At 41.4% G+C, this 45,106-nt stretch carries 27 protein-coding genes and 1 CRISPR repeat array; of the genes, 14 read left to right on the top strand and 13 right to left on the bottom strand.

Translation table 11 applies throughout. From position 1 onward, the window contains the following. The first annotated feature begins 72 nt into the window (after positions 1 to 72). Positions 73 to 1,317: an MFS transporter gene (locus AM228_RS15315; RefSeq protein WP_054466972.1), complete on the top strand. Its 1,245-nt coding sequence runs from the start codon at positions 73 to 75 to the stop codon at positions 1,315 to 1,317. Between the two features lie 537 nt (positions 1,318 to 1,854). On the opposite strand, the gene dut is transcribed toward AM228_RS15315, so the two are convergent. Beyond that, positions 1,855 to 2,286, bottom strand: a complete 432-nt coding sequence (gene dut / locus AM228_RS15320) for a dUTP diphosphatase (protein ID WP_082348897.1) — start codon at positions 2,284 to 2,286, stop codon at positions 1,855 to 1,857. A gap of 86 nt (positions 2,287 to 2,372) precedes the next feature. Between dut and AM228_RS15325 the strand changes: the two genes are divergently transcribed. Together AM228_RS15325 and AM228_RS15330 are read left to right on the top strand one after the other, a co-directional pair. Further along, entirely contained in the window at positions 2,373 to 2,933 is a 561-nt protein-coding gene (locus AM228_RS15325; protein WP_054466974.1) for a dCMP deaminase family protein, read from the top strand. Positions 2,934 to 3,142: 209 nt separating this feature from the next. Further along, entirely contained in the window at positions 3,143 to 4,900 is a 1,758-nt protein-coding gene (locus AM228_RS15330) for a VWA domain-containing protein (RefSeq protein ID WP_054466975.1), read from the top strand. 207 nt (positions 4,901 to 5,107) lie between these two features. On the opposite strand, the gene AM228_RS15335 is transcribed toward AM228_RS15330, so the two are convergent. Further along, on the bottom strand, positions 5,108 to 5,644 hold the full coding sequence (locus tag AM228_RS15335; protein WP_054466976.1) for a P-loop NTPase family protein: 537 nt from the start codon (positions 5,642 to 5,644) through the stop codon (positions 5,108 to 5,110). Between the two features lie 385 nt (positions 5,645 to 6,029). Here AM228_RS15335 and AM228_RS15340 point away from each other — a divergent pair, with 385 nt between their 5' ends. From AM228_RS15340 to AM228_RS15350, 3 genes are read left to right on the top strand one after another with little or no spacing between them, the layout of a single operon-like run. Continuing rightward, positions 6,030 to 6,596 carry an adenylate kinase gene (locus AM228_RS15340; RefSeq protein WP_054466977.1) on the top strand — a complete coding sequence of 189 codons (567 nt, stop codon included), beginning with the start codon at positions 6,030 to 6,032 and terminating at the stop codon, positions 6,594 to 6,596. Between the two features lie 58 nt (positions 6,597 to 6,654). Then, on the top strand, positions 6,655 to 7,380 hold the full coding sequence (gene rph / locus AM228_RS15345) for a ribonuclease PH (RefSeq protein ID WP_054466978.1): 726 nt from the start codon (positions 6,655 to 6,657) through the stop codon (positions 7,378 to 7,380). 36 nt (positions 7,381 to 7,416) lie between these two features. After that, the gene (locus AM228_RS15350) at positions 7,417 to 7,833 is read left to right on the top strand and encodes a hypothetical protein (protein ID WP_054466979.1); all 417 of its coding nucleotides are present in this window, start codon (positions 7,417 to 7,419) and stop codon (positions 7,831 to 7,833) included. Positions 7,834 to 7,874: 41 nt separating this feature from the next. On the opposite strand, the gene AM228_RS15355 is transcribed toward AM228_RS15350, so the two are convergent. Beyond that, positions 7,875 to 8,996, bottom strand: coding sequence for an acyltransferase (locus AM228_RS15355; RefSeq protein WP_054466980.1), 1,122 nt, complete (start codon positions 8,994 to 8,996; stop codon positions 7,875 to 7,877). A gap of 392 nt (positions 8,997 to 9,388) precedes the next feature. Between AM228_RS15355 and AM228_RS15360 the strand changes: the two genes are divergently transcribed. Next, positions 9,389 to 10,411, top strand: coding sequence for an endonuclease/exonuclease/phosphatase family protein (locus tag AM228_RS15360; RefSeq protein ID WP_054466981.1), 1,023 nt, complete (start codon positions 9,389 to 9,391; stop codon positions 10,409 to 10,411). A 507-nt stretch (positions 10,412 to 10,918) separates the two neighbouring features. Here AM228_RS15360 and hppD read toward each other — a convergent pair. Next, a complete protein-coding gene (gene hppD / locus AM228_RS15365; RefSeq protein WP_054466982.1) occupies positions 10,919 to 11,956 on the bottom strand; it encodes a 4-hydroxyphenylpyruvate dioxygenase in 1,038 nt (345 codons plus the stop codon). Between the two features lie 553 nt (positions 11,957 to 12,509). Here hppD and bchB point away from each other — a divergent pair. Then, a complete protein-coding gene (gene bchB / locus AM228_RS15370; protein ID WP_054466983.1) occupies positions 12,510 to 14,036 on the top strand; it encodes a ferredoxin:protochlorophyllide reductase (ATP-dependent) subunit B in 1,527 nt (508 codons plus the stop codon). 184 nt (positions 14,037 to 14,220) lie between these two features. On the opposite strand, the gene AM228_RS15375 is transcribed toward bchB, so the two are convergent. The 4 genes from AM228_RS15375 to AM228_RS15385 all read right to left on the bottom strand — a co-directional run bounded on the left by AM228_RS15375 (position 14,221) and on the right by AM228_RS15385 (position 18,367). Beyond that, complete coding sequence (locus tag AM228_RS15375; protein ID WP_054466984.1) at positions 14,221 to 15,693, bottom strand: N-6 DNA methylase; 1,473 nt, start codon at positions 15,691 to 15,693, stop codon at positions 14,221 to 14,223. Between the two features lie 266 nt (positions 15,694 to 15,959). Then, positions 15,960 to 16,202 carry a hypothetical protein gene (locus tag AM228_RS36815; protein WP_369817737.1) on the bottom strand — a complete coding sequence of 81 codons (243 nt, stop codon included), beginning with the start codon at positions 16,200 to 16,202 and terminating at the stop codon, positions 15,960 to 15,962. After that, a complete protein-coding gene (locus AM228_RS36820; RefSeq protein ID WP_354636194.1) occupies positions 16,196 to 16,546 on the bottom strand; it encodes a Uma2 family endonuclease in 351 nt (116 codons plus the stop codon). The genes AM228_RS36815 and AM228_RS36820 overlap by 7 nt, the downstream gene beginning before the upstream one ends. A gap of 726 nt (positions 16,547 to 17,272) precedes the next feature. Then, a complete protein-coding gene (locus AM228_RS15385; protein WP_054466985.1) occupies positions 17,273 to 18,367 on the bottom strand; it encodes a Photosystem Q(B) protein 1 in 1,095 nt (364 codons plus the stop codon). Positions 18,368 to 18,909: 542 nt separating this feature from the next. Here AM228_RS15385 and AM228_RS15390 point away from each other — a divergent pair. The 5 genes from AM228_RS15390 (at position 18,910) to AM228_RS15410 (ending at position 25,256) form a co-directional block, all read left to right on the top strand. Then, complete coding sequence (locus AM228_RS15390; protein ID WP_082348894.1) at positions 18,910 to 21,000, top strand: NACHT domain-containing NTPase; 2,091 nt, start codon at positions 18,910 to 18,912, stop codon at positions 20,998 to 21,000. A gap of 291 nt (positions 21,001 to 21,291) precedes the next feature. Then, positions 21,292 to 21,489: a hypothetical protein gene (locus tag AM228_RS15395; protein WP_156331817.1), complete on the top strand. Its 198-nt coding sequence runs from the start codon at positions 21,292 to 21,294 to the stop codon at positions 21,487 to 21,489. 498 nt (positions 21,490 to 21,987) lie between these two features. Beyond that, on the top strand, positions 21,988 to 23,037 hold the full coding sequence (locus tag AM228_RS15400; protein WP_072160789.1) for a glycosyltransferase family 2 protein: 1,050 nt from the start codon (positions 21,988 to 21,990) through the stop codon (positions 23,035 to 23,037). Positions 23,038 to 23,100: 63 nt separating this feature from the next. Continuing rightward, positions 23,101 to 23,457: a multidrug efflux SMR transporter gene (locus tag AM228_RS15405; RefSeq protein WP_054466988.1), complete on the top strand. Its 357-nt coding sequence runs from the start codon at positions 23,101 to 23,103 to the stop codon at positions 23,455 to 23,457. Positions 23,458 to 23,555: 98 nt separating this feature from the next. Continuing rightward, a complete protein-coding gene (locus tag AM228_RS15410) occupies positions 23,556 to 25,256 on the top strand; it encodes a hypothetical protein (RefSeq protein WP_054466989.1) in 1,701 nt (566 codons plus the stop codon). Positions 25,257 to 25,506: 250 nt separating this feature from the next. Here the strand turns inward: AM228_RS15410 and ppk1 are convergent, their stop codons facing one another. From ppk1 to AM228_RS15430, 4 genes are all read right to left on the bottom strand, one after another. Then, positions 25,507 to 27,687, bottom strand: coding sequence for a polyphosphate kinase 1 (gene ppk1, locus AM228_RS15415; RefSeq protein ID WP_054466990.1), 2,181 nt, complete (start codon positions 27,685 to 27,687; stop codon positions 25,507 to 25,509). Between the two features lie 287 nt (positions 27,688 to 27,974). Further along, a complete protein-coding gene (locus AM228_RS15420) occupies positions 27,975 to 28,973 on the bottom strand; it encodes an alpha-E domain-containing protein (RefSeq protein WP_054466991.1) in 999 nt (332 codons plus the stop codon). Between the two features lie 380 nt (positions 28,974 to 29,353). Further along, a complete protein-coding gene (locus tag AM228_RS15425) occupies positions 29,354 to 30,787 on the bottom strand; it encodes a circularly permuted type 2 ATP-grasp protein (RefSeq protein WP_054466992.1) in 1,434 nt (477 codons plus the stop codon). Between the two features lie 484 nt (positions 30,788 to 31,271). After that, positions 31,272 to 31,820, bottom strand: a complete 549-nt coding sequence (locus AM228_RS15430) for a peptidase C15 (RefSeq protein ID WP_369817738.1) — start codon at positions 31,818 to 31,820, stop codon at positions 31,272 to 31,274. 61 nt (positions 31,821 to 31,881) lie between these two features. Between AM228_RS15430 and hisH the strand changes: the two genes are divergently transcribed. Continuing rightward, positions 31,882 to 32,511: an imidazole glycerol phosphate synthase subunit HisH gene (gene hisH, locus AM228_RS15435; protein ID WP_054466993.1), complete on the top strand. Its 630-nt coding sequence runs from the start codon at positions 31,882 to 31,884 to the stop codon at positions 32,509 to 32,511. 897 nt (positions 32,512 to 33,408) lie between these two features. After that, positions 33,409 to 44,407: a CRISPR direct-repeat array (repeat unit 37 nt; unit sequence GTTTCAATCCCTAATAGGGATTCAATATAGTTGCAAC). 331 nt (positions 44,408 to 44,738) lie between these two features. On the opposite strand, the gene cas2 is transcribed toward hisH, so the two are convergent. Beyond that, positions 44,739 to 45,106: CRISPR-associated endonuclease Cas2 (gene cas2 / locus AM228_RS15440; protein WP_231636812.1), on the bottom strand; the 368-nt coding region annotated here is incomplete at its 5' end.

Below are 45,106 nucleotides of genomic sequence, written 5' to 3' on the forward strand. Positions count from 1 at the left end.
GGCGGCCCCAACCAACAACCAAAGAATCCCTACCCAACAACTAACAACCAACAACTAACAACCAACAAATACATGAAATTGCATCGGCAAATTTTGGCTCATTTGCCCAAACTTAACCAAAAAATTTGGATTCTAATTTTTGGCAGATTTTTATCGGGAATTGGGACGGGATTTACTTTATTTTATGCCCCAATATTTTTTGCTAGTGATGAATTGGGATTAACTAACACTGAGGTGGGATTTGCCCTGGGGAGTATTTCCGTTTCTGGAGTGATTGGCCGTTTTTTGAGTGGCTCAATGAGCGATTCTCCTCGGTGGGGCAGAAGACGCACTTTACTTTTGTCTACTTTAGTTTCCAGTTTGGCTTCTTTTATTTTAGCCAATACTCAAGATTTTTATACGTTATTGGCCGGAAATTTAATGATGGGTTTAGGCATCGGTTTATATTGGCCTGCCACTGAAGCAGTGGTGGCTGATTTAAGCACTGGAGAACAGCGCCATGAAGCTTATGCCATTACTCGATTAGGAGATAGTTGTGGGTTAGGTTTGGGAATTATCCTGGGCGGAATTTTTGTCTCTTTAATGGGGTCTTATCGGCTTTTATTTGTGGTGGATGCGATTTCTTTTTTGGTATTTTCCGGGGTTATTTATCAAGCCATTCCTGAAACTTATCAGTTCGATCGCCATCAAAAGCAGAAATTAGAAAAAAATGGCTGGTTGGTTGCTATGGGCGATCGCGCCTTATGGATTTATTGTGTCGTAAATATTCTGTTTACTACCTATATCTCCCAAGTTCACACCGCAATGCCAATTTATTTTAGTCAGTTTGTTGGCTCAGGTTTGCCCACGATCTTAATTAGTGCTTTATTTACTTGGCACCTCGTCCTTTCGATTGTTTTACAATTACCAACCGCCCGGTTTCTCCGCCGCTTTAGTCATACAAAAGCATTGATTTTTTCTAGCCTATTATGGGGTACTGGTTTTATTTTCACTGGCATTACGGGAATCATCAATTCTGGTCAAATTGTGGTCGCTTTATTGGCTTCCGGCATTCTGGCGATCGCCACCGTTGCTTATTTACCTTCTGCCTCTGCTTTGGTGGCAGACTTAGCACCCCCCTCCGGTCGCGGGGTCTATCTTTCAATTAACTCTCAATGTTGGGCTGTGGGTTATTTTATTGGCCCAGTCTTAGCTGGTTGGACATTCGATCGACCCCGTCCTTGGGCAGATTTATTATGGCCAGGCTGGGCGGTTACAGTGCTAGGTGCGATCGCGATTTTGCAACTCTTAGATCGAACCTTAAAAAGTAATCATTAATAGACTTAAAGGTGCGTCTAGCTGCATTCTAAAAAACCCCAACCCCCCCCTTTTTAGCCCTAATCTTGTAGGGGTTTATAAACCACGAAAAATCCTTCAACAGAAGATCGTTATTTCGTGTAGGGGCGAAGCATTCCCGTACAAAACTTACGCCTTCAGAAACCGGGTTTCTTGTAGGCTCCTAAGTGGTCGTCCCGGTATGAAACCAGAAACCCGGTTTCTCTTACGGGAATGCTTCGCCCCTAAAAGCCCCGATAGAACCGACCAATATTTATGGCCTATTCACTTGAAAACCGCCGTAAAATAACGATTTTTCCCATCCGGGCTTTCAACCCTCACAATATTAGCCCTTAGCCCCCTTTTTAAGGGTGGTTGGGGGGTTCTATCCGGTTTCGGGAAAGCAATCTGGTCTAATATTTTGTCTAATATTCTAATATATTATATAATAATTTATATAATATATTTTCGATATTTACCCAGAGTAAATCCCGCGTAAATTCCGCCTAACACACCCTACCTAATTCTGACTAATTCCTCCTAAATTCCCGTCGAACCAAATCCCTTAGCGCCTCTGGTAGTGGCGCTGATTTCTCCGCGACAAACCTCCACCTTTGGGCGGAAAACAGGGGCAATCACCATTTGAGCAATTCTCATCCCTTTTTCTACCTGAAAATCCTGCGGGGAATGATTGATTAAAATCACTTTAATTTCTCCCCGATAGCCTTCATCAATCGTGCCTGGAGTATTCAACACCGTAATGCCATGCTTGGCAGCTAAACCACTGCGAGGGCGAACTTGCGCCTCGGTTAAATGGGGTAATTCTATGGCAATTCCCGTCCCCACTAACCGCCATTCACCGGCAGGGATTAAAATGTCTTCATACGCTAACAAATCCATGCCTGAATCGGTGTCATGGGCATAGGTGGGAACTTGGGCATCAGCATATAACAGATGAATCTTCATGTTGATTTTGACCATAATTGCGCTTGTCTATATATAAATCCTGGTAGGATTTTTTTAGCCTTTTGTAGCGAAACATAAAAATTTTGATTATGATGGAAAATAAACCCCAAGTATCCCAACTCGACCTTAGACCTACCTGGGATGAATATTTTCTCATGTTGGCGAAATTGGCGGCTACACGGTCGAGTTGCCTAGCGTTTCCCGTGGGGGCGGTGATTGTCAAAAATAAGCAGGTGTTAGCGACGGGCTACAATGGCGCCCCGGCTGGTTCCCCCCACTGTACCACCCAAGGATATTGCTATCCGGGATTAAGTAGTTGTGATGCTTCCACAACTTTGCCCTCTCGCGCTGTCCATGCGGAGGCAAATGCGATCGCCCAAGCCGCCAAACACGGCATTTCCACGGAAGGGGCTTGTATTTACGTCACCTTAGAACCTTGTCTCTCCTGCTTAAAACTGGTGATTTCCGCTGGAATTCACGAAATTTACTATGAAACCTCTTTTAATAGTGGGGAAAAAGCCTTAGTTAGAGACTCTTTTATTGCTGAGGGATTAGTCACCCTTAAACAAATTCACTTATCAGAAACCATTGCCCAAAAAGCGGCGTCATTTCTATTAAATCCCACGTCAATTCCTGGAAATAAAAATTTTTGATTGGGAGCATTTCATCTTTGTCAGGGCGAAGCATAAAGCCTGACGGCATAGCTTCGCTTACCGGGCAGTTAATTCTCGGTTTTCACAGTTAAGATAACTGTCCGAATGCTTCGCCCCTACTATCCTGTTTGCAAATATCGAATGCTCCCTTTTGATTTACCTTGGCAAATCATGTTAGATCATTTTCCTATTTTATTTCTAATAATACCATGAATAAACCAATTTTTTGCTTTAAAACCTTGACTGTCACCCTGTTAGCTGGGTTAATTCCCGTGCTATTTTTGGCAGCTTGCGCCCCCAATTCCCAACAAACAAGTAAACCCGCTTCAAGGGATAAAACACTGGGCAGTGACGCGACAATAACACCAGGAGCAAGCACACCAGCACCAGCAACAACCACACCGGGTACTCCAGCCCCCGCAACTCCCCAGGAACAAGTAGCAAATGCACCGCAAATGATGGCGGAAACCAAAGCGGAATCCTTAAAAATGTCGGAGAATATTGCTAAACCCGAAGAAGGGGAAATTGAAGACTTTAATACAGAACAATATAATCTGATCGTAGAGAATCCATTTCAACCAGTCACGGTTAGCCCACTGTCTACATTTTCCATTGATGTAGATACGGCTTCTTATAGCAATTTACGGCGGTTTATTAGTCAGAAAACTTTGCCCCCTGTGGATGCGGTGAGAATTGAAGAGTTGATTAATTATTTCCCTTACGACTATCCCCAACCGGAAGGAGATAAACCTTTTTCCGTTACCACAGAAATTGCTCAAACTCCCTGGAATTCTAAACATCAGTTAGTCAGTATTGGCTTACAAGGAAAAAGTATCGTAGCGGAAGAACTGCCACCGAGTAATCTGGTATTTTTGCTCGATGTTTCTGGGTCAATGGAAGACCCGAATAAGTTGCCTTTGTTGAAGTCTTCTTTTCAGTTACTTGTGAATGAGTTAGGGGAAAAAGACCGGGTATCTATTGTGGTTTATGCCGGGGCAGCAGGTATGGTTTTGCCTCCCACACCGGGAAATCAAAAAGATAAAATTTTAAGCGCTATTAATGAGTTAAACGCCGGTGGTTCTACGGCTGGTGGAGAAGGAATTAAGCTGGCTTATGAAGTGGCAAAACAAAATTTTATTCCATCAGGAAATAACCGAGTTATTTTAGCCACTGATGGGGATTTTAATGTGGGAGTTTCCAGTGATGGGGAACTGGTGCGGCTAATTGAAGATTATCGAGAACGGGGGGTTTTTCTGACGGTGCTTGGCTTTGGTATGGGCAATTTAAAAGATGCCAAAATGGAGCAACTGGCGAATAAAGGTAATGGCAATTATGCTTATATTGATAGCTTGCTAGAAGCGAAAAAGGTGTTAGTTAGTGAAATGGGGGCGACCCTGTTAACTATTGCCAAAGATGTGAAAATTCAAGTGGAGTTTAATCCGGCAAAAGTGCAAGCTTATCGGTTGATTGGTTATGAAAATCGCCGCCTGCGAGATCAAGATTTTAATGATGATACCAAAGATGCGGGGGAATTAGGGGCAGGTCATTCGGTGACGGCACTTTATGAGATTATTCCTACTGGGGTAGAAAGTGATGTGAATTTACCCACTGTCGATCCGTTAAAGTATCAACAGAATGCGGTGGATGCGACGGCTTATAATAGCAATGAGTTGATGATGGTGAAGTTGCGTTATAAGGCACCGAATGAGAATGAGTCGAAGTTAATTCAACAGCCAGTGGTTGAGAACCAAGTGAGTTTTGCTGATGCTTCTAATAATTTGAAATTTGCGGCGGCAGTGGCAGAGTTTGGGATGATTTTACGAGATTCTCCCTATAAGGGTTCGGCTACTTTTGCTGAGGTGTTAAAGTTAGCGCAAGAGTCCCAAGGAGTTGATTTAGAAGGCTATCGGGCTGAGTTTATTCGGTTGGTAGAAAAAAGTCAGGCGATCGCCCCTAGAAAATCTTAGTAGTATTCGTAGGTTGGGTTGAGGCACGAAACCCAACTAATACCGTTTTTAATTAGGACTTACGCAAGTAATCTACATATAGCGTATTGGTGCGTTACGCTTTGCGCTAACACACCCTACGGATAGCTAGAAAATCTTAGTTGGGTTCAAAAGTAATTAAAAACCGGGTTTTTATCCAAGAAACCCGGTTTTTATAATTGCTCCTAATTAAGGTCGGTGACTGCGGCGAATTTGGGTAATTTGGTCAGCTTGATCTAATAAAGCATTCGGCATATTTGGCCCAGTTAAAATGATATCAACGTGACTGGGACGATTATCCAGTAGTTCGATCACTTCCTCTTCTGGAATTAAGCCAAAATGAATAGCCAAACTTAATTCGTCAAGCACGACTAAATCGTATTTTCCGGCCGTCACCGCTTGTTGGGTATGTTCCCACAATTCGCGTAAGGCAGCTACTTCGATTTCTTCCAGTTCAGGGGTGTCAATGCAGCGGGGCAGATTACATCTAATCCATTCTAAATTTTGCCCTAGGCGAACGGGATTTTCTTTCCCACCACCGATTCCGCCTTTGAGAAACTGTACCACTAACACTGGGGTTCCCTGACCGGCAATTCTCAAGGCTTGCGCCATGACGTTGGTAAAAAAGCAGCGGTGGGTGCTAGTGAACACCTGAACCAGTCCCGAAATCGCATAAGCGGGACGAATTGGAGTTTCGACAATCGGAGTTTCAAGCTGTGCAATCATACGGGCAGTTTTCCCTGTTAGAAGGTCTAATAGAAGGTCTAAATAGTAGATCTACGGAGACAAAAGCTGTGGAGCATGACCATGATAACAGACAATATGTAGCGTATTTTTGATAATTTAGGCAAAAATGAACACTAGATGTATGAAACTGAAGTGGCCTAGATCACCATCGCTTTTGATGATACTTGCTTTGGGATAAATTCTGTAAATTTATTTAAAATCCAAAATTTCTTTTTTTGTCATTCTTCCTTGGTCTTTTAACAAATAACATATAACAAATAGCAATAAACAAGTAACAAATAAAGAATGAAAAATAACTTTTTTAATGATGAAAGGTAAAATTTGTAGTAAAGTCTACTGTGGGTACGAGTAGGAGAGTAGTTTCGTGAGATTGGTAATTCTGGGCGGGCCGGGTGCTGGCAAAGGAACACAAGCAAATAAGTTGTGTAATTATTTTCAAATTCCTTTGGTTTCTATTGGCGATATTCTTCGAGAGGCGATCGCGGCAGAAACGAAGTTGGGAAAAAAAGCCCAACCTTATGTGGCAAAAGGCGAACTGGTGCCAGATATGACGATGATTAAATTTGTGCGCGATCGCCTGCTGCAACCAGATACGAAAAATGGCTGGTTATTGGATGGTTATCCCCGCACCGCTTTCCAAGCGGAAGAGTTAGATTTTTTACTGGATCATTTGCAGCAAAAGTTAGATTGGGCGATTTTTTTAAATGTGCCAGAGGATGTATTAATCCAGCGCTGCAAAAATCGAGAATATAGGCGGACTGATGACGAACCGGAAATCGTCAAACGGCGGATTGATTTGTTTAATCAGCGCACGATTCCCTTGTTGGAATATTATGAATATTACCAGCGACAACGCCTGATTTCCGTTCACGGAGAACAAACTCCCGAAGCAATATTTCAGGAAGTTTTGACCCAGATTAAGACTCAATAATGTCACAGGGTGAGAGGCGATCGCCCATATAATTTTTAAGAATTAATTGAATTTTTTTATGACTTGGCAACGTCCTGATGGCAGAAAAGCGGATCAATTACGTCCGATTTCTTTTGAGAAAGATTTTACTCGATTTGCGGCGGCTTCGGTGTTAACTCGATGTGGTGATACCCAGGTACTTTGTAATGTTAGTATTGAGCCTGGAGTGCCGAAATTTTTATTCGGTCAAGGGAAAGGTTGGCTGACTGCGGAATATCGAATGCTTCCCGGTGCTACGTTACAACGGCAACGCCGGGAGTTTATGCAGCTATCCGGTCGCACCCAAGAAATTCAACGGTTAATTGGCCGAAGTTTGCGGTCTTGTTTGGATTTTCAAGTGTTAGGAGAAAGGACGATTACGGTGGATGCAGATGTGTTGCAAGCGGATGCCGGAACGCGGACAACGGCCATTACGGGCGGGTTTGTGGCGCTGTCTTTGGCGATGCAAAAGCTAGTAGAAAAAGGGGAATTGGCGCGATCGCCGATTATTAATCAGGTGGCAGCAGTGTCCGTGGGACTGCTCGACGGTGAGGCATTTCTGGATTTAAATTACCCGGAAGATGTGGCAGCAGATATTGATTGTAATGTGGTAATGACCGGGGATTTAAACTTAATTGAAATCCAAGGTACGGCGGAAGCGGGTAGCTTTAGCCGAGGTCAATTAAATCAGATTTTAGATGTGGCGGAAAAAGGCATGAAAGAATTATTCGCCGCCCAGGGTAAGGTAATTAGTAATTCTGTCTGAATCATTTAATGATTAGAATTGCTTAAGGAGTAAACCATGTTACGCTACTTTCTGACTCTGATTTCTACAATGGCGTTCACAGGGGCGATCGCCATTTTTCCTAAATATTGGGGGGCGTTACAAGATAAACGTCTGAGTGGTCCTGTTCTCAGTGGTTTGCTATTCACTGCCTTGGCGATCTGGGTAATTTTTAGGCTGCTAAAAGAAGATTTTCCCCTAGGTGCGGCACCCGTAAAAATCTTTAAGCAATATGTGTTTTATGGTATTCAGTTTGGCAGTTTAATTGGATTTTTTTGCTTATCTGGTTGGTTATTATCTTTGGGTACGGATTGGCTATTTTCTAGATTTTTATCAGCAACCATTGTTAATGGATTATCTTTTCTTTGCTTTAGTTTATTTGCGATCGGGGTGATTCGCCTAATTACCTGGATGATCGATCAGAAAATTTTTTGATAGTTTCCGATCAGTATCTACTCAGAATTGAGTGAATTTTGCTAAGTCTGATTTGGGCGAGATGGATATAAGCGATCGCGTAACTTAATCACCGGATGTTCAATTAATTGAGCCATAAAAATTCCCAAGAGAATACTGCCGAATAGATAAAGCCAAAATTCAACAACAAAATGAATTTTATGCGGAGAAATTTCTTTAATCCATTCCACTACCCATTTCGCAACAGGCATATGCCAAAGATAAATTGAGTATGAATTTAAACCAATAAAAGCGATCGCATCAGTTGTCGCCTCAATGATTTTATGGATTGGATTTCCTTTAGGCAAATGAGGTTGCCAGTACAGTAGAAAACAGATCAGACCCCCAAACCCAAGATCCACGAAAGTGACACCAATTTCGTGCATAAAAACACTTTTTTCCAAGTCTAAAACTAGACAAGGTGAGAGGAAAAAAATGCTGACTATCAGGATACTATTCATGCGTCGCTGAATAAACTGAGAAAATTTAGCCTGGTGAAAATTGTGCAAGTAAGCGAGTAAAACGCCAAAGCTGAGTGAATCTAACCGTAAATGAGTATGATGAAGATAGTGATTTGTATAGGGAATATACCACTCTGTGACGATCCGAACGAGTAGCATCAAAATAGCGATCGCTACAACCAGAGGAACGATCGCCTTAAATGGATCTGCTTTATCTTTAGAAAAGTGGCATAAACTGATTAAACAAATCGGTAAAACAATCACATAGAAATGCTGGTCTACAGCTAAATACCAAGTATGATTCCACAGACCTAAAAAATAATTTTGCACAAAGAATAGTTCAGCCCCTACCGACGCCAGCTTAAAAGGTTGTTGGCAAATCAGATTATATAAAATTGTTACGGCAATTAATAGATAAAATGGTAAATAAATTCTAATTCCGCGACGACTTAAAAAATCATAAAAATTGATTTTGCCAGTTTTTTTGTATTCTCTGAATAAAATTCCCCCCACGAGAAAGCCACTCAATAAAAAAAATAAGTCAACCCCTGTCCAGCCAGCGATATACCAAACCTCACTAATAAATTTATGTCTGCCTAGGACTAATAAAACCGCGATCGCTCTGAGAATATCGAGGGATTTAAATCGGTTATGATTCGGTTCATTTTTCTGATAATTTGTCATTTGATGAATCTATATTATATTATTGTTTAATTCCGTGCCTTGATCTAGACAATTCTGGCTTTGATAACGGATCGATACCCCCACCCCCCGATAAGCACGCCAATCGGATAAGCGAGAATTTGGCCACAAGTCTAGTATAGCAAATTCATAAAATCGTTTTCTGTTTATCGATCTATGCCAATCTATGCCAAATTTAAATTTGAGGTTAAGCCATATAAAAATCTATAAAAAATATTAAAATTTGCCCATATTTATCATATATATGTTAATATTGCAGATATCTTGGTTAATTAGCTAAAAGTTAATAGATGATTTAATAAATTCCTTTGATTAAAAAAAACACCCAAAAAATATCCTGTTTTTAGTAATTATTTTTCATTCTAAAAAATTGTATGTCTAATCATCGGTTTGTTACTTATAATATCCTCTCTAGCCATTTAGCTGAACCGGAACATTTTGTTAAGTGCGATCGGGCTGACTTAGACCCAGAAACTCGCCTCAACCGGATCGTGGCCAAATTATTACCGGAAATTGCCCAAAACTCGATTATTTGTCTCCAAGAAGTTTCGACATTGTGGGCTGGTGAGTTGCATCGGTTTTTCGCTAACCATAATTATTATTTAGTCACGGGTTTATATGGCCATCAGAAAAATGGTTATATGGGAGTAGCCATTGCTTTTCCTCTGGGAAAGTACCAAATGTTAGAGGCCAAAATAGAACGGTTAAGTGATAGCCGGGATTGGCCAAAGTTATCCCCTTTAGCCGTGGCTGCAAGAAATTTCCTCCAAGGATTTGTGCGTCTGTGGGACAAAAAAAAGGCCAAAAGTCTGGAACACGCGATCGCTCATGCCCAACGGCGGACGAATCAAGTGATTTTTCTGCGGTTAGACGATAAAGCACAAGGCGATCGATTCGGGGTGGCGACTTATCATATGCCCTGTGTTTATTATGCCCCGAAAGTGATGACTATTCATACATCAATGTTGGTGCAACGTATCCAAGAATTAGCCCAAAATGATCCCTTTGTTTTAACGGGAGATTTTAATATTCGCCCCGCCGAATCTCAATATCAGTTAATTACTACGGGGTCAATGGCTAGTAATCATCCAGCTTATCCACCAATCCTCAAAGGCGATCGCTGGCGACCTGAATTAGCCACACCATTGCGGAGTGCTTATCGGGAGGCATTTGGTCAAGAACCGGAATTTACCAACTATGCTCAAACCAGAAAAAAAGCTCCTTTTCAAGAAACCTTAGATTATATTTGGTTATCTCCTCAATGGCAGGTAGTTTCTGCTTTGCCCCTACCCACTCGCGACCAAGTAACCAGTTCTTTTCCTAATCCTGAACAGCCCTCGGATCATATTTTATTGGCTGTGGAAATGACATTAAAGAAATTGGGATCATCTATATAGATGATCCCAATCCCTGTAAATATTGTGGATTGTAGAGGCGAAGCATGACCGCAGAGATTTATGGTTAAAAGCAGAGATTTAATCCGGTCATGCTTCGCCCTTTCCGACAGGTATTTCTAGTTAAAAGCAAAAAATTTTTTTACGTTTATCCTCTCACCATTCCAAAAAAAAATCAGGTTATATTTATTGCCAAAAACCCAATATTTTGATTTTAATAGTCCTAAATAGGTGACAATCATGAAGATTTGGTCGCGATCAATTTATGGTGATTAAACAACCGCTAATTGGACAAACCCTTGCCCAGGATTTCCAGCACTCAAATCCCCACTTGTCTATATATAACTAATACCGTTTCCAATTAAAAATGCAACAGTAGAATAGCGGGGCGGGGCGAAGCATGACCGTATATAGGTTAATATTTTGAGCGGATACGATCTGCCGGAATGCTTTGCCCCTACTGTTGGATGATTTTTTGTAAATGGTATAATTTTCTAGGAATACCAGTCTTTAAGCGAAAACCCCTCGACGTTCTTGATCTAACTCAATTGACTCAAACAGCGCTTGGAAATTTCCTTCCCCAAAACCATGATTACCCTTGCGCTGAATATACTCAAAAAAGATTGGGCCGATACTATTTTTCGTAAAAATTTGTAACAAAAACCCGCCCCCCTGAGCTTCCCCACCATCAATCAGAATTTTATGTTTATGCAACTTTTCGACATTTTCAGTATGGCTGGGTAAGCGGCGATCGATTAATTCATAATAAGTATCTGGAGTATCTTGGAACTCAATGCCTTTATCGGATAAACCAGCAACAGTTTTGTATAGATTGGTACTAGCCAGGGCAATATGTTGAATTCCCTCCCCATTGTACTCACGAATAAACTCGGCGATTTGAGAGCGATCGTCTTTAGTTTCATTCAGGGGGATGATCACGTTCCGACAAGGACTGGCGACAACTTCACTATATAAACCTGTTTTTTTCCCATGAATATGAAATGACCGAATCCTTTCAAAACCGAAGACTGTTTCGTAGAAACGGCACATCCTCTCTACACCACCTTGGTTCAAATTATGGGTAAGATGATCGATACGTTCCAAACAGGTTTCAGGATTAATCTCATAACTACGTTGGTAATTAAACAGAGAAAATAACTTTTTCTCCTGTTCATCATCTACCAAATAAATTAGCGAAGCACCCACACCTTTAATTGCCGGAATATCATAGTCCGTTTTTTCCGCCGGGACAGCCCCCAAGGAAATTGCTTGGTCAAAAGCTTTCTGGGAGTCTTCTACCTTAAAACCCATCGCACTCGCACCCCGGCCATGAATACTGCGAAATATCTCCGTATTCCCCCCAACACCAGGGTTAGAGATAAAGTGAATATCTCCTTGACAATGCAGGGTAGCGGGTGCTTGACCAAATTCTCCCACTTTTCGCATTCCCATTTTCTCGAACAGAGCTAAAAGCAAGTGAGGACGACTACCGGAAAACTCTAAGAAGGAAATCGATGATACTTTAACTTGATCGGTTGTTTGTGGCATATTTGAAACCTATATAAATATAAAAAAGTCTGGCAGAAATATTGATAGCAAGCCATTGGCCATCTTTTTGGTTCGCTCGGAGGATCATATAGTGGCTTAATTTGCTAAATTATACCCTGTTTATTTATTAATTTTTAATAAAAATTTCAATATTAAGAATAATAATAAAATATTATTAGCTCGTTTTTATCGTATATAAATACTTACGATCGCCTCATACCATGACTTAACTGTTTATGCTTTTTGCTGGAGATATTTCCCTAAGGTAAACTCAATTTTGTCATTATACTTATTATTGGGGTGTAGGGTCTAGGGCCGCAATGCTTGCGCCCTAGGGTGTAAGGTGTAGGGGGGTTTTCCCGGATTGGACAGGAAAAAATGCTCCTTCTCCTGCCATTTTACCCTTCTCACATCTTAAAGAAATATGCCAAAACATTAAAAAACGTTAAATAAAAAACAAAACCATTGTTTTAGTTTTAGGCTAGATCAGAGACAACCAAGAATCTGGGCGATCGCCTAGAAACCCAGAAACCTAAATTAGGAGAATATACTTATGAAATTGGCTTATTGGATGTATGCCGGCCCAGCACATATTGGCACCCTTCGCATTGCCAGTTCTTTTAAAAATGTCCATGCTATTATGCACGCTCCTCTCGGCGATGACTATTTTAATGTGATGCGATCAATGCTGGAACGGGAACGGGATTTTACCCCAGTGACTGCCAGCGTAGTAGACCGCAATGTTTTAGCGCGGGGTTCTCAAGAAAAAGTGGTGGAAAATATTGTTCGCAAAGACCGGGAAGAAACCCCGGATTTGATTGTTCTCACCCCCACTTGTACCTCTAGCATTTTGCAAGAAGACCTGGAAAACTTTGTGCAACGGGCACAACTCGATGCCAAAGGGGATGTGATGCTGGCAGATGTGAATCACTACCGGGTGAATGAACTGCAAGCCGCCGATCGCACCCTGGATCAAATTGTTAAATTTTATATCAATAAAGCCCGGAAAAAAGGCGAACTGCCGGAAGGAAAAACCGACAAACCTTCCGTCAATATTATTGGAATGTCTACCCTAGGTTTCCACAACAATCACGACTGCACGGAATTGAAGCGCTTGATGGCTGATTTGGGCATTGAAGTCAACGAAGTGATTCCCGAAGGTGCTTCGGTTCATAATCTGAAAAACCTGCCCCGCGCTTGGTTTAACTTAGTACCTTATCGGGAATTAGGCTTGATGGCGGCCAAATATTTGGAAAGCGAATTTGGGATGCCATTAGTTGATATTACCCCGATGGGAATTGTGGAAACAGCCCGCTGTATCCGCAAAATTCAGCAAGTGCTGAATGCCCAAGGTGCGGATGTAAATTATGAAGAATTTATCGATCATCAAACGCGGTTTATTTCCCAAGCGGCTTGGTTTTCTCGTTCCATTGACTGCCAAAATTTAACCGGCAAAAAAGCGGTGGTGTTTGGGGATAATACCCATGCTGCTGCTATGACAAAAATTTTGGCGCGGGAAATGGGAATTCATGTGGTTTTGGCGGGAACTTATTGTAAATATGATGCGGATTGGTTCCGGGAACAAGTCAGCGAATATTGCGATGAAGTGCTGATTAGTGACGATAATGCAGCGATTGGAGATGCGATCGCCCGCTTAGAACCGGCAGCTATTTTTGGCACCCAAATGGAACGTCATGTGGGCAAACGTTTAGACATTCCTTGTGGGGTGATTGCCTCACCGATTCACATTCAAAATTTCCCCGTGGGTTACACTCCTTTCCTGGGTTATGAAGGGGCGAATCAACTGGTGGATTTAATCTACAATTCCTTTACTTTGGGCATGGAAGACCACCTGCTAGAAATCTTTGGCGGTCACGATACCAAAGAAGTGATTACTAAAGGAATTTCGGCGGATTCTGACCTGACTTGGACAAAAGATGCCCAAGCAGAATTAAACAAAATCCCTGGTTTTGTCCGAGGCAAAATTAAGCGGAACACGGAAAAATTTGCTCGCGATCGCGGCTTTGACCAAATCACCGTTGAAGTGATGTATGCGGCAAAAGAATCTGTAGGGGCATGACATAGAAACCGGGTTTCTTTGAGAAACCCGGTTTTCGACTGGGTAGGGTGGGCAACATTTTGCCCACCCTACAATTGCTAAAATGTCTGGCTTATCATAAATTTTTGAATCTAATAAGCTGGGTAGGGTGGGCAAAATTTTGCCCACCCTACAATTGCTAAATTATCCGCTAATTTATATATAGCTAAATTGCTTGTAATATATTTTCTGAAAAATTGGTAATTATACTAATCGTTTCTGCGGATAAACTTAACTCTTGGTAAATGACTTGATTCACCGCAAATATATATTGCATTGCTGCTTGCGATGAGACTTTTTTTTCATAAGCTTCCTGAGCAAATATTTGAAGTTTTTCTTTTCCCTTAACGCTAATTTCCGGGATAGGAATCCGCCCTAAATAACCAGAAGTAATCATGTTAGACCGATTTAATATCCCCCGGACCATAAATGTCACCAAATGACTATTTAAGTAAGCAATCAGCCACCAAGTATCCCGATCGCTCGTAATAATATTGGCATTGACTCCATAAGTTGAATTAGCTGGTAAATAGCAAGCAGAAAAAGGAATTCCCATCGAAGAACAAGTTATTCCCGGTCGATATAATAGGTCTTGGTTACGCACCATAAAATTAGGAACTTTTTGGGCAATTGATAAGAAATTATCGGCTAAGTAAGCATTAGGATGAGTAAAAAACCGAGATTTACCAGGATTTTTATAGAAGGGTATGTTAAATCCTGGTTTTTTCTGTTTAGATAAATATTCGCGATCGCATCCGGTAGAAATTCCGGTGACACAAGGAAATAAAGTTCCTAACCTGGGATAAGAAAATAGCCCCTGGATTTCATCGGTCATGGCGATCGCAAATTCATAGCGATCTGATTTCCCTGACAGCAGAATTTGCTCTAAAGGTGCGGTGACAAATTTTTTCGCTTCTAATGTTGTGGCCAATTTTTGCATATTTAACGGACGATTTGCTATTTTAACTTGTTTTTGATACTCGCGTCCTTTTTGCAGAATCATAATACAAGTCCGCACGTCAGCCCCTTGAGCCAAAAACAGGTCATTGGGACAAAGAATCAGATAGTGAATTGCACAATTATTGATAATTTTTTGCCGCAATTCTGTATGCGCTTTAGCCGTCAGGAATGAATCCAGAGTAATCATCCCGATCAAAGCGCCATTCTTGGCAAAATCAATTAACGCCGATATAAACATGGAATACATATTATGTACTCCTACGTCTGAGAAAAAACTCAATAGCTTAGATTTATTTTGTCTAATATAATCGACTTCATGGCAGTTATAAGGTGGATTAGCAATATAAAAATCGTAATTTAGTCCTATTTTTTGATTTAAAATACAGTGATTTTTTTGATTGATATAGTATTCTAAAAAATCTTGGGGGTGAAAATTTATGGTTTCTGGCAAATTGAAGGATAAAATATCCATCCCGTCTACGAATACACCCCGCTTCATCAGCGGAATTGCCATTTCCCCGCGACCCACACAAGGATCTAAGGCATAACTGCCGGTGGGATTAAGGTTTGTAATTGCCCAAGCAATGAACTCAGAAATAAAAGCCGGGGTCGAGTAGTAACCTGTTTCTCGCCGGTCTATACCTGTTTTTGTCTGAATTATTTTAGGATGGCGACCCATTTTTAATTATGTAACTTGCTTGCTATGACTATTGATTAATTTTAACTAATTTTTTGAAAAAAATCAAATTTAAAATAGCGATCGCGGCTTTGACCAAATCACCGCTGAAGTGATGTATGCCGCCAAAGAATCTGTAGGGGCATAGAGTTACCTTTGCTTGACCTAGCTGGGTAGGGTGGGCTTTTACCCTACAATTGCTAAAAAAGAGGATAAAATCGGCATTGAAAAGAAAGCACGATCAGCTATCACCGGCTGCGTAAAAATTTTCATTTTTTGTTAACGTCAAATAAAAAAAAATGCGAGAATAATCGCTCGCCAGCATTAAATTTTTCTAGACAATATTCCTCATCGACTAGGGTACAAATAGTAATTGTTAGTTGTTTTGGTTTGCCTGTATATCGGGTGGCACCCAGCGCCAGAAAATCGCCTAACCAATATTCGGCAATTTGCAATTCTTCATCATCGTCAAACTTGGTTAAATAATCATCGCGCCAATTGGTACTTACCACCTCAATAACCAGGGCAATACTGTCACCTTGTGTACTGTCGATGCTTTTTTCCATAGCAACTCTTTCCCTAAAACATCTTGTTTGAGTACAATCACATCCGGGTTATAACCCGATCGCTCTCGAAAAGGTTTCACCACACAAGTTTTGGGAATCACATAAGGCAAACGACGCTGCCAAATTTCTACTTGCAGTTTCGTTGCCAAAAAACTACTAACTAATTCGTACGGGCCGGTTGGCAACATTTCAACTAAAATTCCATTGAGTAATTCATAACGTTGCCCATTTTCTGGATAGGCTTCTATAAATTCTTCAAAACTAATCAGGTCGGGGATAGATTGAATCATAATTGCTGTTTCAAACCCTCAGTCCTAGTCTAACACTTGGGGCAGATGGCGATTTTGGATTTGCCATGAAAAGGGACTGCTCCCTCGTACTCAGGGAGTATCTGAGTAGTTCCCGGGTGTATGGCTTAGATCCTTTCTTTACCAATTCAGGCTATACGCCCATATCGGTCGTCGCGGTCAGTATTTTTCCAGTATGGGTTTAATCAAAAAAACAACCCGTAAAAAAGGTATAACTCACATATATGAGCTAACACCGAGAGAGCAGTGGAAAAAGCCAGAATTTAATGACAAAGACGGATAAATAGAAGCCGAACGCCAAAAAGTCCAAGCGGCACTATCAAATGCCAGAAAAATGACCAGTCAAGACGAATTTTCAGTAAAAAATTAATCGAGTGAGCAAAATTTTGCCCACCGGATCAATAAAACCTGTCGCATATCAGCAACAGGTTTTTAATTTTAATGATTAATAAATCTGAGCGATCGCCTACAATAGTCAATAGTCAGTGATTTTCGCAATCCTGATTTAAAGCCAACAGTAAATCAGTTGCCGCCATTTTACCCAGGCAAAGATAATTTTTTTATAAAAAAATTATCTCAGGCTTACGAAGTCTATGGATTATGTTTTCGCCAACGAATTTCAGCCGATAAAAAAAAGCAGCGACTTAGGATAAATTACATAAGTCGCTGCTTTTTTTCATCGGTTATTTAAGCGGAAAATAACTAGCATTAGATCATCGCTGGAGCCGTTTTTAGGCTAACGGGAATGCCTTCACCGCCAGCAATCAAATTCGGGAAATGATGGGTATTCGGCGCGTGCATTGCCTGAATTCCCAGGGTAGCCCGATTGAGCAAATCCGCATCGGTGGAAATGACTTTGCCGGAAGCATCGATAATCGAATGGTTGAAGTTAAAGCCATTCAAATTGAAGGCCATCACCCCAATTCCCAGGGTGGCAAACCAAATGCCAATGGTGGGTAAAGCACCCATGAGAAAATGGACAGAACGGCTGTTGCGGATGCCTAATCCGGGAATTAATAATCGGCCTAAAAAGCCCGAATGTCCGGCTAAAAGATTGTAAGTTCCTTCTTGTTGGCCAAATTTATATCCCACATTTGTGGATTCTAAATCGCTGGTTTCACGAATTAAACTGCTGGTGACTAATGACCCATGTAAGGCACTTAACAAAGCCCCGCCAAAAATTCCGGCAACGCCGATCATGTGTAGCGGGTGCATTAACACATTATGTTGTGCTTGGAGGGACATCATAAAATAGAAAGTCCCGGAAATTCCCAAGGGCATTCCTTCAGAAAAGCTGCCTTGTCCGATGGGATAAATTAGCAATACGGCGGTGGCTGCGGATGCGGGGGCGGAAAAGGCGACGGCAATCCAGGGACGCATTCCCAGGCGATAGCTTAATTCCCATAAGCGGCCCATATAAGACCAAATGGCGATCGCAAAATGCAGAATTATCAGTTGATAAGGGCCACCATTGTAAAGCCATTCTTCAATGGAACTGGCTGACCAAATGGGATAGAAATGTAAACCGATCGCCGCTGAGGTGGGCACTACGGCGGCAGTAATCATATTTTGATTACCTAAAATTGACCCGAAAATAGGTTCGCGGATGCCTTCCATATCCACCGCAGGGGCAGCGATGAAGGCGATCGCAAATGTTGTCACTGCGACCAGGAATGTGGGAATCATCAAGACACCAAACCAACCAATATAAATGCGGTTTTCCGTGCTAACGATCCAGTCCACAAACATCGGCCACAAGTCACCGATATCGACTTCGCGTTTGGGTTGTAAAACGGTACTCATAATGACAAATCTCCTAATACTAGGAAAAATAAACTACTTCTTTGTTGAAGCTGTTGAAGCTGTTGTTGAAGCTGAATTGACCGCTGTTTCATTGCGGTCGATCGCGGGGTAATCCCATCACGCCTTCAACATGAGTGTTGCTCCTCCTACTTAATTCAAAACAATGAAAACAATGAGAACAACTTAATGCAAAACAACTTAATGCAAAACAACCCTTGGGTGATGGAGGCGATTCGCTTCTGCGCGATAGCTTCGCTATCGCGCAGAAGCGACCAAAGCATTTTGCTAGTGGTATAAACAATGCCTAAGCAATGCCCAACTTCCGCCGGATGAATTACCCACCCTGCTATACTAACTCATTATATACCGAAATGGTGATTAATATAAATTAAGTTTTATGTAGCTTGGGTTAACGATTGTGACGAAAGATGAAGTCAAGGAAACCCTTGAAACCCCAGAAACCAGGTTTCTAAGGTTAGTTGACTTATGTCCTTTGGGTAAATACGCCACATCTTCAAGAGAGAGAATGTTTTCGATCACTGATGAACGGAATCGCCGCAACACTGTACATTAATCATTGGAGCAATCCTCAAGACATCTTTGCCCCTTGTATCCTCATGCTTAACGTTAATCAGGCTTCCTTTTCTGTGTCTATCTTATTCGTGAAGGGTTTATTTTCGCTGCCGATCGCCCAATTGACCCTACATCCTGCTCATAGTGGCATAATTTTCTCGCTATTCACCTTAGTTTCAGGCTTATTATATTTCTTCCTAACTCCACGGTTCCGCAAATGGATCGCCAACTATCAGGGGATTTTTGTCCCGGAACCACTGGATCGGTTGCCGATCCGTCGCGGGTTCTCGATCGCCTTCACATCTTGCCTGGGAATAGTGATGATGGCCGCGATCGCCATGAATCATGGCGATCGCGGCCATCATCTTGCCCTAACTGCGGCATATCTTGGTGTGATTTTATTCAGCCTAGGAACTGCATTTTTCCCTGGAGTAATGGAGCCAAAATTGCGGCAATTTTGGCAAAAAACCCCCCAGATTGGCCGGGATGAATTACTCAGCGCCATTCGTCAAGAAATTACCGAGCGATCGCAACAGTCGTTACACCGGGCTGTATTCAATACTTTAATGTTTGACCCACACCAGGAAACAGAAACCCCCCGTCTTTGGAATGTGGATATTAAAATTGGACAAAACCCTACTCGCACCCTCAGTCCCACTGAAAAAATTATCGATGCTTTCCCCAATCAGAACCACTTAGGTCGAGTGATTTTGTTAGGGATGTCCGGTTCAGGAAAAACCACCACATTATTAGAATTAGCCGCCGATTTTTGCGATCGCGCTCTTGAGAATCCCCAAGTGCCAATCCCCGTTTTATTAGATTTACCCACTTGGCCATCTAGTCAACCATTGACTACCTGGGTTTGTGAGCAACTTCAGACTAAATATGGTGTGAGCTTTAATTTAAGCGAACTTTGGTTAAAAAACGGTCAACTCTTTCTGCTGCTCGATGGATTGGATGAACTCAAACCCTCAGATCAAGAAACCTGTGTTGCTGCCCTGAATCAATTAACATTATCCAATGGGCGATCGCCATCTTTCCTGGTTTCTACTCGCCTGGATTGCTACAAAAAAACTCGAAACAGACTAAAATTATCTGCCGCCATTGGCTTAAAAAACATCGATATAGCCCAAATTAAAAACTATTTATTAGCATCTCGAAGTCGAGAATTTTGGGAAAATATTAAAGACAATCATCATTTATTAGCCCTAGCTAAAAATCCTTTGTTTTTAAATTTAATGGTCTTAGCCAATGAAGAAATTTTAATTCACTCTTGGAAACGCATCACCGCCAAATCCGATCGCATTGACTATTTATTTAATGCTTATATTCGCAGACAACTAAGCCGTCAAACTCCTAGCCAATCCTATCCCCCTGGGAAAGAACCTACTCCCGATCGTACCAAAACTTGGTTAAAAAGCTTAGTGATGCAGACTTCGCCAAAACAACAGATAGAATTTTCCTTGGACAGTCTGCCTAAACCCTTATTTCAGCCGAACATTGAACTAATTTATTTAACTATAAATTTAATACTGCCTATCGGCTTATGTGGGTTATATATTTACTTTTATACTAAAAAAATTAGCCTAATTCCAGGAATAGTTATTCTGGGAACTACCTGGCTGTTCATGCTATTATTTTTATTATCAATAAAAAATAAAATTTTTCTTGGTAAAATTATTCCCCCAAGATATCATTTATTTTCCGCCATAAATACCATTATTTTATTTGGATTGGGACTGTTAAGTATTCGGCTAAATTGGCTGATAATTGCTCAAGCAGAAGGTCAAATTGGTGGCTTATTGTATGGATTATATTTACTCATTTTTACCATCGCGATCGCCCCACTTTTAGGCTTAATTCCTAGTATTTATGCTGCGTTTCCTTGCCTGAAACCCCTGTATATCCACTGGAATCTCGCTCGCAATGGTCGGATTCCCTGGAATTACGCCAGATTTCTGGATTTTTTAACCGAACGCTTATTTCTGCAAAAAATTCGCGGTCACTACCGCTTCATCCACCCGCTTTTTACTCAGCATTTGCAGAATCATTTTGATTAGTTGTTGGTTATTAGTTGTTGATTCTTGGTTGTTGGTTATTAGTTCTTGATTAATCTTGTTTCTATGACCAACGCTCGAAGAGATGCCTAGAAAAGAGATGCCTAGAAAAGAGATGCCTAGAACAAGCATAACCATACTCTTTCCTCTCCACTATTTCCTCTCCACTATTTCCTCTCCACCCTCTCCTGACCAATAACCTTCCCCTGAATCCGACCGAGATGTTAAGATTCATTAAGTCAGGGCGAGTGCGATCGCAATTAACGCCCTTGACACCCCAAAAAATCTCGTGTGATGGCAAATTCAACAAGGATGCAAACAATGGAAGCGGAAAAATTACAAGCAAAAATGACCGAAATTGAAGGGAAGCGCGAATATTTGCTCAAGTTATTGGAAAGACCCAACCTAGGAACCTTAAGAATTGACGTAAATCAGGCGATCGAAGAATTAGACGATCTGATTATGGAGTTCAAGCGCACCTTTCCCGACTAAAACTAGGTGATCCAGAGGCCCTCCAGAGGGAGTCATACCCAACCCGATCTAACTTGTAGGGGTCAACATTGACTCCTACAACCACCGTTGACCCTTGCTCACCCAAGACCAGGAAAAATCAATCGATCGCCGTTTGGGATCATCTCTGAGAGAGCGATCGCCCAGTTCTCACCTCCTGTCCCCTGAAGCATCTAACAGACTACAAAATTAGAGAATTTCCCATTAGATCAACCATCGATCAAGAATACCGCCCTCCCGGATACGCCCCGGATAATTATTGGATTTGGATGCAGATTAACCGCTAAAAATCTTGGCTTAGACTGAGATTGACAACGGGTTATCCCAGGGCTATACTGAGTCACTAAATCATAAAAATAGGCAATTCGTCCGCGATCGCGTGACGGCGAACCTAAGTTTTTGGCAACTGGCTCAAGAGGTAAAAAATCTTAAAAAAGATATTTAACCAGATTTAATTTATATGATTAAACAAGATTAAAAATGAAATACTCCGTTGTAATTCCAATTTTTAATGAACAAGAAACAATCTCTGAGCTTTGGAAACGTCTGCTGGGAGTGTTTCAGGCAATCAAGGATGATTGGGAAATTATTTTTGTCAATGATGGCAGCACCGATGCTTCTCGCTCAATGTTAACCCAACTCAGTCAACAGCACCAAAATGTAAAATTTTTAAGCTTATCTCGGAATTTTGGCCATCAGCCAGCCATTACCGCTGGAATTGATTATGCCCAAGGAGATGCGGTGATATTAATGGATGGTGATTTACAAGACGATCCAGACGCAATTCTCACTTTTATCGATCTGTGGAAACAGGGTTACGACGTAGTTTATGCCCTCCGCAAAAAACGCAAAGAACCCTGGCTAAAACGCCTTGCATTTAAGACGTTTTACTATCTGCAAACTACCCTATCAGACATCAACTTGCCTCGTGATGCGGGGATTTTTTCCCTACTCGATCGCCGAGTAATTCAAGCCTTAAGACAAATGCCGGAACGCAATAAATATTTGAGTGGTTTACGTGCTTATACCGGGTTTCACCAAATTGGGGTAGTAGTAGAACGGGGGCCACGGTATCATGGTCAACCACGAGTCTCCATTCGCAAGCTATTTAAATTAGCCTTTGATGGGATTTTTTCTTTTTCCACATTGCCTTTACGGTTTGTCACCTATTTGGGCATTCTGATTTCGCTCACCGCTTTGGCGATCGCCATGATTGGTTTAGTCGTAAAATTTATTTTGGGACTACAATTTTTCGATTGGCCTTTTGGCTTGACCAGCATTTTTTTCCTGGGAGGAGTGCAACTTTTATCTCTAGGAATCATTGGGGAATATATCGGGCGCATCTATGAGGAAGTAAAACAACGTCCTTATTACATTGTAGCAGAAGCAATAGGATTTGAACTATATAAAACAGTGGAAGCAACCCCCCCCGATGACCAGAACGAAAAAAAATATCACTTGACTCAATCATCCACTGAGTTACCGTCATCTCCCCAGGGAAAAATACCCCATATCGATGAAATTTATTGAGTGAATTATGAGGAATCTCATGGGATATGTGCCATCATGTATTTTACATTTTAACTCAAAACAATGAATCTACAATTCAGTGCTTGGTTTTATGTGTTTATTGCGGGAATTAATACTTGCATCGGCAATCTACTCTTAAAACAATCTCGGCGGGTTGCCCTGGCTGATTCGGGGATATTTTCTCTAATTTTTTCTCCTTGGTTTATCATGGGAGCATTATTTTTCGGCATCAATGTCATTTTGTTTACCAAAGCCTTAGAAAAACTCCCCGTCTCCGCAGCTTATCCAGTGTTAGCTGGTTTAGGTTTTTGTTTACTCGCTATTTTTAGTAGCCTGATTTTTAATGAAAGACTCTCTTTAAGTCAATGGTCTGGAGTCGCCTTAATTTTAACCGGCATTATTATTGTTTCTCGCCAGTAAATTATTACCCAATACCCGAAATGAATGATTTCTGAATGATGAAAAAAAATTTTTACAATTTTATTTTCTGGTGTCTTATATTAGCCCCGCTAATATTCATGGTGTGCATCTGTCTGAGTTATGGGTTAAACTTTCCCTATTGGGATCAGTGGGCAACTCCAGGATTATTATTTGCCAACAAAGTTTACGAAAATCAACCGATTACCTGGTCAGATTGGCTCTCGCAACATAATGAAAGTCGGAAGTTATTTCCTCGGCTGATTTTTGTGGGCATGGCCAGTTTAACGAACTGGAATATCAAGGTTGAATTAATGGTAAACTGTTTTTTAAATACAGTCAGTTTAACCACCTTATATTTCCTCGCCAAACAGACATTAAAAAACAGTCATATCCGGAATATTTGTTTGATTTTATCAAGCATATTGCTGTTTTCCCTGGTGCAATATGAAAACTATCTTTGGGGAATTCAGATTTGTGTATTCTTGTCCCTAGCCGCTTTTGTGCTTTGCTTAGGTCTATTTCAACAAAAGTTACCGTTGGCGGTAAAAGTGATAGTCGGGGGAATTCTTTGTATTATTAGTACATTTTCTTTCGCCAATGGAATGCTCAGTTGGGTTGTAGTCATGCCCGCTTTAATCATTGATGAAAAATTGACTATTGCTGATTTAAAAAAACGCCTGCCTTGGTTGCTATTCTGGCTGCTTTTGATGGGGACAAATTTATGGATTTATTTCCATGATTATGTAAAACCTGGGGGACATCCCGCGTTTTCGGTAGCCGTAGAAAACCCCGCGACGGCAATTCTTTATTTTAGAATTTTCTTCGGCAGTATATTAGGAGGTTTTGACAAGGATCAAGCCATGATTGCCGGAGAAGTTATTTTAGTATTATGGTTGTTTTGTGTGGGGATGATTGGCTATCGAGCTTTACGAGATGACAAAATATTGCCCCAAACCAAAGGCTGGATTTTATTAGGAGGATATAGCATTGCCAGTGGGTTAATTACCACCTTCGGACGAGTCGGATTTGGGGCACAGCAGGCTTTCTCCTCTCGCTACACGACCTTTTCTGTATGGTTATATATTTCTCTAATTTTTCTGATCGGAATCCTGCTACAAGAATTTCGTCTCAGTCAGCGATATTCTCGCATAATTAAAGGAATGATTGGGGGCTTGATTGGTGTCGGGCTAATTTTGCATATTTCTACTAGCCAAAATGCCTTTACTCAACTCCAGTCCCACCGTTTTAGCAAGCTTCAGGGACAAGCTTGTGCGGTACTGAGTCCCGTGCTAGAAGATGCGGAATGTTTAACAACTTTCGTCTATCCTGACCTAGAATCTTTACGCCATTTAATCGTCAACATTAATCGCTTGGGTTATCTTCATCCTCCTCCGTTAGAAACTGCTGAAGTTGAAAGCTTTGCGGAGGTGAATTCAACCCCAGAAACCATCGGCTACTTCGATGAACTTTCCCCGATTTCGGAGACGGTTTACCATATTCATGGTTGGGCTAGACTCCCTCAACGAAGAGAACCGGCTGATGCAATTTTACTGAGTTATCAAGGAGGGCAAACTCCCGCCCAAGTGTTTCATCGCGTCCAACGAGCGACCCCACGAGAGGATGTGACGGATTTGTTTCGCGATCGCCCATCTTCTTGGCTTTGGGGTTGGGACGGCGACTTTCCCGTGTCAAAATTGCCCCCAGGACAATGGACTATCAAAGCTTGGGCTTTTGATACCATGAAAGCCAAAGCTTTTGAACTTTCGGGACAATTTTCTCTAACGGTAAAACCTTCCTGAATTCAGGGTATTAGTTATTAGTTGTTAGTTGTTTTTTGTTGGTTGTTAGTTGTTAGTGATTATTTATTATTTATTATTGGTTATTTGTTGTTAGTTGTTGTTGGTTGTTAGTTATTAGTGATTTATTGTTGGTTGTTTGCTTCAAACAACCAATAACAACCAACCAAGAACAAATAACTAACAACTAACAACTAACAACAAATAACCAAAGAATCCCTACCCAACAACCAACAACCAACCAACAACTAATTTATTGAGCGGCCATTTCCATTAAAATATTCTGGCTGCTACATTCACCAAAAGTATCTTTCATGGGCGATCGCTGCACATAAGTGCCATCAGCTTGTAAATCCCAAGCTTGGCGATTATCTGACAGCATAATCCCCAAAATTTCTTGCAAATCTTTCATTAAATCTGGATCTTCTACAGGCGTAATTGCCTCGACCCGACGGTTAAGATTTCGCGGCATCCAATCCGCCGATCCAATAAATAACTCTTCCTCACCGCGATTGTGGAAATAAAAAATGCGAGAATGTTCTAAATAACGACCCACAATGCTCACCACTCGAATACTTTCACTCAGTCCGGGGACTCCAGGACGCAAACAGCAAATCCCTCGGATTAGCAAATCAATTTGCACTCCCGCTTGAGAAGCTTGATAAAGTTTGAGGATAATTTTTGGATCTACCAACGCATTCATCTTGACCACTATTCGGCTATGATAACCATTTTTCGCGTGTTCCGTTTCCCGGTCAATTAAAGCTTCCATGCGATCGCGGATATTCACCGGGGCTACCAATAATTTCCGATAAGACCGCTGCCGAGAATATCCCGTCAAAAAATTAAACAAATCGGTCAAATCTGCACCAAGTTCATCCCGACAAGATAGCAAACCCAAATCTGTATAAAGTCTGGCGGTCTTAGGATTATAATTCCCCGTACCAATATGAACATAACGCCGAATGCGATCCTGTTCCCGTCGGACGACCATCGCAATTTTCGTGTGAGTTTTTAACCCCACCAAACCATAAACCACATGAACTCCGGCTTTTTCTAACTTTCGTGCCCACTGAATATTATTTTCTTCATCAAATCGGGCTTTCAGTTCCACCAATGCCGCCACCTGCTTGCCATTTTCTGCCGCCGTAATTAAAGCATTAATAATCGGCGAATCTCCCGAAGTCCGATACAGTGTCATCTTAATCGCCAACACTCCAGGGTCATGGGCCGCTTGAGTAATAAAACGTTGCACCGAGGCGCTAAATGAATAATAAGGATGGTGCAGCAATATATCTTTTTGGCGAATTAAGGCAAATAAATCTTCCCCTTCCTCTACATCCAGGTCTACTTGGTCTACGGGTAAATCATGGAGACGACGCAAACGCGGGGGAACGACCGGGTTCCAGGGTCGATCTTTGAGTTCTGGTTTGGGCAATCCCATGAAACTCATTAAGTCCCCTAAATTCAGTAATCCTTGCACTTCATAAACATCCGACTCTTCAACGTCGAGTTCGTGCATGAGCATTCCCCGAATGCTGGGCGGCAAGTCCACGGGTATTTCCAGGCGGACCACGGAACCCCCAAACCGTCGTTTCCGCAGTTCTTTTTCAATCGCTAATAACAAGTCATCGGCTTCGATCTCTTGCAGTTCTAAATCCGCATCCCGCGTAATTCGGAATAAATGATATTCCTGAATATTCATTCCGGGAAATAAAAACTCTAAGTTATGAGCGATGACTTGTTCCAGGGGGACAAATTGGTAGATGGTTGGCGGTGTTGCTGCGGTGACGGGGGTCTGAGAAGGTTTAATCGGGTCTGGAGGCAAGGAAATAAATCTGGGTAAGACTTTGGGGACTTTGACGCGAGCAAAAAATTCCTCCTCGGTTTCTGGATCTTTAACCAGTACCGCTAAGTTTAAGCTGAGATTGGAAATATAGGGGAACGGATGACCCGGATCGACGGCTAAAGGAGTGAGCACGGGAAAGATTTGCTCTTCAAAGTAGCTCTGCATATAGAGCCTTTGTTCTTGGTTGAGATCGATGTAGTCGAGGATATGAATTTGGTTGGCGACTAATAGGGGTCGGATTTGCTGTTGAAAGTGACGATGCTGCTCGACTACCATTGGGTGCAGGCGATCGCTAATCGCATTCAGTTGTTCTTCCGGTGTCCGTCCATCAGGGGTTAACCGGGCAACCTTGGCTTCTACCTGTTGTTTTAAAGCGGCAACCCGAACCATAAAGAATTCATCCAGGTTGGTGCTGAAGATCGATAAAAACTTCAGTCGCTCCAGTAGGAGTGTCCGAGCATCCAAGGCTTCATGTAAAACCCGGTAGTTAAACTCTAACCAGCTTAACTCGCGATTAATATAATACTGCGGATCTTTGAGGTTAATCTCGCTGGCCGTGGGATCTACTGTTTTGGTTTTGGCCATAATATTTTTTGATGGGTGTCTTATTCCGTTAATGTGCTTAGATTACCAAATTTGTTGCTCCTACAAATCCAAATTATTTGTGAATTTTTGTGACGTTCTAAACTGTTCAGGAAACCCCCTTCTTGAGACTGGTCTGCCAAGTCATCCGCTGATTATTTATCGGTACTACATCCCATCTATCTGGGTTCTGATATGATCCCAGCCAAAATCATGGGGGAATTGTCCAGAAACATTTTCCCCCATGATTTTGCCTAGATGCAAATTTGCCCCCGCCTGCCTATAGATGCCTACAGACTGGCAGCGATCGCACTTTGATTACTGGTCATGGATGTTTTTTCTATGGGTTTAATCGCAAAGAAATTATCAAAGATATTGTCGCCAATTTCATTCATTTTTTCTTGTAAATCATTGAGAAATTCATGCAGACCAATATGCATAATTTCATCAATGGTAATATACCCTAATTCAGACCGCAACCGGCCTAATGTCCTTTCCACGGGATTTTGCCAGGTGCCATGAGGGGTGCCGGTAATTTGATGCAGCGATCGCTCTGCTTGCAACAGACAAAACTGAATTGACCGAGGAAATTCGCGATCTAAAATTAAAAATTCCGCCACTCCATCCGGGGTAATCCGATGTTGACTCCGTTTCCGATACATTTCATAAGCACTTGCCGATCGCAACAAAGAAATCCACTGTAATTGATCCAAAATTGTCCCGACGTGCTTCACCGAAGGCAACAAAATATAATACTTCACATCTAAAATTCGACTGGTTTTATCAGCCCGTTCTAATAACCGGCCAATTTGACCAAAATGCCAGCCTTCATTATGACTCATGGTGGCATCCATCACGCCCGCAAATAGATGAGAAGCGAGTTTTACCTCCGTGAAAAAATCTTGCAACCCAGAAAGGGATTGGTCCGGAGCCGCAGTCTTCACCATCCAATAAAAAGCATTAATTTGTTCCCACATTTCTGAAGAAATAATTTCCCGCACGGAACGAGCATTTTCTCGCGCTATTTGCAAACAAGATAAAATAGAATTGGGATAATTACTATCAAAAGTGAGAAACTGAATCACGTTTTGGGCATTTCCTTCCCCGTAGGCTTGCTCAAAAAGTTCTTGATCTCCCGTGGTATAAACTAAAGGTTTCCACTGTTGTTCAATTCCTCTGGGAGAATCCAACATTAAGTTTAAATTAGTTCCCACGAACCGGGCAATATTTTCCGCCCGTTCTACATATCTGTTTAGCCAGTAGATTGAATCGGCAACGCGACTCAGCATAAGCACTATTCCTAATTTACTATTCAGTTATTCAGGTTAACCGTCAGAGGAGAAAGGAGAGAGGAGCAGAGGAGCAGAGGAGCAGAGGAGCAGAGGGGCGGAGGGGCGGAGGGGCAAAGGAGAAGTGAAAAGTTAAAAGTCGTGGGGGCGAATGGCCAAGAGAGAAAAGAGAGGAGAGAAAAGAGAGGAGAGAATATCTTTCCTCTTTCCTATGCATCCTCTTTCCTATGCATCCTCTTTCCTATGCATCCTCCCTTTCACTATTCACTCTCCCCTCATCCCCCCTGCACCCCCGCACCCCTGCACCCCTGCTCGATGGCGGCTCCCCCGCTCGATGGCGGCTCCCCTCTCTTTTCTCTTCTGACTATTATTTACTCCGCCTATTCAAACAAAACCCAGGTATCTTTTGAACCACCTCCTTGAGATGAATTGACTACTAAAGAACCTTTTTTCAAAGCTACACGGGTTAAGCCCCCCGGATGTACGTAGATTTCTTTTCCATAGAGAATATAGGGACGTAAATCTACATGGCATCCGGCAAATTCGTCCTTGATTATGGTAGGAACTCTGGATAAACAGAGGGTGGGTTGGGCAATATAATTCCGGGGATTTTCTTGGATCCGCCCCGCAAAGTCTTCCCGTTGTTCTGGGGTGGCATGAGGGCCGACTAGCATCCCATATCCTCCCGCTTCATTCACCGCTTTGACTACCAATTTATCTAAGTTGCCTAACACATGGTTGCGATCTTTTTCTTCCCAACACCGATAGGTGGGCACGTTGGGGATTATTTGGTCTTCATCAAGATAATAGCGAATAATATCCGGTACATAAGTATAGATCCCTTTGTCATCAGCGACTCCAGTTCCTAACGCATTGGCGATCGCGACTCGGCGATTGCGGTAAACTTCCATCAGCCCCGGAACTCCCAGTAAACTATCGGGACGAAATGCCAAAGGATCGATAAAGTTATCATCAATTCGCCGATAAATTACATCGACTCTTTGTAGTCCTTTGGTGGTACGCATTCTTAAGTAGCCATCCACCACCACTAAATCTCTACCTTCGACCAGTTCTACCCCCATTTGTTGGGCTAAAAATGAGTGCTCAAAATAGGCCGAATTATAAATTCCTGGGGTGAGAACCGCTACTCTAGGATTGGTTAAATGGGGTGGGGCTAAGTTTAGCAGAGTTTCTAGGAGATGACTGGGGTAATCATCTACGGGTTTAATGCCCATTTTGCCAAATAATTCGGGAAAGCAAGATTTCATTACCCGGCGATTTTCGATTACATAAGAAACCCCCGACGGACAGCGAAGATTATCTTCTAAAACATACCAATGACCATGTTTATCTCGGACTAAATCTGTCCCCGTGATGTGACACCAAACATCTGCCGGTGGTTTTAATCCAATACAAGGTTTGAGAAATCCTGTAGCAGAGGCGATCGCATATTCGGGAATTATCCCATCAGCAATAATTTTTTGTTCCCCATAAATATCACCAATAAATAAATTTAATGCCGCAATTCGTTGTTTGAGTCCTTTTTCTAGCCATTGCCACTCTAAAGCTGAGACAATGCGGGGAATAATATCAAACGGAAATATCCGTTCGGTTCCTTGGTTGTCGCTGTAGACATTAAAGGTTGCCCCTAGCTTCATCAGGGCATTTTGGGCTGCTTGTTGTCGCTGTTCCAGTTCTCCACTCGGTAAGGAGTTGATTTTGGCAATCAATAACTGGGCTTCTGGGCGGGGTTTACCCTTTTCGATGAACAGTTCATCGTAAAAATCCCCTGGATCGTAAGTATTAAATTGCACGGTTTAGCTACCCGATTTTTTAACGACTATTGGCTACTGTGTGGTTAATGCGGTGGCTGCTTCACTGAAATCACAGATTTCTGGGAATTGACACCCTTTTAGGCTTCTCGGTCAGTAGCCGACTCTAGACTCTGAATTGGGTATAGAGTTTTTTCCGTTTCTTTAACTGTAGCGGTGGATACAGCCGGTGAGAAAATTTATAATAATTTTTTTAACAATAGACAATTCTGGCTTCGATCGCGGATCGATTCCCCCAACCTCCCTTTTTTAAGGAGGGCTTTTTCGCCAGGGAAAGCCAGAATTGTCTATTCAGTATGTTGATTAACTGTGTTGATTAAGTATATTCTCCGATCGCTCTTATTTCTCAGCAATGGTGGCCTAAAAATGCTGTTTCTGAGTTAAGATTTTTCAGAATCTTCCAAAATCTTTACACTTTGGCTCAGGTAGGGGTATGGTCCGATCGCCGATCGCTGAGGATTTTCGGTTATACCGGGGGTTTGGCGGCCAGCCTCTGGACGATCGCCCGAAAATCAGCAGCGATCGCTTCGATATTTTCTGGGTGCAATAAGGGTACATGAACAAAGATACAAGGAATGGGCGATTTTGCCTGGGTTTGCAGATAGTTTAAAACCGCATAGTACAGCGCTTCACAGACAAATTTACCCGCGTCATGGCTGATTTCTGTGTTAGGTAAACTGGCGATTAATTGGGGCAAATTTACTAAAGTTTTGCGGCAATTTTTTCCGGATAAAGCTTGAGATTCAACGGTTAATTTTTGCCGAGTTTCTGCCATACCCGCGCAAATCACTGCATGGGGTTGGACTTGGTTGATTTTGGCGATCGCCTCTTTTGGGGCTGCTTCGGGGTCTACGGGTAATTTTCTTAACAGAATCAATGAATCCCCGAAAAAATCCCCTTGAGAAATTTTTACTAATAAGTCATCGGAGGCATTGGATTTTTGATGGGGCATCCAGGTATCAAAGGAAGTGAGTAAGATTTTGCTAGTGATATGAGTGATAATTTTGCCAGTCATAGAAAATTTGGGCGATTAAGAATTACAATAGCGATCGCGGTATCGTAAGGAAAACAGGGCAATGGCTGTGATTGCCATCGTAGACTATGATATGGGGAATTTGCACTCGGTGTGCAAAGGTTTGGAAAATGCGGGGGCAACCCCAATAATTACCGATTCACCCGCAGAAATTTTGGCTGCTGATGCGGTGTTGCTGCCCGGAGTGGGTTCTTTTGACCCGGCAATGCAACATTTGCGATCGCGGGATTTGGAGTTGCCGGTGAAAGATGCGATCGCTTCTGGGAAACCATTTCTCGGCATTTGTTTAGGGCTGCAAATTCTTTTTGATGGCAGTGAGGAGGGGAAAGAACCGGGTTTAGGGGTAATTCCGGGGATGGTACGTCGGTTTAAAAGCGAACCGGGATTAACTATTCCTCACATGGGTTGGAATCAGTTAGAATTGGCTCAACCGGATCTGCCATTGTGGGGCAATTTACCCGCTAATCCTTGGGTTTATTTTGTTCACTCTTATTATGTCGATCCCATAGATGCATCGGTGAAAGCTGCTACAGTGACTCATGGGAGTCAAAATGTCACTGCTGCGATCGGGAAAAATAACCTCATGGCGGTACAATTTCACCCGGAAAAATCTTCTACTGCTGGGTTAAAAATGTTAGATAACTTTGTGGATTTTCTGCACCGCAAAAGTTAGAGGTAATCTAATAGTAGGGTGGGCAAAAAATTTTACCTACTATACCATATACGATGGTGTATGCCCACCCTACAATATAAATAATTAACATTCGGATGGTGGGCAAAAAAGCAAAAAAATTTATCCACTATACCATATACGATGGTTTACTTTTGCCCACCCTACAATAGAAATACTACAATATAAATACTGCGGGGCATGAATTAGGTCGTTTTCTGTCAGAAAACCAGATTTTGCTCAAGCATTTTGTGGTGGTCTGGCTGACTGCTTCAACTTGTCTTTATAAGTATGATGATTGGGCAATAAAACAAAAACAACGTCGCCAAAAGTTTAAGCAAGGGTAACAAGTGGCAAAGGTCAAATATACGCCCACTTCTGTTGATGTAATTAGTGTTGAGTTGAATCAAATGAAAGGGAGTATGGGAATTACTAAAATGGGTTCATTTAGGCAGAAATTTGCGGATAAACCTAAAAAAAAATTAGTCATTTAATACCAATTTTACAACCTATTGCTACAATTCTAATGTTTATTTAGACGGTGATATGTAGCGCCAAAATTGCATAATGTTTTGTAAATACTATTACCAATTTCCAAATAATCCAGAGTCGGTTTTAACCGACTTGCGCTATTAGCCGGAGGTTTTAACCTCTGGCGGTTTATGTACCCCCGCAATTAACCGACGATTGCGGGGATTAAAATTCGGCGATGATTAAAATTCGGCGATGATTAAAATCCGGCGGGGATTAAAATTCGGCGGGGATTAAAATCCCTGTAGGGGTCAACGGCCGTTGACCCCTACAGGCGGTTAAAACCGACTATTTGACCAATTTTAAAAAGCTACAATTTTAAGGTTTACTTGGGCGATCGGACGTAGCGCCCAAATAAGTGCGATCGTTGTTTCAATCCCTGATAGGGATTCTATATAGTTGCAACCAGAGTTTGACCGCTCGGACGCTGATCAAGAAATCATCGTTTCAATCCCTGATAGGGATTCTATATAGTTGCAACTTTCATTAATTTAAGGTGTAGTCTTCTTCAATCGCGGTTTCAATCCCTGATAGGGATTCTATATAGTTGCAACCTGGCCAAAGCTTTTGCTTGAGTCATTTTGTAATTGTTTCAATCCCTGATAGGGATTCTATATAGTTGCAACAATTCACCCCGTTTTTAAGTAAAGTCAAGGTTGGCGTTTCAATCCCTGATAGGGATTCTATATAGTTGCAACTCGTCAAACTGAAATTTAATCTGAGAAGAATTAAAGTTTCAATCCCTGATAGGGATTCTATATAGTTGCAACATCCAAATTTGTTCCAAAGGAGGAGATGAATTTATGTTTCAATCCCTGATAGGGATTCTATATAGTTGCAACCAAGCCAGATGATTGCAGTAATTTAGTATTACCTGTTTCAATCCCTGATAGGGATTCTATATAGTTGCAACTCGTAATTTTTTACTCGGTGACTTTCGATTTGCTGAAGTTTCAATCCCTGATAGGGATTCTATATAGTTGCAACAGTTCGTGGGGGACATATCCTACACATATCTAGATAAGTTTCAATCCCTGATAGGGATTCTATATAGTTGCAACATTCACTCATAATTGATGCCAGAGAGTCGTCGAAAATCGTTTCAATCCCTGATAGGGATTCTATATAGTTGCAACAATTTATTGGCAAAAAGCAGCGGTATCGGTGCGAATTGTTTTAATCCCTGATAGGGATTCTATATAGTTGCAACCAGTGCTTAAGCTAAAAGCATTGTGTAAATTTAAGGCTAAATTTGTTTCAATCCCTGATAGGGATTCTATATAGTTGCAACAACCCCCCCTACCTTTAGATTTTTTCTTTGAAAAAGTTTCAATCCCTGATAGGGATTCTATATAGTTGCAACGTCCGCATGGCTACACACCCGCTTTCAGCAAATTCGTTTCAATCCCTGATAGGGATTCTATATAGTTGCAACGGGTATTCTTGGCATAGCTTTCGCCGCACCTTTGCGTTTCAATCCCTGATAGGGATTCTATATAGTTGCAACAGCAGTTTTTCTCGGAGTTTCAGCCCTCGGAAAATGTTTCAATCCCTGATAGGGATTCTATATAGTTGCAACTGTTATTGTCAGGATTGTTCGGGCTGTGTTTCAAAGTTTCAATCCCTGATAGGGATTCTATATAGTTGCAACACAGTAGAAAAGTAATGGCTTTTTCATTTCAGTGTGGTTTCAATCCCTGATAGGGATTCTATATAGTTGCAACAATTGATTTTCCCTAATATTCCCTGCTTAATGCTGTTTCAATCCCTGATAGGGATTCTATATAGTTGCAACTATCAAGTTAACGATGCTCTTGATACAGCGATTAAGTTTCAATCCCTGATAGGGATTCTATATAGTTGCAACCCCTTGCTTCCGTTCTTGAATCGAAAGAATTCGGTGTTTCAATCCCTGATAGGGATTCTATATAGTTGCAACCGGGAAAAATCAAGCAAATCAAACCGGAAGACTCGTTTCAATCCCTGATAGGGATTCTATATAGTTGCAACTCTCCATCCGGTTAGCGCTAGGGACACTGCATCTGTTTCAATCCCTGATAGGGATTCTATATAGTTGCAACTTTTTCTGCTTTTGACCTATCTAAAAACGCCCAAGTAGTTTCAATCCCTGATAGGGATTCTATATAGTTGCAACTAACCGCCACGGACGAGCCGAAATCTGGGATGAGACTGTTTCAATCCCTGATAGGGATTCTATATAGTTGCAACCTGCCAAGCTATGTGAATACTTGTGGCAGGCGCTTTTGGTTTCAATCCCTGATAGGGATTCTATATAGTTGCAACTGTAATGGCTGGCTGGTTTTTTTTCAGATTTTAAAAGTTTCAATCCCTGATAGGGATTCTATATAGTTGCAACTCGATCTAATCCAGCACAAACTATTTATGTTTCCGTTTCAATCCCTGATAGGGATTCTATATAGTTGCAACAGTTAGCCCACTACGGCAAAAGAGCCGAGGCCATGTTTCAATCCCTGATAGGGATTCTATATAGTTGCAACCAAGTATTCAGAAACTTTTCCCAGGCTTACCAGCGATTCGTTTCAATCCCTGATAGGGATTCTATATAGTTGCAACCACTTTCTTCCGAGAACCAATCAAGAAACTCTTCGTGTTTCAATCCCTGATAGGGATTCTATATAGTTGCAACTCACGGACCCGTCACCCGATTCGTCACAAGTCAAAAAAGTTTCAATCCCTGATAGGGATTCTATATAGTTGCAACGGAAATTGATTTGGCCACGGGAAAAATCAAACAGATTAGTTTCAATCCCTGATAGGGATTCTATATAGTTGCAACAGGGAGATGTGCCTTGCACCTGTACCGAGCTAGGGTTTCAATCCCTGATAGGGATTCTATATAGTTGCAACTTTTGTCGCCATTTGTAAATTTCCTGTGCGTATTTTTTGTTTCAATCCCTGATAGGGATTCTATATAGTTGCAACAATTTCCCCTATTTGGGAATGCGATCGCCCGGTTCCGTTTCAATCCCTGATAGGGATTCTATATAGTTGCAACAATGCGCTTACAAGCTTCCTTCCAGTAGGTGAAAATCGTTTCAATCCCTGATAGGGATTCTATATAGTTGCAACGTCAGAACGCACGGGCCGAATCGTCTTTTTCCCATGTTTCAATCCCTGATAGGGATTCTATATAGTTGCAACCCAATAAAAGGTGTCGTCCCCTGCCCGATAACAAGCGGTTTCAATCCCTGATAGGGATTCTATATAGTTGCAACTCATTCTCCCTAAGTCCTAAAACTTTTGCTAGTGCTAGTTTCAATCCCTAATAGGGATTCAATATAGTTGCAACAGCATTAGCCGATGCCCTGGAAAAAATACCAGAATCGGTTTCAATCCCTAATAGGGATTCAATATAGTTGCAACTTTGTCAGTCAAATTGTCAATCTAGCATGGGCAATTTGTTTCAATCCCTAATAGGGATTCAATATAGTTGCAACCAATAAGTTTGGCGTGGTCAGCCCAAAAGACGCCAGCGTTTCAATCCCTAATAGGGATTCAATATAGTTGCAACTAGGTAATCGCAAAAATCCTGTTGTTCATTTGGTTGGTTTCAATCCCTAATAGGGATTCAATATAGTTGCAACTTTTTGTCAAGCAAACGCAACTAGGAAATGATTTTGAGTTTCAATCCCTAATAGGGATTCAATATAGTTGCAACCAACTCCCCGCATACTTGGCGTATTAGATGCCTTAAGTTTCAATCCCTAATAGGGATTCAATATAGTTGCAACTATGCTGAGATTCCCGCTGAGATTCCCGCTGATTCTGTTTCAATCCCTAATAGGGATTCAATATAGTTGCAACTAAAAATTATTGAGCGCGGCTTTCTGTGCTGCATTGTTTCAATCCCTAATAGGGATTCAATATAGTTGCAACCCTTACATCCAATAGGGCCATAATCAATCCCATTGCTTCGTTTCAATCCCTAATAGGGATTCAATATAGTTGCAACTTTTGCCGTATCTGGGAATAATACCTTATTGTACTTGTTTCAATCCCTAATAGGGATTCAATATAGTTGCAACCCGGTTGAGTTTCCTGATGGGAAAATTGCAAAATACCTGTTTCAATCCCTAATAGGGATTCAATATAGTTGCAACCGCGCTTACCGCTGGTTTGGCTTTGCGATCGCTAGTAAAGGCGTCGTTTCAATCCCTAATAGGGATTCAATATAGTTGCAACATCGAGAATAAGGCGCTGGAAACAATGCGGCGAATTGTTTCAATCCCTAATAGGGATTCAATATAGTTGCAACCCCACTGGGGCGAGATCGATTCGATCCACGGGTAAGTTTCAATCCCTAATAGGGATTCAATATAGTTGCAACAAGCGATCGAAGGGTGGGGCAGCGGCGAAGCGTGGTTTCAATCCCTAATAGGGATTCAATATAGTTGCAACCTATGCAATTTGGTTGATACATCTACGTTGCAAGGTTGTTTCAATCCCTAATAGGGATTCAATATAGTTGCAACTCTGGGGTCGTAATTGGCAAGCAGCCTAATTCATTTAGGTTTCAATCCCTAATAGGGATTCAATATAGTTGCAACCCGCTGGTTTAGCTTTGCGAAGCTTGGTGAAAGTCTCGTTTCAATCCCTAATAGGGATTCAATATAGTTGCAACCCCCGGAATGCCAGGAGCCCGAACCCGAACCCGAACCCGGTTTCAATCCCTAATAGGGATTCAATATAGTTGCAACTGATTGAGCCGCCGTAGTCATCGTCGATTTGATAGAGTTTCAATCCCTAATAGGGATTCAATATAGTTGCAACTCATACTCATTGAGCGGAGAGTTTGCCCGTGCCCGTTTCAATCCCTAATAGGGATTCAATATAGTTGCAACTCAAGGAATGCACCATTGTATATTCTATTGGCCTACCGTTTCAATCCCTAATAGGGATTCAATATAGTTGCAACAGCTAACTTTTGATTATCAACATCAGAAATCACTTCAGGGTTTCAATCCCTAATAGGGATTCAATATAGTTGCAACGCCAAAAGCATTAATAACTTTAGCTAGATCCTCGTACTGGTTTCAATCCCTAATAGGGATTCAATATAGTTGCAACCACCTAATTTTTTATTTAGGCGTTCTTCTAATTCTGCGTTTCAATCCCTAATAGGGATTCAATATAGTTGCAACCTGCGGGAGTTCCTGCGGCCAAACTTCCAAAAGATTGAGTTTCAATCCCTAATAGGGATTCAATATAGTTGCAACTTCCGAGCGGCGTCGGTTGCAAACGTGCAATAAAAGTGTTTCAATCCCTAATAGGGATTCAATATAGTTGCAACTTGTTTTTTAAACTGGTGAGGCCAATACAAAGCAGCAATAAAAGTGTTTCAATCCCTAATAGGGATTCAATATAGTTGCAACAAAATTGGAGCATTGATCCAACAAGATCCTGCATTTCAAGTTTCAATCCCTAATAGGGATTCAATATAGTTGCAACTTTTCTCGCACTTTTTCCGAAAGCGATCGCACTGCCCCGTTTCAATCCCTAATAGGGATTCAATATAGTTGCAACGGCGCTTCCGGGTGGCGAGGCATGGTTTTTTTTGCTGGGGTTTCAATCCCTAATAGGGATTCAATATAGTTGCAACGAGCGCCGTCACCGTTCAAGGGGCAATTGAAGAACTGGTTTCAATCCCTAATAGGGATTCAATATAGTTGCAACAACTTAACGGTTGCAGTACCCTACAAGGTGAAACTTCGTTTCAATCCCTAATAGGGATTCAATATAGTTGCAACAGAGCAGTTAATTTCTCAATACACATTTAGTGAAGCTGTTTCAATCCCTAATAGGGATTCAATATAGTTGCAACCGCGATCGTTGATAATTCACCCGCTCCTAACATTATGTTTCAATCCCTAATAGGGATTCAATATAGTTGCAACAAAGCTTGCTGATAAAAATGAGCCAATAAATTTATTGTTTCAATCCCTAATAGGGATTCAATATAGTTGCAACAATTTCACGCAATTGTGCAAGTGACAGATGAGCGAAGTTTCAATCCCTAATAGGGATTCAATATAGTTGCAACAATGCAGATGGCGTCATTAAATATGAAGATAGTGTTTCAATCCCTAATAGGGATTCAATATAGTTGCAACGACCCAATCACTCCTGAAACGCAATTACCTAGCGGTGAGTTTCAATCCCTAATAGGGATTCAATATAGTTGCAACGATCAAAGATTATGAACTGTTTCTAGAAAAAAGTTTCAATCCCTAATAGGGATTCAATATAGTTGCAACTATATCTCCCGGTTTATCAGCGTCGTCTAGCCACCAGGTTTCAATCCCTAATAGGGATTCAATATAGTTGCAACAATATTCTCAAAAATATAGACGACTTTGACTTTCGGTTTCAATCCCTAATAGGGATTCAATATAGTTGCAACTTGCTCCTAGGTAGAGGTTCCCATCGTTGTCGCCAGGTTTCAATCCCTAATAGGGATTCAATATAGTTGCAACCGCTTTCCAGGTTCAGCAGGGTTGATTGGATTCACGTTTCAATCCCTAATAGGGATTCAATATAGTTGCAACAATGTATTTCAAATGTTTGGATTTAAGGATGAAAACGTTTCAATCCCTAATAGGGATTCAATATAGTTGCAACACGGCGATATCGCCCTGGGTGTAGTAGCACCGAATCAGTTTCAATCCCTAATAGGGATTCAATATAGTTGCAACAAATCTGGGTATCTTTTCCCCAGCCCTTTCATCCCAGTTTCAATCCCTAATAGGGATTCAATATAGTTGCAACCCCAAATTGTTTGGTCGTGGTTGAGTTGCCAGATGTTTCAATCCCTAATAGGGATTCAATATAGTTGCAACAGAATATGCAGCTATAGACCATTCTCATTCAGCGATCGGTTTCAATCCCTAATAGGGATTCAATATAGTTGCAACCCAATCCAGACAGCCCCGGCTGATGAGCCAACACAGAGTTTCAATCCCTAATAGGGATTCAATATAGTTGCAACCTGCATAAAGGCGATCGCAAGCGCTAAACACAGATTTGTTTCAATCCCTAATAGGGATTCAATATAGTTGCAACGTTATACGGCAACTCAAGCACCACCAACCCCTTTGGTTTCAATCCCTAATAGGGATTCAATATAGTTGCAACAGTAGGTGATGGGTGGGTACTTCCCGGAGCGATCGGTTTCAATCCCTAATAGGGATTCAATATAGTTGCAACAAGAATTTCCCAGCTTTTCTGATTTTGATTGGGATGTTTCAATCCCTAATAGGGATTCAATATAGTTGCAACAGATAAAATCGCCCGCTGCCAAAAAGAATCCAGGAAGTTTCAATCCCTAATAGGGATTCAATATAGTTGCAACTTCGGTCGGCTCCAGCGAAAGACCCAGTACGGACCGCAGTTTCAATCCCTAATAGGGATTCAATATAGTTGCAACCTTCGTATTATGGTGATATTGTATTCCCACTCCATTTGTTTCAATCCCTAATAGGGATTCAATATAGTTGCAACGACCGGCTCTCTCCAGGGCCGCCCGAAACCAGCGATCGTTTCAATCCCTAATAGGGATTCAATATAGTTGCAACGTGATCCAACTGGTTCAACTCCAATAGAAAACTTGTTTCAATCCCTAATAGGGATTCAATATAGTTGCAACCCCATTGCTACGAGAAATCTATCGAATTAGCTATTGAGTTTCAATCCCTAATAGGGATTCAATATAGTTGCAACAAAATCAAAAGTTTGAATACTCTTGATAGCTCTTTTTGTTTCAATCCCTAATAGGGATTCAATATAGTTGCAACTATCATTTGTCCCGCCGACAACACTACCGACAAAAGGGTTTCAATCCCTAATAGGGATTCAATATAGTTGCAACATTTCAGGAACCAGACTCAGAACTGGTGGCGATTTTTGTTTCAATCCCTAATAGGGATTCAATATAGTTGCAACGGGTATAGCTTGCACAGCTTCCGGCGGACTTGCCTGTTTCAATCCCTAATAGGGATTCAATATAGTTGCAACCGATGATTATGCGTGGAAGTCGGCCGACAGACATCCAGGTTTCAATCCCTAATAGGGATTCAATATAGTTGCAACCTTATGGTGTTGGAGGTTCGGCTTGGGTAAATGGCGCGTTTCAATCCCTAATAGGGATTCAATATAGTTGCAACTTACAGCCTTCCATTGATAAATATTTTAAAAATCTTAGGTTTCAATCCCTAATAGGGATTCAATATAGTTGCAACCCGCCGCTGGCCTGCCGCTGCGAATCGATGATCGCAGTTTCAATCCCTAATAGGGATTCAATATAGTTGCAACTTCTTTGGTAGCACGAAATCATCGGGAAAGGACTGAGTTTCAATCCCTAATAGGGATTCAATATAGTTGCAACCGCCGCTGGCCTGCCGCTGCGAATCGATGATCGCAGTTTCAATCCCTAATAGGGATTCAATATAGTTGCAACTTAAGTTTCTTTTTTTTCATAAACACCACAAAAACATCGTTTCAATCCCTAATAGGGATTCAATATAGTTGCAACTTTCAGGGCACCGATCGCTCGATTCATTGCAGACCTATCTCGTTTCAATCCCTAATAGGGATTCAATATAGTTGCAACCGTGCTTCCCAATGTTTGCAGTCTTCACAGAAAAGTTTCAATCCCTAATAGGGATTCAATATAGTTGCAACGGAGTTGCTAGATATTCTCTAGCAACTTCTGTAAGTTTCAATCCCTAATAGGGATTCAATATAGTTGCAACGCCCTTAAGCTTGCTGGCTTATTGGATTCTCATCAATTTGTTTCAATCCCTAATAGGGATTCAATATAGTTGCAACCTTCAGTTTAATGATGTTGCAAAACTCATCTTCTGTTTCAATCCCTAATAGGGATTCAATATAGTTGCAACTTGAAGAAAAACAAGTTTTAATTGAAAAAGTTTTGTTTCAATCCCTAATAGGGATTCAATATAGTTGCAACTCACATGAAATACCTCCCTGATGGGAGTTCGTTGTGTTTCAATCCCTAATAGGGATTCAATATAGTTGCAACAATCCCGAAAAAGATTGATTTTAAGAGCGATCGCAGGCGTTTCAATCCCTAATAGGGATTCAATATAGTTGCAACTTTTCGTCGCCACCATTTGGTGTGAACGCTCCAGTTTCAATCCCTAATAGGGATTCAATATAGTTGCAACGAAAAAGGATTTAGTGTTGTATGCACCTCAAATCGTTTCAATCCCTAATAGGGATTCAATATAGTTGCAACTGCACCAACACTCAATTGCCATTGTTTCCTCTTTTAAATGTTTCAATCCCTAATAGGGATTCAATATAGTTGCAACATTCTAATCCCACCAGCGGTGTTCTCGAATTTGTTGTTTCAATCCCTAATAGGGATTCAATATAGTTGCAACCATAGTGCGCCTCGTCAGCAATCAGAATATATTCTTGTTTCAATCCCTAATAGGGATTCAATATAGTTGCAACTTATATAGAAATCGGAATCGTAACCGATAATCTCGTTTCAATCCCTAATAGGGATTCAATATAGTTGCAACCGAGAAAGAGATTTTCTTTCACCAACAATAAACCTAGTTTCAATCCCTAATAGGGATTCAATATAGTTGCAACTATCGACAATATTTATACATTATCAAGAGTAGATGTAGTTTCAATCCCTAATAGGGATTCAATATAGTTGCAACTGATGATTTTTTCGTTATTCCGGCAGCAGTATCTTGTCGTTTCAATCCCTAATAGGGATTCAATATAGTTGCAACTCTCTCTGTGGGTACAAAATTAAAGTCCCAGTAAAAGTTTCAATCCCTAATAGGGATTCAATATAGTTGCAACACTCGTCCCTGCGCTGCAAAAAGCACAGGCGATCGCTGTTTCAATCCCTAATAGGGATTCAATATAGTTGCAACACCCGTTATTGGGGTTTCCGCCAAACCAGCCCACAACGTTTCAATCCCTAATAGGGATTCAATATAGTTGCAACTATCTATTTTACGAAATGAGGTTGCCAAAATTAAATGTTTCAATCCCTAATAGGGATTCAATATAGTTGCAACGCTTAATCATCTCTGAATTTGGGGAGGTGGCATAATGTTTCAATCCCTAATAGGGATTCAATATAGTTGCAACTTTAGATCCAGGAGTGCGATCGAGTTATCCGGTCGCGTTTCAATCCCTAATAGGGATTCAATATAGTTGCAACTATTTTTCACGAACTAAGTCACTTTGAAGAATTCGTTTCAATCCCTAATAGGGATTCAATATAGTTGCAACAATCCGGTGAATCCGCAACTGGATTTTCCAGATTTGTTTCAATCCCTAATAGGGATTCAATATAGTTGCAACTGGATACAAATGGAGTTGTATATTTTATACACCCGTTTCAATCCCTAATAGGGATTCAATATAGTTGCAACTCCGGCATGATGGCGTCAGCAATAAATAAAGTTTCATAGTTTCAATCCCTAATAGGGATTCAATATAGTTGCAACAAACAAAATGCTGAATTCCTACGCTAACTACTTCACTGTTTCAATCCCTAATAGGGATTCAATATAGTTGCAACAGATGTTCACCGGAGTATCCCAAGGGCTATCAGGGGGTTTCAATCCCTAATAGGGATTCAATATAGTTGCAACCTTTGTGGCAATGCCTAGAGATGAAAGATGGGCTGCGATCGCTCTCAGGGTTTCAATCCCTAATAGGGATTCAATATAGTTGCAACTTTTACCGGAACCCGTGAACCGATGAACCTACCCTCTGGTTTCAATCCCTAATAGGGATTCAATATAGTTGCAACATATTATAAAGCGGATATCATTACAATGTCATTAGTCAGTTTCAATCCCTAATAGGGATTCAATATAGTTGCAACATCGAGCTTCACTGCAACGACGTGAGAAGCCTTGCGAGTTTCAATCCCTAATAGGGATTCAATATAGTTGCAACCTAGCCTAATCTAGCCCTGTATAGGCGACACCAAAGAAGTTTCAATCCCTAATAGGGATTCAATATAGTTGCAACTCGCACCCACCCCCCTAGAATCTGTCCTCTCAATGGGGTTTCAATCCCTAATAGGGATTCAATATAGTTGCAACCCAAGACCCAATCGAAACCTCGATCAATTCTAGATAAGTTTCAATCCCTAATAGGGATTCAATATAGTTGCAACGTAGTCATTATGCCACCTCCCCACGTTAGAGATGATCAGTTTCAATCCCTAATAGGGATTCAATATAGTTGCAACTCTAAAGTCACCTTGACTAGCCCGCTACCACAATAGGTGTTTCAATCCCTAATAGGGATTCAATATAGTTGCAACCGCCGGGGCTCGGAACCCTTAATCTATTTAGTTTTCCAGGTTCATTTGCGCGAATCGAGTTAATCATACCATAAAAACCCCAAAACTTGTCAATATGCCTCAAACACGAATCAGGGGAAACCTAAGCGGGGAGAGAGTTTTAGCATTTGCGCGAATCGGTTCACCAATCCTAAAGCCCCAAACCTTCACCCTGTAAAGGCTTCAGAGGAAAAAATCCCCTGGGCTTATTTTACAGCCACCCCTCCGCGCAAAATACCGCTTCATCTCATCCTCAAACCGAAGCTTCCGGGAAAGCCGGTTAGCCAGCCACTCCAGGGCGCCGGTCATGGAATCAGGCAAAAAACACCGTCGTATCCATTGGCTGTTCGCCCCCAATTCGTTCTATTTTACCCTGGCAGCAGCCACAAAGAAAATAAAACCGGATACTATCCTCCTCTGACTTAATCAACTTACTCAATCTTGCCCGTAACTTCGCATATTCAGTTTCACTCAGAGAACATTCAAACAAACTATACTGCATCCACTGTCCATAAGAACTGAGAACTTTATGGATTTTGGTGCGCCGTTTATCATCAGAAATATCATAGGAAACAACTATATACATCGGTTGGTTGTTGGTTGTTGGTTGTTCGTTGTTGGTTGTTGTTCGTTGTTCGTGGGTAGGGATTCTTTTGTTCGTTGTTCGTTGTTGAATCTGTA

Source organism: Planktothricoides sp. SR001 (genome assembly GCF_001276715.1).
Classification (GTDB): Bacteria; Cyanobacteriota; Cyanobacteriia; order Cyanobacteriales; family Laspinemataceae; genus Planktothricoides; species Planktothricoides raciborskii.

Excerpts from the sequence above, each read along its gene's own strand:
- AM228_RS15390 (WP_082348894.1), top strand. The coding sequence starts at position 18,910 with ATGAACGGAATCGCCGCAACACTGTACATTAATCATTGGAGCAATCCT.
- ppk1 (WP_054466990.1), bottom strand. The coding sequence starts at position 27,687 with ATGGCCAAAACCAAAACAGTAGATCCCACGGCCAGCGAGATTAACCTC.
- AM228_RS15360 (WP_054466981.1), top strand. The coding sequence starts at position 9,389 with ATGTCTAATCATCGGTTTGTTACTTATAATATCCTCTCTAGCCATTTA.
- hppD (WP_054466982.1), bottom strand. The coding sequence starts at position 11,956 with ATGCCACAAACAACCGATCAAGTTAAAGTATCATCGATTTCCTTCTTA.
- AM228_RS15330 (WP_054466975.1), top strand. The coding sequence starts at position 3,143 with ATGAATAAACCAATTTTTTGCTTTAAAACCTTGACTGTCACCCTGTTA.
- AM228_RS15410 (WP_054466989.1), top strand. The coding sequence starts at position 23,556 with ATGGTGTGCATCTGTCTGAGTTATGGGTTAAACTTTCCCTATTGGGAT.
- AM228_RS15350 (WP_054466979.1), top strand. The coding sequence starts at position 7,417 with ATGTTACGCTACTTTCTGACTCTGATTTCTACAATGGCGTTCACAGGG.
- AM228_RS15315 (WP_054466972.1), top strand. The coding sequence starts at position 73 with ATGAAATTGCATCGGCAAATTTTGGCTCATTTGCCCAAACTTAACCAA.
- AM228_RS15385 (WP_054466985.1), bottom strand. The coding sequence starts at position 18,367 with ATGAGTACCGTTTTACAACCCAAACGCGAAGTCGATATCGGTGACTTG.
- AM228_RS15395 (WP_156331817.1), top strand. The coding sequence starts at position 21,292 with ATGGCAAATTCAACAAGGATGCAAACAATGGAAGCGGAAAAATTACAA.
- bchB (WP_054466983.1), top strand. The coding sequence starts at position 12,510 with ATGAAATTGGCTTATTGGATGTATGCCGGCCCAGCACATATTGGCACC.
- hisH (WP_054466993.1), top strand. The coding sequence starts at position 31,882 with ATGGCTGTGATTGCCATCGTAGACTATGATATGGGGAATTTGCACTCG.
- AM228_RS15430 (WP_369817738.1), bottom strand. The coding sequence starts at position 31,820 with ATGACTGGCAAAATTATCACTCATATCACTAGCAAAATCTTACTCACT.
- AM228_RS15375 (WP_054466984.1), bottom strand. The coding sequence starts at position 15,693 with ATGGGTCGCCATCCTAAAATAATTCAGACAAAAACAGGTATAGACCGG.
- AM228_RS15325 (WP_054466974.1), top strand. The coding sequence starts at position 2,373 with ATGGAAAATAAACCCCAAGTATCCCAACTCGACCTTAGACCTACCTGG.
- AM228_RS15355 (WP_054466980.1), bottom strand. The coding sequence starts at position 8,996 with ATGACAAATTATCAGAAAAATGAACCGAATCATAACCGATTTAAATCC.
- AM228_RS15420 (WP_054466991.1), bottom strand. The coding sequence starts at position 28,973 with ATGCTGAGTCGCGTTGCCGATTCAATCTACTGGCTAAACAGATATGTA.
- rph (WP_054466978.1), top strand. The coding sequence starts at position 6,655 with ATGACTTGGCAACGTCCTGATGGCAGAAAAGCGGATCAATTACGTCCG.
- AM228_RS15405 (WP_054466988.1), top strand. The coding sequence starts at position 23,101 with ATGAATCTACAATTCAGTGCTTGGTTTTATGTGTTTATTGCGGGAATT.
- AM228_RS36820 (WP_354636194.1), bottom strand. The coding sequence starts at position 16,546 with ATGATTCAATCTATCCCCGACCTGATTAGTTTTGAAGAATTTATAGAA.
- AM228_RS15335 (WP_054466976.1), bottom strand. The coding sequence starts at position 5,644 with ATGATTGCACAGCTTGAAACTCCGATTGTCGAAACTCCAATTCGTCCC.
- AM228_RS15400 (WP_072160789.1), top strand. The coding sequence starts at position 21,988 with ATGAAATACTCCGTTGTAATTCCAATTTTTAATGAACAAGAAACAATC.